This window comes from Pseudomonas rhizoryzae, from assembly GCF_005250615.1.
Taxonomy (GTDB): domain Bacteria; phylum Pseudomonadota; class Gammaproteobacteria; order Pseudomonadales; family Pseudomonadaceae; genus Chryseomonas; species Chryseomonas rhizoryzae.
Map to the genome: position 1 here is coordinate 276,375 of NZ_SULM01000004.1, position 56,646 is coordinate 333,020.

Annotated in this window: 49 protein-coding genes, 6 tRNA genes and 1 other RNA gene (2 of these 56 running past the window's edge); 33 read left to right on the forward strand and 23 right to left on the reverse strand. The window is 60.4% G+C overall.

Features of this window, described 5'->3' with window-relative positions; translation table 11 throughout:
- Positions 1-1,157 carry the 5' portion of a CoA-acylating methylmalonate-semialdehyde dehydrogenase gene (locus tag FAZ11_RS07910; RefSeq protein WP_058784922.1) on the reverse strand. 352 nt of this gene lie to the left of the window's left edge, so only the first 1,157 of its 1,509 coding nucleotides appear in the window; it begins with the start codon at positions 1,155-1,157; its stop codon lies beyond the left edge, outside the window.
- Complete coding sequence (locus FAZ11_RS07915; RefSeq protein ID WP_058771781.1) at positions 1,154-2,881, reverse strand: AMP-binding protein; 1,728 nt, start codon at positions 2,879-2,881, stop codon at positions 1,154-1,156. The genes FAZ11_RS07910 and FAZ11_RS07915 overlap by 4 nt, the downstream gene beginning before the upstream one ends.
- A 210-nt stretch (positions 2,882-3,091) precedes the next feature.
- On the opposite strand from FAZ11_RS07915, the gene FAZ11_RS07920 reads away from it, so the two are divergent.
- From FAZ11_RS07920 to FAZ11_RS07950, 7 genes are all read left to right on the forward strand, one after another.
- The gene (locus FAZ11_RS07920) at positions 3,092-4,048 is read left to right on the forward strand and encodes a LysR family transcriptional regulator (RefSeq protein ID WP_058771782.1); all 957 of its coding nucleotides are present in this window, start codon (positions 3,092-3,094) and stop codon (positions 4,046-4,048) included.
- Between the two features lie 98 nt (positions 4,049-4,146).
- Positions 4,147-4,593, forward strand: a complete 447-nt coding sequence (locus FAZ11_RS07925; RefSeq protein ID WP_193557171.1) for a hypothetical protein — start codon at positions 4,147-4,149, stop codon at positions 4,591-4,593.
- Between the two features lie 174 nt (positions 4,594-4,767).
- A complete protein-coding gene (tig, locus tag FAZ11_RS07930) occupies positions 4,768-6,078 on the forward strand; it encodes a trigger factor (RefSeq protein ID WP_058771783.1) in 1,311 nt (436 codons plus the stop codon).
- A gap of 89 nt (positions 6,079-6,167) precedes the next feature.
- Positions 6,168-6,809, forward strand: a complete 642-nt coding sequence (clpP, locus tag FAZ11_RS07935) for an ATP-dependent Clp endopeptidase proteolytic subunit ClpP (RefSeq protein ID WP_007162222.1) — start codon at positions 6,168-6,170, stop codon at positions 6,807-6,809.
- Between the two features lie 109 nt (positions 6,810-6,918).
- Positions 6,919-8,199 carry an ATP-dependent Clp protease ATP-binding subunit ClpX gene (gene clpX / locus FAZ11_RS07940; protein ID WP_058762833.1) on the forward strand — a complete coding sequence of 427 codons (1,281 nt, stop codon included), beginning with the start codon at positions 6,919-6,921 and terminating at the stop codon, positions 8,197-8,199.
- Between the two features lie 126 nt (positions 8,200-8,325).
- Complete coding sequence (lon, locus tag FAZ11_RS07945; RefSeq protein WP_058762834.1) at positions 8,326-10,722, forward strand: endopeptidase La; 2,397 nt, start codon at positions 8,326-8,328, stop codon at positions 10,720-10,722.
- 173 nt (positions 10,723-10,895) lie between these two features.
- Complete coding sequence (locus FAZ11_RS07950) at positions 10,896-12,755, forward strand: SurA N-terminal domain-containing protein (RefSeq protein WP_058767998.1); 1,860 nt, start codon at positions 10,896-10,898, stop codon at positions 12,753-12,755.
- A gap of 90 nt (positions 12,756-12,845) precedes the next feature.
- On the opposite strand, the gene FAZ11_RS07955 is transcribed toward FAZ11_RS07950, so the two are convergent.
- Together FAZ11_RS07955 and cysK are read right to left on the reverse strand one after the other, a co-directional pair.
- A complete protein-coding gene (locus FAZ11_RS07955) occupies positions 12,846-14,129 on the reverse strand; it encodes an NAD(P)/FAD-dependent oxidoreductase (RefSeq protein ID WP_058771784.1) in 1,284 nt (427 codons plus the stop codon).
- A 94-nt stretch (positions 14,130-14,223) separates the two neighbouring features.
- The gene (gene cysK / locus FAZ11_RS07960) at positions 14,224-15,198 is read right to left on the reverse strand and encodes a cysteine synthase A (RefSeq protein ID WP_058762836.1); all 975 of its coding nucleotides are present in this window, start codon (positions 15,196-15,198) and stop codon (positions 14,224-14,226) included.
- A 110-nt stretch (positions 15,199-15,308) separates the two neighbouring features.
- On the opposite strand from cysK, the gene FAZ11_RS07965 reads away from it, so the two are divergent.
- Together FAZ11_RS07965 and FAZ11_RS07970 are read left to right on the forward strand one after the other, a co-directional pair.
- Positions 15,309-16,142, forward strand: a complete 834-nt coding sequence (locus FAZ11_RS07965; protein ID WP_058771785.1) for an AAA family ATPase — start codon at positions 15,309-15,311, stop codon at positions 16,140-16,142.
- A gap of 8 nt (positions 16,143-16,150) precedes the next feature.
- Positions 16,151-17,326, forward strand: coding sequence for a vWA domain-containing protein (locus tag FAZ11_RS07970; RefSeq protein WP_058771786.1), 1,176 nt, complete (start codon positions 16,151-16,153; stop codon positions 17,324-17,326).
- A gap of 42 nt (positions 17,327-17,368) precedes the next feature.
- On the opposite strand, the gene htpX is transcribed toward FAZ11_RS07970, so the two are convergent.
- The gene (htpX, locus tag FAZ11_RS07975; protein ID WP_058762839.1) at positions 17,369-18,247 is read right to left on the reverse strand and encodes a protease HtpX; all 879 of its coding nucleotides are present in this window, start codon (positions 18,245-18,247) and stop codon (positions 17,369-17,371) included.
- A 194-nt stretch (positions 18,248-18,441) separates the two neighbouring features.
- A complete protein-coding gene (locus FAZ11_RS07980; protein ID WP_058771787.1) occupies positions 18,442-19,653 on the reverse strand; it encodes a pyridoxal phosphate-dependent aminotransferase in 1,212 nt (403 codons plus the stop codon).
- Positions 19,654-19,806: 153 nt separating this feature from the next.
- On the opposite strand from FAZ11_RS07980, the gene msrB reads away from it, so the two are divergent.
- The 4 genes from msrB to FAZ11_RS08000 all read left to right on the forward strand — a co-directional run bounded on the left by msrB (position 19,807) and on the right by FAZ11_RS08000 (position 22,162).
- Positions 19,807-20,208, forward strand: a complete 402-nt coding sequence (gene msrB, locus FAZ11_RS07985) for a peptide-methionine (R)-S-oxide reductase MsrB (protein ID WP_058762841.1) — start codon at positions 19,807-19,809, stop codon at positions 20,206-20,208.
- A gap of 29 nt (positions 20,209-20,237) precedes the next feature.
- On the forward strand, positions 20,238-20,690 hold the full coding sequence (locus tag FAZ11_RS07990) for a glutathione peroxidase (RefSeq protein ID WP_058771821.1): 453 nt from the start codon (positions 20,238-20,240) through the stop codon (positions 20,688-20,690).
- 90 nt (positions 20,691-20,780) lie between these two features.
- Complete coding sequence (locus FAZ11_RS07995) at positions 20,781-21,677, forward strand: ATP-binding protein (RefSeq protein ID WP_421958168.1); 897 nt, start codon at positions 20,781-20,783, stop codon at positions 21,675-21,677.
- Positions 21,674-22,162 carry a GAF domain-containing protein gene (locus FAZ11_RS08000; protein ID WP_058771788.1) on the forward strand — a complete coding sequence of 163 codons (489 nt, stop codon included), beginning with the start codon at positions 21,674-21,676 and terminating at the stop codon, positions 22,160-22,162. Before FAZ11_RS07995 ends, FAZ11_RS08000 begins: the two co-directional genes overlap by 4 nt.
- Before the next feature lie 24 nt (positions 22,163-22,186).
- Here the strand turns inward: FAZ11_RS08000 and FAZ11_RS08005 are convergent, their stop codons facing one another.
- Entirely contained in the window at positions 22,187-22,954 is a 768-nt protein-coding gene (locus FAZ11_RS08005; RefSeq protein WP_240043621.1) for a hypothetical protein, read from the reverse strand.
- Positions 22,955-23,125: 171 nt separating this feature from the next.
- Here FAZ11_RS08005 and FAZ11_RS08010 point away from each other — a divergent pair.
- From FAZ11_RS08010 to FAZ11_RS08035, 6 genes are all read left to right on the forward strand, one after another.
- Positions 23,126-23,201 (forward strand) — tRNA-Glu (locus tag FAZ11_RS08010).
- A 5-nt stretch (positions 23,202-23,206) separates the two neighbouring features.
- A tRNA-Gly gene (locus FAZ11_RS08015) sits at positions 23,207-23,282 on the forward strand.
- A gap of 63 nt (positions 23,283-23,345) precedes the next feature.
- Positions 23,346-23,421 (forward strand) — tRNA-Glu (locus tag FAZ11_RS08020).
- Between the two features lie 4 nt (positions 23,422-23,425).
- Positions 23,426-23,501, forward strand: a tRNA-Gly gene (locus tag FAZ11_RS08025).
- A gap of 63 nt (positions 23,502-23,564) precedes the next feature.
- Positions 23,565-23,640: transfer RNA gene (locus FAZ11_RS08030), tRNA-Glu, on the forward strand.
- A gap of 4 nt (positions 23,641-23,644) precedes the next feature.
- Positions 23,645-23,720 (forward strand) — tRNA-Gly (locus tag FAZ11_RS08035).
- A 91-nt stretch (positions 23,721-23,811) separates the two neighbouring features.
- Here the strand turns inward: FAZ11_RS08035 and FAZ11_RS08040 are convergent.
- The gene (locus FAZ11_RS08040) at positions 23,812-24,810 is read right to left on the reverse strand and encodes a sulfate ABC transporter substrate-binding protein (protein WP_058771790.1); all 999 of its coding nucleotides are present in this window, start codon (positions 24,808-24,810) and stop codon (positions 23,812-23,814) included.
- A gap of 170 nt (positions 24,811-24,980) precedes the next feature.
- Between FAZ11_RS08040 and smc the strand changes: the two genes are divergently transcribed.
- The 3 genes from smc (at position 24,981) to ligA (ending at position 32,076) form a co-directional block, all read left to right on the forward strand.
- Entirely contained in the window at positions 24,981-28,466 is a 3,486-nt protein-coding gene (smc, locus tag FAZ11_RS08045; RefSeq protein ID WP_058771791.1) for a chromosome segregation protein SMC, read from the forward strand.
- Between the two features lie 205 nt (positions 28,467-28,671).
- A complete protein-coding gene (gene zipA, locus FAZ11_RS08050; protein ID WP_058771792.1) occupies positions 28,672-29,577 on the forward strand; it encodes a cell division protein ZipA in 906 nt (301 codons plus the stop codon).
- Between the two features lie 114 nt (positions 29,578-29,691).
- The gene (gene ligA, locus FAZ11_RS08055) at positions 29,692-32,076 is read left to right on the forward strand and encodes an NAD-dependent DNA ligase LigA (RefSeq protein ID WP_058771793.1); all 2,385 of its coding nucleotides are present in this window, start codon (positions 29,692-29,694) and stop codon (positions 32,074-32,076) included.
- Between the two features lie 217 nt (positions 32,077-32,293).
- Here ligA and galE read toward each other — a convergent pair whose 3' ends face one another.
- Positions 32,294-33,382, reverse strand: a complete 1,089-nt coding sequence (galE, locus tag FAZ11_RS08060; RefSeq protein ID WP_058771794.1) for a UDP-glucose 4-epimerase GalE — start codon at positions 33,380-33,382, stop codon at positions 32,294-32,296.
- A gap of 359 nt (positions 33,383-33,741) precedes the next feature.
- On the opposite strand from galE, the gene FAZ11_RS08065 reads away from it, so the two are divergent.
- From FAZ11_RS08065 to FAZ11_RS08090, 6 genes are all read left to right on the forward strand, one after another.
- The gene (locus FAZ11_RS08065; RefSeq protein ID WP_058771795.1) at positions 33,742-34,920 is read left to right on the forward strand and encodes a glycosyltransferase family 1 protein; all 1,179 of its coding nucleotides are present in this window, start codon (positions 33,742-33,744) and stop codon (positions 34,918-34,920) included.
- Positions 34,911-36,089, forward strand: a complete 1,179-nt coding sequence (glf, locus tag FAZ11_RS08070; RefSeq protein ID WP_058771796.1) for a UDP-galactopyranose mutase — start codon at positions 34,911-34,913, stop codon at positions 36,087-36,089. Before FAZ11_RS08065 ends, glf begins: the two co-directional genes overlap by 10 nt.
- A gap of 8 nt (positions 36,090-36,097) precedes the next feature.
- A complete protein-coding gene (locus FAZ11_RS08075; RefSeq protein WP_058771797.1) occupies positions 36,098-37,219 on the forward strand; it encodes a glycoside hydrolase family 1 protein in 1,122 nt (373 codons plus the stop codon).
- Positions 37,216-38,982 (forward strand): ABC transporter ATP-binding protein, encoded by a 1,767-nt coding sequence (locus tag FAZ11_RS08080; protein ID WP_058771798.1) that lies wholly within the window; start codon positions 37,216-37,218, stop codon positions 38,980-38,982. The genes FAZ11_RS08075 and FAZ11_RS08080 overlap by 4 nt, the downstream gene beginning before the upstream one ends.
- Before the next feature lie 98 nt (positions 38,983-39,080).
- An RNA gene (gene ffs / locus FAZ11_RS08085) (signal recognition particle sRNA small type) lies at positions 39,081-39,177 on the forward strand.
- A 246-nt stretch (positions 39,178-39,423) separates the two neighbouring features.
- Entirely contained in the window at positions 39,424-39,738 is a 315-nt protein-coding gene (locus FAZ11_RS08090; RefSeq protein ID WP_058768312.1) for a hypothetical protein, read from the forward strand.
- 325 nt (positions 39,739-40,063) lie between these two features.
- Here FAZ11_RS08090 and FAZ11_RS08095 read toward each other — a convergent pair whose 3' ends face one another.
- From FAZ11_RS08095 to FAZ11_RS08150, 13 genes are all read right to left on the reverse strand, one after another.
- Positions 40,064-40,291, reverse strand: coding sequence for a hypothetical protein (locus FAZ11_RS08095; protein WP_058768314.1), 228 nt, complete (start codon positions 40,289-40,291; stop codon positions 40,064-40,066).
- 10 nt (positions 40,292-40,301) lie between these two features.
- A complete protein-coding gene (locus FAZ11_RS08100; protein ID WP_058768315.1) occupies positions 40,302-40,643 on the reverse strand; it encodes a hypothetical protein in 342 nt (113 codons plus the stop codon).
- 318 nt (positions 40,644-40,961) lie between these two features.
- Positions 40,962-41,375, reverse strand: a complete 414-nt coding sequence (locus FAZ11_RS08105) for a hypothetical protein (RefSeq protein WP_137279558.1) — start codon at positions 41,373-41,375, stop codon at positions 40,962-40,964.
- A 71-nt stretch (positions 41,376-41,446) separates the two neighbouring features.
- Positions 41,447-43,321, reverse strand: a complete 1,875-nt coding sequence (locus tag FAZ11_RS08110) for a tape measure protein (RefSeq protein ID WP_058768316.1) — start codon at positions 43,319-43,321, stop codon at positions 41,447-41,449.
- Positions 43,322-43,336: 15 nt separating this feature from the next.
- Positions 43,337-44,134 carry a phage baseplate protein gene (locus tag FAZ11_RS08115; RefSeq protein WP_058768317.1) on the reverse strand — a complete coding sequence of 266 codons (798 nt, stop codon included), beginning with the start codon at positions 44,132-44,134 and terminating at the stop codon, positions 43,337-43,339.
- A 44-nt stretch (positions 44,135-44,178) separates the two neighbouring features.
- The gene (locus tag FAZ11_RS08120) at positions 44,179-44,640 is read right to left on the reverse strand and encodes a hypothetical protein (protein ID WP_058768318.1); all 462 of its coding nucleotides are present in this window, start codon (positions 44,638-44,640) and stop codon (positions 44,179-44,181) included.
- Positions 44,640-45,158 carry a hypothetical protein gene (locus tag FAZ11_RS08125; RefSeq protein WP_058768319.1) on the reverse strand — a complete coding sequence of 173 codons (519 nt, stop codon included), beginning with the start codon at positions 45,156-45,158 and terminating at the stop codon, positions 44,640-44,642. Before FAZ11_RS08125 ends, FAZ11_RS08120 begins: the two co-directional genes overlap by 1 nt.
- 128 nt (positions 45,159-45,286) lie before the next feature.
- Complete coding sequence (locus tag FAZ11_RS08130; protein ID WP_137279557.1) at positions 45,287-46,228, reverse strand: helix-turn-helix domain-containing protein; 942 nt, start codon at positions 46,226-46,228, stop codon at positions 45,287-45,289.
- Positions 46,206-46,382, reverse strand: coding sequence for a hypothetical protein (locus FAZ11_RS24665; RefSeq protein ID WP_158295290.1), 177 nt, complete (start codon positions 46,380-46,382; stop codon positions 46,206-46,208). Before FAZ11_RS24665 ends, FAZ11_RS08130 begins: the two co-directional genes overlap by 23 nt.
- A 395-nt stretch (positions 46,383-46,777) precedes the next feature.
- Positions 46,778-46,969, reverse strand: coding sequence for a hypothetical protein (locus FAZ11_RS08135; protein WP_058768321.1), 192 nt, complete (start codon positions 46,967-46,969; stop codon positions 46,778-46,780).
- Between the two features lie 1,243 nt (positions 46,970-48,212).
- Positions 48,213-48,782, reverse strand: a complete 570-nt coding sequence (locus tag FAZ11_RS08140; protein WP_042137693.1) for a recombinase family protein — start codon at positions 48,780-48,782, stop codon at positions 48,213-48,215.
- Between the two features lie 129 nt (positions 48,783-48,911).
- Positions 48,912-49,100 carry a hypothetical protein gene (locus FAZ11_RS08145; protein ID WP_042137691.1) on the reverse strand — a complete coding sequence of 63 codons (189 nt, stop codon included), beginning with the start codon at positions 49,098-49,100 and terminating at the stop codon, positions 48,912-48,914.
- A 270-nt stretch (positions 49,101-49,370) separates the two neighbouring features.
- Positions 49,371-50,660, reverse strand: a complete 1,290-nt coding sequence (locus tag FAZ11_RS08150) for a site-specific integrase (RefSeq protein ID WP_058768322.1) — start codon at positions 50,658-50,660, stop codon at positions 49,371-49,373.
- Positions 50,661-51,054: 394 nt separating this feature from the next.
- Here FAZ11_RS08150 and FAZ11_RS08155 point away from each other — a divergent pair, with 394 nt between their 5' ends.
- The 5 genes from FAZ11_RS08155 (at position 51,055) to FAZ11_RS08175 (ending at position 55,866) form a co-directional block, all read left to right on the forward strand.
- Positions 51,055-51,336, forward strand: coding sequence for a hypothetical protein (locus FAZ11_RS08155; RefSeq protein ID WP_058762854.1), 282 nt, complete (start codon positions 51,055-51,057; stop codon positions 51,334-51,336).
- A 178-nt stretch (positions 51,337-51,514) separates the two neighbouring features.
- Entirely contained in the window at positions 51,515-53,479 is a 1,965-nt protein-coding gene (dnaX, locus tag FAZ11_RS08160; protein ID WP_058771799.1) for a DNA polymerase III subunit gamma/tau, read from the forward strand.
- 33 nt (positions 53,480-53,512) lie between these two features.
- A complete protein-coding gene (locus FAZ11_RS08165) occupies positions 53,513-53,839 on the forward strand; it encodes a YbaB/EbfC family nucleoid-associated protein (RefSeq protein ID WP_058762856.1) in 327 nt (108 codons plus the stop codon).
- 81 nt (positions 53,840-53,920) lie between these two features.
- Positions 53,921-54,520 (forward strand): recombination mediator RecR, encoded by a 600-nt coding sequence (gene recR, locus FAZ11_RS08170; RefSeq protein ID WP_058762857.1) that lies wholly within the window; start codon positions 53,921-53,923, stop codon positions 54,518-54,520.
- 470 nt (positions 54,521-54,990) lie between these two features.
- Positions 54,991-55,866 carry an AraC family transcriptional regulator gene (locus FAZ11_RS08175; RefSeq protein WP_058771800.1) on the forward strand — a complete coding sequence of 292 codons (876 nt, stop codon included), beginning with the start codon at positions 54,991-54,993 and terminating at the stop codon, positions 55,864-55,866.
- 128 nt (positions 55,867-55,994) lie between these two features.
- On the opposite strand, the gene fnr is transcribed toward FAZ11_RS08175, so the two are convergent.
- On the reverse strand, positions 55,995-56,646 hold the 3' portion of the coding sequence (fnr, locus tag FAZ11_RS08180) for a fumarate/nitrate reduction transcriptional regulator Fnr (protein WP_058762858.1). 80 nt of this gene lie beyond the right edge of the window; 652 of the gene's 732 nt are visible here — the last part of the coding sequence; the start codon falls outside the window, past its right edge; the stop codon is at positions 55,995-55,997.

The following is a 56,646-nucleotide window of genomic DNA, read 5'->3' on the forward strand; positions in this document are numbered from 1 at the left end:
TCTTCGCGATACAGCGTCATCTCTGGCGTCACCCCGGTGAACAGGGTGGGGCCGACGAAGTTGCCTTGCTCGTAGCGATCGACCTGGACGTTGCGCCCATCCAGTTCCAGCGTTGCGCCTTCGCTCACGCCGCGCTCGATCAGCCCACTGACCCGGTCCAGCGCCTGGCAGGAGATCAGCGGGCCGACATCGGTACCGGTTTCGTGGCCCGCGCCGACCTTGAGGCTGCGGGCCTTGGCCACCAGGTCCGGCACCCAGCTGTTGGCTTCACCCACCAGCACCACCACCGAGACCGCCATGCAGCGCTGGCCGGCCGCGCCGAAGGCGGCGCCCACCAGGTTCGCCAGGGTCTGTTCGCGCGGCGCATCGGGCATGACCACCGCATGGTTCTTGGCGCCCATCATGCACTGCACGCGCTTGCCGGCCTCGCTGGCGCGCCGATAGACGTGGGTGCCGACGCGGGTGGAACCGACGAAGGACAGCGCCTTGATGTCCGGGTGATCACAGAGGGCGTCCACCACCGCCGGTCCGCCATGGACCACGTTGAGCACCCCGGGCGGCACTCCGGCTTCCAGCGCCAGCTCGGCCAGACGCATGGTCACCAAGGGATCCTGCTCCGAGGGCTTGAGCACGAAGGTATTACCGCAGGCGATGGCCATGGGAAACATCCACAGCGGGATCATCGCCGGGAAGTTGAACGGGGTGATGCCCGCGCAGACGCCCAGGGGTTGCAGCAGGGTATAGGTGTCCACCCCGCTGGCGACATTGTTGGCCAGCTCGCCCAGTTGCAGATTGCCGATGCCCGCCGCGTGCTCCACCACCTCCAGGCCACGGAAGACATCGCCCTCGGCGTCCGCCAGGGTCTTGCCCTGCTCGGCCGTCAGCAGGGCGGCCAGCTCCGTCATATGCTCGCGAATCAGTTGCTGATAGCGCAGGAAGATCCGCGCCCTTGTGCCTATGGGCGTCTTGCGCCAGCTGGCGAAGGCCGTCTTGGCGCTGGCGACGGCGCGCTGCACTTCCTCGGCGGTGGCGAAGGGCACCCGCGCCAAGACTTCCTGGGTGGCCGGATTGATCACCTCGCGGCTCTCGCTGCTGGTGGAGGTGACGAACTGGCCGTCGATCAGCAGCGGTACGTTACGGATAGCGGTCTGGGTCATGACAGGGATTCCTGGGCAGTGGGAGCGGAAGCGGGATGGTCGGCGAAGTCTTCTTCGGCATAGTCGTGGACGTCGGGCGTCCCCTGGCCGCGGCGCTGCACCTCGCCCAGGCGCAACTCGATGCGGCGGATCTTGCCGGACAGCGTCTTGGGCAGTTCGCTGACGAACTGCAGGCGGCGTACCCGCTTGTAGGGCGACAGGCAGCCGCGGGCGAAGTCAAGCAACTCCTTGGCGAGGGGTGCCGAGGGCGGATGACCCGCGGCGAGGATGACGAAAGCCTTGGGTACATTGAGCCGCAAGGGATCGGGGCTGGGCACCACGGCCACTTCCATCACCGCGGGATGCTCGATCAGGGCGCTTTCCAGTTCGAAGGGGCTGATGCGGTAGTCCGATGACTTGAAGACGTCATCGGCGCGCCCGACGAAGGTGATGTAGCCGTCGGCGTCGCGTATCGCGGTATCACCGGTGCGGTAATGGCCGTCGCGCATCACTTCGGCGGTCTTTTCCGGGCTGTCTTCGTAGCCAAGCATCAGGCCAGCCGGTCTTGGCTGCAGCGCCAAGGCCACTTCGCCGTCATCGCCCGGCTGGCCATCGGCGTCCAGCAACTCGACGCGGCAGCCCGGTAGGGGCCGGCCCATGGAGCCCGGTTTGAGTGGCTGGCCCGGCGTATTGCCCACCAGCGCCGTGGTTTCCGACTGGCCGAAGCCATCGCGCAAGGCCAGGCCCCAGGCCGCCTGCAGGCTGTCGATGATTTCCGGATTGAGCGGCTCGCCGGCCCCGACCAGCTCGCGCAGGTGCAGCCGGTCGCGATAAGCCGCCAGATCCTCCTGGATCAGCATGCGCCACACCGTGGGCGGCGCGCAGAGGCTGGTCACCGGGTAGCGCGCCAGCACCTCCAGCAGTGCCTGGGCCTTGAAGCGCGGCACGTCATGGATGAACACGCAGGCCCCGGCGTTCCAGGGGGCGAAGACGCAACTCCAGGCGTGCTTGGCCCAGCCGGGAGAGGAAATGTTGAGGTGCACGTCGCCCGGTTGCAGACCGATCCAGTAAAGCGTGGAGAGGTGTCCGACCGGATAGCTGCTGTGGCTGTGCAGCACCAGCTTTGGCCGCGAGGTGGTCCCCGAGGTGAAATAGAGCAGCAGCGGATCCTCGGCCCGGGTCGGCCCATCGGGGAGGAAGTCGCTGGCGCAGTCGGCCGGTGCATAGGGCTGCCAGCCGGCCACCGGCGTGCCGACGCAGATACGGGTCAGACTTGGGGCCAGGCTGGCGCAGCGCTCCGTATGGGCGCTGCCCACTACCAGATGGGCAATGCGGCCACGCTGCACGCGATCCTGCAAATCGGCATCGCTCAGCAGGGTAGTGGCGGGCACTACCACGGCACCCAGCTTGAAGGCGCCCAGCAGCGTCTCCCAAAGCGCCACCTCGTTGCCCAGCATCACCAGGATGCGCTCGCCGCGGCGCACGCCCTGGGCGCGCAGGAAATTGGCGGTGCGATTGGACGCCAGGCTCAGCTCGGCGAAGCTGTAACGCTCCTCCCGGCCCTCGGCATCCAGCCGCCACAGTGCCGGGCCGGGCTGCTCCGCCGCCAGTCGATCGAAATGATCAAGCGCCCAGTTGAAGTACTCCAGCTGCGGCCAGCGAAAATCGCGGACGGCGGTGGCGTAGTCGGTGCGATGGCGCAGCAGGAAGTCGCGCGCTTCGCGAAAGGCTTCACCGGCCGTCATGGCGTCACCCCGGGACGGCACCGTACGGACAACGTGGGACGACAGCCGGCCTGGCAGCCGGGCAGGGCGTGATCGTGGGTCATGAGTGACTGCTCTCTTTATTGTTGTTGGCTAGCAGCTGGCCGCGCCGTCACCACTCGTGACGCGACCTGGTAAGCAGTATAGTTCTGGCAAAAGTCCCTTGGCTTCCGGCAAAAACGCCAGACCGATATGCAAAAATCCAATAACCCGGCCGCGCGTCTCGACTGGGACGATCTCAGGTTCTTCCTGGAGGTCGCCCGTACCCAGAAGGCCAGCAGCGCCGCGCGACGGCTGGGCGTCGACTACACCACCGTCTCCCGGCGGATCTCCTCCCTGGAAAAGGCCTTGGGGGCGCTGCTGTTCGAAAAGTCGCGCAGCACCGGCTTCAGCCTCACCATGGAAGGCCAACGACTGCTGGTGCATGCCGAAACCCTGGAAAGCACCCTGCAGACCGCCTGCGAGCAGATTTCGGATACCCGCCTGGCGCCTTCCGGTCAGGTACGTATCGGTGCCACCGAAGGCTTCGGCAGCTACTTCGTGGCGCCCCAGTTGAGCTTTTTCCAGGATCGCTATCCGGGTATCACCCTGGAAGTGCTGCCGGTCCCGCACTTCGTCAACCTGTCGCGCCGCGAAGCCGACATCGCCATCACCCTGGAGCGCCCCGAGCGCGGGCCCTACGTCTGTTGCAAGCTGTGCGACTACCGGCTGCGCCTGTACGCCACCCCCGAGTACCTGGCGACCCATCCGGCCATCGCCGAGCCGGCGGACCTGCGCAGCCACAGCTTCATCACCTATGTCGACGACCTGGCCTTCAGCCCTGAACTGCTCTACCTCGAACGCATCCTGCCCGAGGCCAGCAGCGCCCTGCGCAGCACCAGCGTGATCGCCCAGTACCAGGCGGCGCTCTGCAGCCACGCCCTGGCCATTCTGCCGTGCTTCCTCGCCGAGCCCGATAGCCGGCTGGTGTCGCTCTTGCCGGAGCAGATCCAGATCACCCGCCAGTTCTGGCTCTATTACCGCGAAGACCTGCGCCGTCTGAGACGCATCACCCTGGTCTCCGACTACCTGCGTGCCTGCGCCGATGCCAATCGCGACTTCCTCCTCGGCGAAACCCGAGTGCCGCGGCTGGGCTGGCTGGAGAGTTGAAGTCCGTCACCGACCGCTGTGGCACCCCCGGACAACGTCGGGGTCTCAGACCTGTCGGTCGTCCGTCGACGGCCTCCAGTGAACAGATGGGAACGGCAATGGAACGATATCAGGCATTGAGTCAGGCGCTGAGCAAGGCGGCCGAGCGGGAAGAAGCCTATTGGCAAGGACTGGAGCGTCGCCTGCATGAATTGCCGGATTGCTTCACCCGCTATCTGGGGTTGACCCCCACGGATCAGGTGGATGCCGGGCTGGGCCTGGAAAGGCGCGTCGATGGCAACATCGTGCGCGAGCTGGAAGTCTATGCCCGCTACGACCTCACGGTGATCGTCGATGACCTGGCGGGCACTCCCCAAACCTTCGCCGTGGGCCTGTCCTTCTTCTATACCAACGATCATTTCGTCCTGAAGGAGCGTGAGGGTGAATTCTCCGTCGCCCTCGAACCCCAGGACGATCCCGACCGCTTCTGGGCCGAGGGTTGCCGCGAGATCTACGACTCCCTCGCTCGGCGCATCCGCAGCAAGACGCTGCCCGCCATCGAATGAGGGAGGAGGGCGATCTGCCAGGGCGGCGGTCGCGACCTGGTTGCCGTTGCGATGAACAGCGTGCGCACCCTTGGATCATGCCAGGTGACTTCGCTTGAGACTCTCTCTAGAATGGTTGCCCTTGATTCTGGGGGGTCGGGTTGCCGGCCCGTTCTTGTGCCACGAGGAATATCCATGCAAGTTTCCGTTGAAAACACCTCTGCTCTCGAGCGTCGCATGACCATTGGCGTGCCGGCCGAGCGTATCGAAACCGAAGTGAACAAGCGTCTGCAGCAGACCGCGCAGCGTGCCAAGGTTCCCGGTTTCCGCCCGGGCAAGGTCCCCATGAGCGTCATCCGTCAGCGCTACGAAGCCTCGGCTCGTCAGGAAGCCTTGGGTGATCTCATTCAGGAAACCTTCTACGAAGCCGTCGTCGAGCAGAAGCTCAACCCGGCCGGCGCACCCGCCGTCGAACCCAAGGTGTTCGAGAAGGGCAAGGATCTGGAATACGTCGCCACCTTTGAAGTCTTCCCCGAGTTCGAAGTCAAGGGCCTGGACGGCATCGAGATCGAGCGCCAGGAGTCCAGCGTCCAGGACGCCGACATCGACAAGATGCTCGACGTACTGCGCAAGCAGGGCACCCGTTACGAAGCCGTCGACCGCGCTGCCGCCAATGACGACCAGGTCACCATCGACTTCGTCGGCACCCGTGATGGCGAGCCCTTCGCTGGCGGTTCCGCCGAAGGCACCAAGCTGGTCCTGGGCTCCGGCCGCATGATCCCCGGTTTCGAAGACGGCCTGGTTGGCGCCAAGGCCGGTGAAGAGCGCGTGCTCGACCTGACCTTCCCCGAGGACTATCAGAATCTGGACCTGGCCGGCAAAGCCGTGCAGTTCAAGGTCACCGTCAAGGAAGTGGCCGCTCCCGAGCTGCCCGAACTGAACGAAGCCTTCTTCAAGCAGTTCGGCGTGGAAGAGACCACCGTCGAAGGTTTCCGCACCGAAGTGCGCAAGAACATGGAGCGCGAACTGCGCCAGGCGCTCAAGACCAAGGTTAAGAACCAGGTCATGGACGGTCTGCTGGCAGCCAACCAGATCGACGTTCCGGCTGCCCTGATCAGCAACGAAGTGGACCGTCTGCGTGTCCAGGCCGTCCAGCAATTCGGTGGCAACATCAACCCCGAGCAACTGCCGGCCGAACTGTTCAGCGAGCAGGCCAAGCGCCGCGTACTGCTGGGTCTGATCATCGCCGAGATGGTCAAGCAGTTCGAGCTCAAGCCCGATGATGCCCGCGTTCGCGAGCTGATCGAGGAAATGGCTGCTGCCTACCAGGAGCCCGAGCAGGTCGTGAAGTGGTACTACCAGAACGAGCAGCAACTCAACGAAGTGCGTTCGGTTGTACTGGAAGAACAAGTGGTGGATACTGTCCTCAAGCAGGCAAAAGTCACCGACAAGCAGGTCTCCTACGAGGACGCGGTCAAACCGGCCGAGGCTCCGCAAGCAGCCTGATCTGCCTGAAATCGCTAGTCCATATAAGCCAGCCTCGTGCTGGCTTATGTGTTTTTGACAGGTCATCCAGAAGGGAGCTAGTGCAGGACATGTCCCGCAATTCTTACATGCAATCCATGCCCGATATTCAAGCCGCTGGCGGTCTGGTTCCCATGGTGGTGGAGCAATCCGCCCGGGGCGAGCGCGCCTATGACATCTACTCCCGGCTGCTCAAGGAGCGCGTCATCTTCCTGGTAGGCCAGGTCGAGGACTACATGGCCAACCTGGTCGTCGCCCAGTTGCTGTTCCTGGAAGCCGAGAATCCTGACAAGGACATCCACCTCTATATCAACAGCCCGGGTGGCTCCGTGACTGCTGGCATGTCGATCTACGACACCATGCAGTTCATCAAGCCCGACGTCTCCACCATCTGCATCGGCCAGGCCTGCAGCATGGGTGCGCTGCTGCTCGCCGGTGGCGCCGCCGAGAAGCGCTTCTGCCTGCCGCATTCGCGGATGATGATTCACCAGCCGCTGGGCGGCTTCCAGGGTCAGGCTTCGGACATCGAAATTCACGCCCGTGAAATTTTGACCATCCGCGAGCGTCTGAACAAAGTACTGGCGCACCACACCGGCCAGCCCATGGACGTGATCGCTCGCGATACCGACCGTGACAACTTCATGAGTGGCCCCGAAGCCGTTGCCTACGGCCTGATCGACAAGGTCCTCGAGAAGCGCAACATCCCCGCCTGACCCCGCCTTGACCACCTGCCCAGGCGCTGGCGTTTGGGCAGGTAGGCTTGAAAAACCGTGCAATTGGCTCCATCTTGTTGATGTAAGCACATTCCATTGGATCGATCGAATGACAGATACGCGCAATAGCGACGATAACGGCAAGCTGCTTTACTGCTCCTTCTGCGGCAAGAGTCAGCACGAAGTACGTAAATTGATCGCTGGACCCTCCGTCTTCATCTGCGACGAATGCGTCGACCTGTGCAATGACATCATCCGTGAGGAAGTTCAGGAAGCCCAGGCCGAAAGCAATGCGCACAAGCTGCCCGCGCCGAAGGAAATCAGCGCCATCCTCGACCAGTATGTCATTGGTCAGCAGCGTGCCAAGCGTGTCCTCGCGGTTGCCGTCTACAACCACTACAAGCGCTTGAACCAGCGCGAGAAGAAGGACGACGTCGAGCTGGGCAAGAGCAACATCCTGCTCATCGGCCCCACTGGCTCGGGCAAGACCCTGCTCGCGGAAACCTTGGCTCGTCTGCTCAACGTACCCTTCACCATCGCGGATGCCACCACCCTGACCGAAGCCGGTTACGTGGGTGAGGACGTCGAAAACATCATTCAGAAGCTGTTGCAGAAGTGCGACTACGATGTGGAAAAGGCCCAGATGGGCATCGTCTACATCGACGAGATCGACAAGATCTCGCGCAAGTCCGACAACCCCTCCATTACCCGTGACGTCTCGGGTGAGGGTGTGCAGCAGGCGTTGTTGAAACTGATCGAAGGCACCGTGGCTTCGGTACCGCCCCAGGGTGGTCGCAAGCATCCCCAGCAGGAATTCCTGCAGGTTGATACGCGCAACATCCTGTTCATCTGCGGCGGCGCCTTCGCTGGCCTGGAGAAGGTCATCCAGAATCGCTCCACCAAGGGCGGCGGCATCGGCTTCAACGCCGAAGTACGCAGTCAGGAGCTGGGCAAGAAGATCGGTGAATCGCTGCGCGATGCCGAACCCGAAGACTTGGTGAAATTCGGCCTGATCCCCGAGTTCGTTGGCCGTCTGCCGGTCATCGCGACCCTGGACGAGCTGGACGAGCCAGCGCTCATGCAGATCCTCACCGAGCCGAAGAACGCCCTGACCAAGCAGTACGCCAAGCTGTTCGAGATGGAAGACGTCGACCTCGAATTCCGTCCCGATGCGCTCAAGGCCGTTGCTCGCAAGGCCTTGGAACGCAAGACCGGCGCTCGTGGCCTGAGATCCATCCTCGAAGGCATCCTGCTCGAGACGATGTACGAGATTCCTTCGCAGAAGGACGTGAGCAAGGTGGTCATCGACGAGAGCGTCATCGATGGCAGTTCCCAGCCGTTACTCATCTACGAGAACAGCGAGCCCGCCAAGGCGGCACCAGACGCATGACAAAAGGGGCTTCGGCCCCTTTTTCATTTCCGCAACGGTTGTATTTTGCGGCGGCCAACCTCATGTTAGAGAAAACCGAGGCCTTAACCGCATCTGCGGCCGATTATTTGCCGAGACCCGTACCCCATGACTACGACGATAGAACTTCCCCTGCTGCCCCTACGTGACGTAGTGGTCTATCCCCACATGGTCATCCCGCTGTTCGTCGGAAGGGAAAAGTCCGTCGAGGCTCTGGAAGCCGCCATGGCCGGCGACAAGCAGATCCTGCTGGTCGCCCAGAAGAATCCCGGCGATGACGATCCCGCTGCGGATGACATGTATCACATGGGTACGGTCGCTACCGTTCTCCAATTGCTGAAGCTGCCCGATGGCACCGTCAAGGTGCTGGTCGAGGGCGAGCAGCGCGGTCGCATCGACTCCTTCGTGGAGAACCAGGCCTACGCCCGTGCCCTGGTCACCCTGATCGACGACAGCGAGGCACCGGATCGTGAATCCGAAGTCTTCTCGCGTAGCCTGATGAGCCAGTTCGAACAGTACGTACAGCTGGGCAAGAAGGTGCCGGCCGAGGTCCTATCCTCGCTGAACAGCATCGAAGATCCCAGCCGCCTGGTCGATACCATGGCCGCCCACATGGCACTGAAGATCGAGCAAAAGCAGGAAATCCTCGAGATCACCGAGCTCGGCGCGCGTGTCGAGCACGTCCTGGCGCTGCTGGATGCGGAAATCGACCTGCTACAGGTGGAGAAGCGTATCCGTGGCCGCGTCAAGAAGCAGATGGAGCGCAGCCAGCGCGAGTACTACCTCAACGAGCAGATGAAGGCCATCCAGAAAGAACTGGGTGACATCGACGAAGGGCACAACGAGGTCGACGACCTCAAGCGTCGCATCGAGGCCGCTGGGCTACCCAAGGATGCCCTGACCAAGGCCAATGCCGAGCTGAACAAGCTCAAGCAGATGTCGCCGATGTCGGCCGAGGCCACCGTGGTGCGCTCCTATATCGACTGGCTGGTGAATGTGCCGTGGCAAGCCGAGAGCAAGGTGCGTTTGGATCTGGGCCGTGCCGAGGAGGTCCTGGACAAGGACCACTACGGTCTCGAAGAGGTGAAAGAACGCATCCTCGAATACCTCGCCGTACAGAAGCGCGTGAAGAAGGTTCGCGGGCCCGTGCTGTGCCTGGTCGGCCCGCCCGGGGTGGGCAAGACCTCCCTGGCCGAGTCCATCGCTCGCTCCACCGGCCGCAAGTTCGTGCGCATGGCCCTGGGTGGCGTGCGTGACGAAGCCGAGATCCGCGGTCACCGGCGGACCTACATCGGCTCCATGCCGGGCCGGCTGATCCAGAAGATGACCAAGGTCGGGGTGCGCAATCCGCTGTTCCTGCTCGATGAAATCGACAAGATGGGCAACGACATGCGCGGCGATCCTGCTTCCGCGCTGCTTGAGGTGCTCGATCCGGAGCAGAACCATACCTTCAACGATCATTACCTCGAGGTGGATTACGACCTCTCCGATGTGATGTTCGTCTGCACCGCCAACTCCATGAACATTCCGGCGCCGCTGCTGGATCGTATGGAAGTCATCCGCCTGCCTGGCTATACGGAAGACGAGAAGGTCAACATCGCCACGCGTTACCTGATTCCCAAGCAGGTCAAGGCCAATGGTCTGAAGAAGGGCGAGGTCGAATTCGACGAAGCCGCGCTACGCGACGTCATCCGTTATTACACCCGGGAAGCGGGTGTCCGGAGCCTTGAGCGCCAGGTGGCCAAGGTCTGCCGCAAGGTTGTCAAGGAGCATGCGCTGAGCAAGGCGCGTACCGCCAGCGTCAGCGTGGACACCCTGGAGCACTGGCTGGGCGTACGTAAATTCCGCTACGGCCTGGCCGAGCAGCAAGACCAGATCGGTCAGGTCACCGGCCTGGCCTGGACCCAGGTGGGCGGCGAATTGCTGACCATCGAATCCGTGGTCGTGCCCGGCAAGGGCCAGATGATCAAGACCGGCTCCCTGGGCGATGTCATGGCCGAGTCCATCACCGCGGCCCTGACCGTGGTGCGTAGCCGCGGTCGCAGCCTGGGGATTCCGAAGGACTTCCACGAGAAGCACGACATCCACATCCACGTTCCCGAGGGCGCTACGCCCAAGGATGGCCCAAGTGCTGGTATCGGCATGTGTACGGCGCTGGTCTCCGCCGCCACGCGCATTCCGGTGCGTGCCGACGTGGCCATGACCGGTGAGATCACCCTGCGTGGTCAGGTGCTGGCCATTGGCGGCCTCAAGGAAAAACTGCTCGCGGCTCACCGGGGTGGCATCCGCACCGTGATCATCCCCGAGGAAAACGTCCGCGATCTGCGGGACATTCCGGACAACATCAAGGCCGACTTGCAGATCAAGCCGGTCAAATGGATTGACGAGGTCTTGGAGGTTGCGCTGCAATACACGCCGGAGCCGCTTCCGGACGATGGTCCGGAGCTCGTCAACAAGGACGAGAAGCGGGATCAGGAAGGCAAGGAGCGCATCAGTACCCACTGATGGCGTCCCTAGCCTGATGGGTGGGTCGCCAGGCAGGCATGCTGGCGCGCCACCTTCCTGCTGGATGCAAGGTCCTTGATCGACGAAAAGGCGCATCTCGAGATGCGCCTTTTCGCTATTTGGTATTCGACGATTTCGCCATGGCCGGTCTGGCCACAGCTCGTGGGGGGCACATGCTACAAAACATCAGGGACCGTTCTCAGGGATGGATTGCCAAGGTCATCATCGGATTCATCATCCTGCTGATGGCACTCACCGGTTTCGAGGCGATCATCCGCGCAACGGGCCACCAGGGCGCCGTGGCGCTGGTCAACGGGGACGAGATCAAGCAGACGGACCTCAACCAGGCGATGGAAATGCAGCGCCGCCAGCTGCAGCAACAGCTGGGACAGAATTTCGATCCGTCCACCCTGGATGACCGCCTGCTGCGCGAATCGGCGCTCAAGGCCCTCATCGACAAGCAGCTGCTCTTGCAAGCCGCCAAGGCCGATCATTTCGCCTTCTCCGATCAGGCGCTGGACCAGTTGATCCTCAACACGCCCGAATTCCAGACCGAAGGGCGGTTCGATCCGCAGCGCTTCGATCAGGCCGTTCGCCAGATGAACTATACCCGGCTGCAATTCCGTGACCTGCTGCGTGATGAGATGCTCATCGGCCAGCTGCGCGCCGGGATCGTCGGCAGCAACTTCGTCACCGACGCGGACATCGAGGCCTTCGCCAACCTGGAGCGTCAGACCCGTGACTTCGCCATGCGTACCGTCAAGGCCTCGCCCGCCGGTATCGTGCCGACCCAGGCAGAAATCCAGGCCTATTACGACAGCCACAAGAACGAGTTCATGACGCCTGAGCAGGTGGTCATCGAGTACGTCGAGCTGAAGAAGAGCGCCTTCCTGGCCAAGGCCAAGGTCGACGAGAGCCGCCTGCAGGCCGCCTACAAGTCCGAGATCGCCAATCTGTCGGAACAGCGCGACGCGGCGCATATCCTCATCGAGGTCAACGACAAGCAGACCGATGAGCAGGCCAAGGCCAAGATCCAACAGATCCAGGAGCGCCTGAACAAGGGCGAGGACTTCGCCAAGCTCGCCAAGGAGTTCTCCCAGGATCCGGGTTCCGCTGCCAACGGTGGTGACCTCGGCTATGCCGGTCGCGGTGTCTATGATCCCGCCTTCGAAGAGGCGCTGTACGCCTTGAAGCCGCAGCAGGTTTCGGCACCGGTGCGTACCAGCTTCGGCTGGCACCTGATCAAGCTGAAGGGCATCCAGGCGCCGGAAATACCCACCCTGGCCAGCGTGCGGCCGCGTCTGGAGCAACAACTCAAGGCCGAAGACGCCGATCGGTTGTTCGTCGAGGCAGGGCGCAAGCTGGAAAGCGATGCCTACGAGGCTTCCGACCTGGGTCAGCCGGCCCAGGAATTGGGGCTGCAGGTGCAGACCAGCAAGCCCTTCGGTCGCGAGGGCGGCGAAGGTATCACCGCCAACCGCCAGGTGATCGAGGCCGCTTTCAGTGAAGACGTCATGCAAAACGGTGCCAATAGCGCCGCGCTGCAACTCGATCCGGACACCATAGTGGTGCTACGTGACAAGGAGCACCGTGCGCCGCAGTTGCAGCCCCTGGATCAGGTCAAGGCCGAGATCGTGACCCGCCTGGCGCAGGAAAAGGCCGCGGCTCTGGCCAAGAGCACCGGTGAAGAGCAGCTCAAGGCACTGCGCGACGGCGGCAAGGTCACCGCTGGCGACTGGCGCACCGTCGAGGCCGCGACCCGCAATCAAGAGGGCGTCGATCCTCAGGTGCTGCAGGCCGTCTTCCGTATGGCCAAGCCGGAAAGCGACAAGCAACCGTCCTACGCTGGCGTTAGCCTGCAGAACGGCGATTTCGTCCTGCTGCGTCTGCAAGGCGTTGGGGTACCCAAGGAAGCCTTGAGCGCCGAGAACAAGGCGCTGTACCGCCGTTACCTGGCGTCGCGAGCCGGTCAGGTCGATTTCGCGGCCTATCGCCGGGCCCTGGAGGCCAAAGCCGAGATCAAGAATCTCTGATATGAAAAAAGCCCGGGAAACCGGGCTTTTTCTTGTGCTGAGTTTTAGGTTTTTGCCACGTCGTTGAGCTCAGGCCTGTTCGGGTAAAGCCTAGATCGCCAAACGATCCCTGAGACTGTAGTACCAGGCGCCCAGGGCGGAGAAGGGTACCCGCAACAGGTGCCCGCCGGGGAAGGGATAGTGCGGCAACTGAGCGAAGGCATCGAAGCGCTCGGCTTGGCCGGCGATGGCTTCGGCCAGGGCTTTGCCAGCTACATGGGTGAAGGTCACGCCGTGACCGCTGCAGCCTTGGGAGTAGTAGACGTTGTCGCCCAGGCGACCCATCTGCGGTAGGCGCGAGAGGGTGAGCAGGAAATTGCCCGTCCAGGCGTATTCGGCGCGGATACCCTTGAGCTGCGGGAAGGTCTTTTCCAGCTTGGGCATCACCAGCCGTTCGATGTTGGCTGGATCGCGCGCACCATAGACCACGCCGCCGCCATAGATGAGTCGACGGTCGGCGGAGAGGCGGAAGTAGTCGAGCAGGTAATTGCAGTCTTCGACGCAGTAATCCTGGGGCAGCAGGCTCTGCGCCTGCTCTTCGGTCAAGGGCTCGGTCGCCAGCACCTGGGTGCCGCAGGGCATGGACTTGGCCGCCAATTCGGGGATGAGATTACCCAGGTAGGCATTGCCCGCCACCACCACGAAACGCGCCGTGACGCGACCTTGGGGCGTGTGCACGATGGGTTGGGCGCCATGCTCGATGCGGATGGCGGGTGAGCGCTCATGGATGATGCCGCCCAGCGATTCGAAGGCCTTGGCTTCGCCGAGCGCCAGATTGAGCGGATGCAGATGACCGCCGCCCAGGTCCAGCATGCCGCCGACGTAGCGCTCCGACGCGACGCAATTCTGGATGGCGCTACGGTCCAGCAGTTGCAATCTATCGTAGCCATAGCGCTGCCAGAGTCGCTGCTGGGCTTCCAGATGCCCCATTTGTCGCTCGTTCAGGGCAGCGAAGATGCCGCCGTCCTTGAGGTCGCAGTCGATCCCGTAGCGTTGGACCCGCTCACGGATGATGGCGCCCCCTTCGAAGGCCATGCGGCCGAGCAATTGGGCGGCGGAGGCATCCACGCTCTTTTCCACGACATCCAGGTCGCGGCTGTAACTGTTGACGATCTGGCCGCCGTTACGACCCGAGGCGCCGAAGCCGATGCGCTGGGCTTCGAGCAGGATGACGTCATAGCCTTTTTCCCGCAGGTGCAGGGCGGTGGACAGGCCGGTGTAGCCACCGCCGATGACGCAGATGTCGGTACTGTGGCTGCCTTGGAGGGAAGGGCGCTCCGGCCCCAGATGGGCACTGGCAGCGTAGTAGGACGCCGGGTAGACGGTGTTCGACATCTTGTTCCCTCCGTTGAAAATTCTGGACAACCGAGGGTGATGGTAGCCGGTGCGCCGATTGGCGGCTATAGCCCCAACCGGCGCCTTGCACGCCCTATTGGACGAGTTCCTGCTCGTCGAAGAGGCCGTCGAACAGCATCGTCGACAGGTAACGCTCGCCGGAATCCGGCAGGATCACCACGATGGTCTTGCCCTGCATCTCCGGTGCCTCGGCCAGGCGTACCGCGGCGGCCATGGCGGCACCACAGGAAATACCGCAAAGGATGCCCTCTTCGCGCATCAGGCGCTGGGCCATCAGCTTGGCCTGGTCATCGCTGACCTGTTCCACGCGGTCGACCATGCCGAGGTCCAGGTTACCTGGGACGAAACCCGCGCCTATGCCCTGGATCTTGTGCGGACTGGGTTTCACCTCTTCGCCGGCGAGGGTCTGGGTGATCACCGGCGAGGTTTCCGGTTCGACCGCCACCGACAGGATAGGCTTGCCCTTGGTGTTCTTGATGAAGCGCGAGATGCCGGTAAGGGTGCCGCCGGTACCGACACCCGCCACCAAGACATCGATGGCGCCGTCGGTGTCGTTCCAGATTTCCGGGCCGGTGGTTTTCTCGTGGATGGCCGGGTTGGCCGGATTGTCGAACTGCTGCGGCATGAAATAGCGGCCCGGCTCGCTCTCGGCGATCTCGCGGGCCTTGTCGATGGCGCCCTTCATGCCCTTGGCTGGTTCGGTGAGGACCAGCTCGGCACCCAGCGCCTTCAACACCTTGCGGCGTTCCAGGCTCATGGAGGCGGGCATGGTCAGCACCAGGCGGTAGCCGCGGGCGGCGGCGACATAGGCCAGGCCGATACCGGTGTTGCCCGAGGTGGGCTCGACCAGGCTCATGCCGGGTTTGAGCAGGCCCTTGGCCTCCGCATCCCAGATCAGATTGGCACCGATGCGGCATTTGACCGAATAGCCCGGGTTACGCCCCTCGATCTTGGCGAGCAGGGTGACCCCCTTGGGGCCGAGGCGATTGATATAGACCAGCGGTGTATTGCCGATGGACTGGGCATTGTCAGCGAAGATGCGGCTCATGGCGGATCCTGTGCGGCGCGGAAAACTCGCAGCCTAGGCCTTGCGTCTGGTGGCGTCCAGCCCAGGCGTGGCGTGCTATCGTCAGGCGAAAGCGATGACGAGGATCGACGATGGCATTTCAGGGTACCGACCGTTACGTGGCTACCGCCGAGCTCAGTCTGGCAGTGAACGCCGCTATCCAGTTGGGGCGGCCGCTACTGGTGAAGGGAGAGCCGGGCACCGGTAAGACCCTCTTGGCCGAGCAGGTGGCCCAGAGCCTGGGGGCACGGCTCATCACCTGGCACGTCAAGTCCACCACCAAGGCCCAGCAGGGGCTCTACGAGTACGATGCGGTCAGCCGCCTGCGGGACTCCCAATTGGGCGATCCCCGGGTGCAGGAGGTGGCGCACTACATCAAGCCGGGCAAGCTATGGGATGCCTTCTCCGCCGAGGACCCGGTAGTTCTACTAATCGACGAGATCGACAAGGCCGACATCGAGTTTCCCAACGACCTGCTGCTCGAGCTGGATCGCATGGAATTCCATGTCTACGAGACGGGCGAGACCATTCGCGCCCAGCGGCGGCCGGTCATCATCATCACCTCGAACAACGAGAAGGAACTCCCGGATGCCTTCTTGCGCCGCTGCTTCTTCCACTTCATCCGCTTCCCGGAACGGGAGACGCTGGAGCGCATCGTGCAGGTGCATTACCCCGAACTTCAGGGGCGCCTGGTCAAGGAAGCGCTCGACCTCTTCTACGACCTGCGCAGTGTGCCGGGGCTGAAGAAGAAGCCCTCCACCTCGGAGCTGGTGGACTGGCTGGCCCTGCTGCTGGGTGACGAAGCCGCGCAGCGAGCGCTGCACGGGGAAGGCAGTCTCCCTCCGCTGGCCGGTGCCCTGCTGAAGAACGAGCAGGATCTGCAACTGCTCGAACGCCAGGCCTTCATGCGCCGCCGTCGGAGCTGAGGACGGGTATGTTCCTCGACTTCTTCACCCGCTTGAGGGGTGCCGGCATCCCGGTGTCCATCGGCGAGCTGCTGGATCTGCACGCCGCGCTGGATGCCGGTCTCGCCGTTGCCGAGCCCGAGTCCTTCTATCTGCTGGCCCGTGCCCTGTTGGTCAAGGACGAACGCTTCTTCGATCGCTTCGATCTGGTCTACGCCGGAGAGATGGCCAGGGTCGAGCGGCCGGCGGCGGCGACCGCGGTACCGGATGAGTGGCTCAGGCTGGAGCTGCAGCGGCTGCTGTCCGAGGAGGAGCGCCAGCGGCTGCAGGCCCTGGGCGGCCTGAATGAATTGCTCGACGCCCTCCAACAGCGACTCGCCGAGCAGCGCGAGCGGCATGCCGCGGGCAACAAGTGGGTCGGCACCGGTGGTACCAGCCCCTTCGGTAGCGGCGGCTACAATCCTTTCGGCGTCCGCATCGGCGAGGCGGGCACGCGGCAGGGGCGAGCGGCCAAGGTGTGGGAGCAGCGGGACTATCGCAACCTGGACGACCGCGCGCCCCTCGACCGGCGCAATCTGCAACTGGCTTTGCGCCGTTTGCGGCGCTTCGCCCGCCAGGGGGCGGCAGCGGAGTTCGATCTGGAGGGTACGGTGGGGGCCACGGCGCGCGAGGGCGGATTGCTGGACGTCCGCTATCGTCCGGAGCGGCACAACGCGACCAAGGTGCTGCTGCTGCTCGACATTGGCGGCTCCATGGATCTGCACGTACGGCTCTGCAGTGAGCTGTTCAGTGCCTGCCGGCTCGAGTTCCGGCATCTGGAGTACTACTACTTCCACAACTGCGTTTATGAGCGGGTATGGCGGGACAATGCCCGGCGCCATGACGACAGCCTGGCGACCGAGGAACTGCTGCGACGTTACAACGCCGACTATCGATTGGTGATCGTCGGCGATGCCAGCATGGGCCCCTATGAGATCACCCATCCGGGTGGCAGCGTCGAGCATTGGAACGAAGAGCCGGGCGCGGTCTGGATCCAGCGCCTGTGCCAGCATTTTCCACGAGCGGTCTGGCTCAATCCCTATCCGCAGGAAGGCTGGGCCAGCAGTACCTCGATCCAGCTGCTGCGTGAACTCATGGTGCAACGGATGTTTCCGCTGACTGGCGAGGGACTGGGAGAGGCCATACGGTCCTTGACGCGCTCATAAAAAACCCCGGCCGAAGCCGGGGTTGTTTTGCGCAGCTAGCGCTTAGCGCTGGCCGTAATGGCGCAAGGCCTCGATACGCTCTTCCAGCGGCGGGTGGCTCATCAGCAGGCCGGCCAGGCCGTTCTTCAGCGAGCCATTGATACCGAAGGCGTTCAGGGTATCGGGCATCTGCACCGGGATGCCTTGCTCGGCACGCAGGCGCTGCAGGGCGCCGATCATGGCGTTGGGCCCGGCCAGGCGCGCACCGGCTTCGTCGGCGCGGAATTCACGCTTCCGGGAGAACCACATGACGATGATGCTGGCCAGGATACCCAGCACCAGCTCGGCGACGATGGTGGTCACGAAGTAGGCGATGCCATGGCCTTCTTCGTTCTTGAAGATGGCCTTGTCGACGAAGTTGCCGAAGATCCGCGCGAAGAACATCACGAAGGTGTTCACCACGCCCTGGATCAGCGCCAGGGTCACCATGTCGCCGTTGGCGACGTGACCGATCTCGTGGGCCAGCACTGCCCGTACTTCGTCAGGCGAGAAGCGCTCCAGCAGACCCTGGCTCACCGCGACGAGGGCGTCGTTGCGATTCCAGCCGGTGGCGAAGGCGTTGGCCTCGTAGGCCGGGAAGATACCAACTTCCGGCGTCTTGATGCCGGCTTCGCGCGACAGCTCCTCGACGGTCTGCAGCAGCCACTGCTCATGGCGGGTGCGCGGCTGGCTGATGACTTCGGTCCGGGTGCTCATCTTCGCCATCCACTTGGAGATGAACAGCGAGACCAGCGAACCGGCGAAGCCGAACACGGCACAGAACACCAGCAGACTGCCATAGTTCTGACCGGTGTAGCGATCCACGCCGAGCACCTTCAAGGTGATGCTGGCAACGATCAGCACCGCCAGGTTGGTAGCCAGAAACAACAGAATGCGCATCATGGTGGGGTACAGCTCCTCACAGGTTTATCTGCCGGCTATATAAGGTTCGGCCCCGATCCATTCAACGTTTCCTCTATTGCAAACTGTGTCGTCTGCTGAGTAGGCGGCCGTTGTCTGGTCAAGGAGCGAGCGCCAGTGCCGATTGACGCCCTGGCGGGCGGCAATCGGTGAAAGACGCGGAAATGCTTTGCTTGCTACTGGGAATAGCCACCGAGGAAGTTGCCGATGCGACCGATGGCCTGTTCCAGGTCATCGACGCGGGGCAGGGTGACTACGCGGAAGTGGTCGGTCCAGGGCCAGTTGAAGGCGGTGCCCTGGACGATGAGTAGCTTTTCCGACAGTAGCAGGTCGAGGGCGAATTTCTCGTCGTTATGGATGGGGCAGACCTTGGGGTCGATCCGGGGGAAGGCATAGAGCGCGCCCATCGGCTTGACGCAGCTGACGCCCGGGATGTCGTTGAGCAGCTTCCAGGCGCGGTTGCGTTGTTCCAGCAGACGGCCATTGGGCAGGACCAGGTCGTTGATGCTCTGGTAGCCGCCCAGGGCGGTCTGGATCGCATGCTGGCTGGGCACGTTGGCGCACAGGCGCATGTTGGCGAGGATATCCAGGCCTTCGATGTAGCTATGCGCGCGGTGCTTGGGTCCCGAGACGATCAACCAGCCGGAGCGGAAGCCGGCGACGCGATAGGACTTGGACAGGCCGTTGAACGTCAGGCAGAGCACGTCCGGCGCCAGGGAGGCGGTGGAGATGTGCACGGCTTCATCGTAGAGGATCTTGTCGTAGATCTCGTCCGAGAACAGCACCAAGTTATGGCGCCGCGCCAGTTCGACGATCCCTTCCAGGACCTCCTTGGAATAGACCGCCCCGGTGGGGTTGTTGGGGTTGATCAGGACCAGCGCCTTGGTGTTGCTGGTGATCTTGGCTTCCATGTCGGCCAGGTCCGGGAACCAACCGGCCTGTTCGTCACACAGGTAGTGCACCGGCTTGCCGCCGGCCAGGCTGACCGCGGCGGTCCATAACGGATAGTCGGGCGCCGGGATCAGCACCTCGTCGTTGTTGTTGAGCAGTGCCTGCATCGCCATGACGATCAGCTCGGAAACCCCATTGCCGAGATAGATGTCTTCGATGCCGACACCTTCGATGCGCTTCTGCTGGCAGTACTGCATGACCGCCTTGCGCGCGCTGAACAGGCCTTTGGAGTCGCTGTAACCCTGTGCCGTCGGCAGGTTACGGATGACGTCCTGCAGGATCTCCTCGGGGGCTTCGAAGCCGAAAGGTGCCGGGTTGCCGATGTTGAGCTTCAGGATGCGGTGGCCTTCCTCTTCGAGGCGCTTGGCATGCTTGAGGACCGGGCCGCGAATGTCATAGCAGACATTGGCGAGCTTGTTCGACTTGGAGACCTGCATGGTGGACTGAATCCTGAAAGGGCGAGAAAGACTCGGTGATGACGGACGCCGACCGGCGCTTGGCAGCTTCTGGGGGTGGATGCCAGACTGAGCGGGAATCATACGGCTGCATCGGCTGTTACAAAAGATGCGCCGGCATCCAGAGAGGTCATCATGGAAAAAGTACAGCGTAGCCCGGACGATTGGCGCGAGCGCCTGACCGACGATCAGTTTCGCGTCTGTCGACTGGCCGCGACCGAAAGACCCTATACCGGTGCCTACTGCAACACCAAGACGCCCGGCGTCTACCACTGCGCCTGCTGCGAGCTGGCGTTGTTCGACTCCAGCACCAAGTTCGACTCCGGCTGTGGCTGGCCCAGCTATTACGCGCCCATCACTGCAGAGGCGGTGACCGAGAAGGAAGACTTCAGCCACGGCATGCACCGGATCGAGGTGTTGTGCGCGCGTTGCGATGCGCATCTGGGGCACGTCTTCCCCGATGGGCCACCGCCGACCGGACTGCGTTACTGCATCAATTCCGTAGCGCTCCACCTGCAGCCCAGGGAGTCGGCGTGACTTCAGAGATCCTGCATGTACCTTTCAAGATGGCGGATGGTCAGTCGGCCTGCCTGGCGGACTGGCCCGCCCGGGCCTACCTGGTGGTCAATACCGCGAGTCGGTGCGGTTTCACCCAGCAGTACGCCGGACTCGAGGAGTTGCAGCAGCGTTACCGCGCCGATGGACTGCGGGTGATTGTCTTTCCCTGCAACCAGTTCGGTAACCAGGAGCCGGAAGGCGACGCGCAGATCCAGACCTTCTGCCTCACCCGCTTCAATGTCAGCTTTCCGGTGATGGCCAAGATCGACGTCAACGGTGACGAGGCCCATCCTTTGTTCACTGCCTTGAAACGGGCGGCGCCTGGCTTGCTGGGTACGGCCATCCGCTGGAATTTCACCAAGTTCCTGGTTAGTCCAGAGCAGAATCGGGTATGGCGTTTCGCACCCGTCACCAAGCCGTTGCAACTGGAAAAACACCTGCAGCGTGCCCTGGGGCGCTAGGCTTCGAAATCGTGTTTCCAAGGGTTTTAAAGTCATACAATATCGGGCGGGCGGGGTGATACCTGCCTGCTATTTCTGATTGTCGTAAGGATGATTCCCGTGAGTTCTTCCCTAGAAGAGTTTCTCCTGCACGCAAGGCAGGTGCTCGAGCGGCTCGAGCCGCTGTTGCCGCACCGACGTGAACCGCTGGATTGGCAACACTGCTATGCGGCGCGCTGGCGTCGCGAGGGGCATGGCGGCTATCTCCAGCCACTCGACGTCAATCTCGAGCTGCGTCTGTCCGACCTCCTCGGTATCGATCGGCAGCGTGAGCAACTGGCCCGCAATACTCGCCAATTCGTGGCTGGACTGCCGGCGAATCACACATTGCTGTGGGGCGCCCGCGGGACGGGCAAATCATCGCTGATTCGCGCGCTGCTGGCCGAGTACGCCGCTCAAGGCCTACGGCTGATCGAGATCGAGCGCGACGATCTCGCCGATCTGCCGCGCGTGGTGGAGCAGATCGCCGGCCAAGAGCAGCGCTTCGTGCTGTTCTGCGATGACCTGTCCTTCGATGCCGGTAGCGACGACTACCGAGTGCTCAAGAGCGTGCTCGACGGCTCGCTCGAACAGGCGCCGGACAACCTGGTGCTCTATGCGACGTCCAACCGGCGGCATCTGGTGGCCGAGCGGCAGAGCGACAACGACAACTGGGAGCATGTCGATGGTGAACTGCACCCGAGCGAAGCCGCCGAGGACAAGATCGCCTTGTCGGATCGCTTCGGCCTGTGGTTGTCCTTCTATCCCTTCACCCAGGATCACTACCTTTCCGTGGTTCGGCACTGGTGCACGACCCTGGCCGGCAAGTCCGGACTGACCCTGGAGTGGTCCGAGGAGGCCGATCGCGAAGCCATTCGCTGGGCCTCGGGTCGCGGCAATCGCAATGGCCGTTGCGCCTATCAATTTGCCCGGCAGTGGGTCGGGCTCAAGCTGTTGGAGCAAGCATGACGGTAGAACTCTCGGGTGTAGGCGCTGGGCTCGAAGGCTATGCCATGTTGGCCGCGCAGGTCGAAGCCTTGCTGGCTGGCGAGCGCAACCTGGTGGCCAATGCTGCCCAGCTGTCGGCCTTCATCTACCAGGAGGTGCCAGACCTCAACTGGGCTGGCTTCTATTTCGTCGACGGACAGGACCAGCTCTTGCTCGGCCCCTTCCAAGGCAAGGTGGCCTGCATGCGTATCCCGTTCAGCAAGGGGGTTTGCGGGGCGGCGGCCAGCGAACGGCGGACGCAGCGCGTCGAAGACGTACATGCCTTCCCCGGGCACATCGCCTGTGATGCCGCGTCGCGCAGCGAGCTGGTGGTGCCCCTGCTCAAGGACGGTCGCCTGATCGGCGTACTGGATCTCGACAGCCCGAATCCAGCGCGCTTCAGCGCGGCGGATCAGGCCGGCATCGAGAGGCTGGTAGCGGCCTTTCTGGCGGCTACCGACTGCTGACGGCAGAGGAGGGCAGGGAAGCCCTCATTCGTAGTCGTTCTTCTTCCGCCAGCTGTCGTCCTTGAGTGTCTCGACGCTGTCCGATAGCTCATTGGCACTGCTGCTGGCCTGCTCGGCCAATTCATTCTGCTTACGTTTCACCTCGGCGATCTGCTCTTCCAGCTGGGTTAGCAGTTCGGTATAGCGCTCGGGTTGCTGTTGCTTGCGGATCTGCATGATGGCCCGCTCGTACGCTTGGCGAGCCTGGATGAAGTGTTCGTTCTTGGTCTGCTGTTCGGCCTGAAAGCGGAAGAACTCCACGTAGCTGGTGGTCAGCATGAAGCGCATTTCCGCCACCCAACGCTGCGCCTCCTGGCCATCGATGATGCCGATCTGGCTGGCGTGGGCCACCAGGGCATGCAGCATCTCCAGATAGCCGCGGACTTCCTTTACCCGAGCTTCGGTATGGACGGGGCGTGGGGCATTGCTCGATTCGATGGCGTCACCTTTGGCCAGCGTCTCTTCCAGTTCCGTCTTGCGAGCGGTCAGGGTAGCTGAAGGCGACTGCAGGGCAGCAAGCCTAATAGTCAGGCCCAGCTCGATGCGATTGAACAGTTGTTTGAGTGCCGGCGTCATGAATTGACCCGGCAGGCTGGCAGCCAGTTGACTGCAACGCTTGATGCGGTCGGTGAGGTCGGCGACCAGCCGCTGCTTTTCCAGGCGACCCGCTTCGAGCTTCTGATTGACGAAGGCGATCATAATGACCAAGAGGATGCCAAGCCCCACTACCGCTGCAATCATCGTTGAGGACATGACCTTCTCCATGGTGCCGGCTCGCCGTTTGTCGTGCGAGCGAAGTCGTTGATTTGAAAAGTATTTAATCAGCTATTGACGCCTAGGGTAAGGCTCCCTAGAATGCGCGCACTCCCAACGGCGGCAAGCGTCAGCCGAGTGGTAGGCCAGAGTCCTCAGGGATTCTACCTGGTCCCCTTCGTCTAGTGGCCTAGGACACCGCCCTTTCACGGCGGTAACAGGGGTTCGAGTCCCCTAGGGGACGCCAAAATTGCGGGAATAGCTCAGTTGGTAGAGCACGACCTTGCCAAGGTCGGGGTCGCGAGTTCGAGTCTCGTTTCCCGCTCCAAATTAAATTCATCTGTCTAATGATGGATGAATGCAAGGTGAAAGGCCTTGCGGAAGAGGTAACGTCCCCTTCGTCTAGTGGCCTAGGACACCGCCCTTTCACGGCGGTAACAGGGGTTCGAGTCCCCTAGGGGACGCCACATTGCGGGAATAGCTCAGTTGGTAGAGCACGACCTTGCCAAGGTCGGGGTCGCGAGTTCGAGTCTCGTTTCCCGCTCCAAACATAATCCACCTGTTTCATGACAGCTGGATGCAAGGTGAAAGGCCTTGCGGAAGAGGTAACGTCCCCTTCGTCTAGTGGCCTAGGACACCGCCCTTTCACGGCGGTAACAGGGGTTCGAGTCCCCTAGGGGACGCCATATTGCGGGAATAGCTCAGTTGGTAGAGCACGACCTTGCCAAGGTCGGGGTCGCGAGTTCGAGTCTCGTTTCCCGCTCCAAATAAACGAAAACACCGCCTTCGGGCGGTGTTTTTGTGTGCGCGTCTTTCAGATCGGCCAGACGCCCGGCAGCTGGCCGGGCGCGACCCTGTTACTGAGGCGTATAGATCTGGTCGAAGATCCCGCCATCGGCGAAGTGGGTCTTCTGGATACCGCTCCAGGGACCGAATTCCTTCTGGGCATCGATCAGTTCGAGCTTGGGAAAGCGATCGGCGTACTGCGCCAGGATCTGGGCATTGCGCGGGCGCAGGAAGTTTTCCGCGGCGATCTTCTGGCCTTCGTCGGACCAGAGATACTTGAGGTATTCCTCGGCCTCGGCGCGGGTGCCTTTCTTGTCGACGACACTGTCCACCACGCTCACTGGTGGCTCGGCCTGGACCGAGAGGCTCGGATAGATCACTTCGAAGCCGCCACGGCCGAATTCGCGCGCGATCATCTCGGCTTCGTTCTCGAAGGTCACCAGGACATCGCCCTGCTGATTCTTCATGAAGGTGGTGGTTGCGGCGCGACCGCCGGTGTCCAGGATGGGTACGTGCTTGAACAGCTCGCTGACGAAGGTGCGCGCTTTCTCTTCGTTGCCACCCGGCTGGTGCAAGGCATAGGCCCAGGCGGACAGGTAGGTGTAGCGCCCGTTTCCGGAGGTCTTCGGGTTGGGCACTATCACCTGGACGCCATCCTTGAGCAGGTCGGACCAGTCGTGAATGCCCTTGGGATTGCCCTTGCGCACGATGAGCACGGTGGCGGAGGTGAAGGGCGCGCTGCGATCGGGCAGGCGGCTTTCCCAATCCTTGGGCACCAGGCCGCGATCGGCCAGGGCTTGGATGTCGGTGGCCTGGTTCATGGTGATGACATCGGCCGGCAAGCCGTCGATGACCGCGCGGGCCTGCTTGCTGGAGCCGCCGTGGGACATCTGGATCACCGGGGTTTCCCCGTGCTCGGCTTTCCAGTGGGCCTGGAAGGCGGGGTTGTAATCCTTGTAGAAGTCGCGCATCACGTCGTAGGAGACGTTGAGCAGCGGCGGCTGGGCGGCCAGGACCTGGGCGCTGACCGCCAGGGCGGCTGCGAGCAGGGTGAGGCGAGGTATTTTCATGGGGGCATCCTGCGGGTGTAAGGTGCGGGACTATAGCTTGTCGCCTTGGCTCCTGTGCAGAACGGCTGGAAATAAGGTAATGCACGGCGACGGCAGCAGGGCCCGCCGATGGTAGACTCCCAGCTTTTGGCCCGCGGTTGGGCACGGCGCGGTGGACAAGGGCTCCTGAGATGCGGTTGAGGTCGATCAAGCTGGCGGGATTCAAATCCTTCGTCGATCCGACGACGGTGAATTTCCCGAGCAACATGGCAGCGGTGGTCGGCCCCAATGGTTGCGGCAAGTCGAACATCATCGACGCCGTGCGCTGGGTGATGGGCGAGAGCTCGGCCAAGAACCTGCGCGGCGAGTCGATGACGGACGTCATCTTCAACGGTTCCAACAGCCGCAAGCCGGTGTCCCAGGCCTCCATCGAGCTGATCTTCGACAATTCCGACCACACCCTGGTGGGCGAGTACGCGAGCTACGCGGAAATCTCCATTCGCCGCCGGGTGACCCGCGAAGGGCAGAACACCTATTTCCTCAACGGCACCAAGTGCCGCCGCCGCGACATCACCGACATCTTCCTGGGTACCGGCCTGGGACCGCGCAGCTATTCGATCATCGAGCAAGGGATGATTTCCAAGCTGATCGAGGCACGCCCGGAGGATCTGCGGCACTACATAGAAGAGGCGGCGGGCATCTCCAAGTACAAGGAGCGCCGCCGCGAAACCGAGAATCGTATCCGCCGCACCCAGGAGAATCTCGCTCGCCTGACCGACCTGCGCGAGGAGTTGGAGCGCCAGCTGGAACGGCTGCATCGCCAGGCGCAATCCGCCGAACGCTTCCAGGCCTTCAAGCAGGAGGAGCGGCAACTCAAGGCGCAATTGCAGGCGGTGCGCTGGCGCGAGCTGGATGAGCGCGTCGCGCAACGCGAGAAGGTGATCCGTGACCAGGAGACGGCGCTGGAGGCCCTGACCGCTGAGCAGCGTCAGGCGGATGCCGGTATCGAGCGGCTCCGCGACGGTCATCACGAGCTGAGCGAGGCCTTCAACCAGGTGCAGGGGCGTTTCTACTCCCTGGGTGGCGACATCGCCCGCCTGGAGCAGACCATCCAGCATGGCCAGCAGCGCCAGCGCCAGTTACAGGACGATCTGCGCGAAGCCGAGCAGGCCCGCAGCGAAGCCGAATCCCATCTGCAGCACGACCGGGTGTTGCTCGCCACCTTCGAGGAAGAGCTGGCGATGCTCGAACCCGAGGAGGAAGCGGCGCGCGAATTCGGCGAAGAGGGCGCCGCCGCCTTGGAAGAGGCGGAGTTGGCCTTGGCGGACTGGCAGCAGCGCTGGGAGACGCTCAGCGCGGCCAGCGTCGAGCCGCAGCGGGAGGCGGACGTGCAGCAGGCGCGTATCCGTTCCCTGGAGCAGAGCCTGGAGCGCGGCATGGAGCGGCAACGGCGGTTGCGCGACGAACGCACCCTGCTGGGCGAGGACGGGCCGTCCGACAGCCTGATCGCGCTGGAAGAACAGATCGCCGAGGATGAATTGCTGCTGGAAGGCTTGGCCGAGCAGGAATTGCAGGTGGCCGACGATCTGCAACGACTGCGCGAGGAGTTGCTGACGTTGGCCAACGAGCAGAGCCAGCGCCAGGGCGAGCTGCAGCGGCTGGAAGGTCGCATCGCCTCCCTCGAAGCACTACAGCAGGCCGCCCTGGCCCCCGATACCGGGGCGGCCCAGTGGCTCGAAGCGGAGGGGCTGGCCCAGGCGCCCCAGTTGGCGGAAGAGCTTCAGGTCACTGCAGGCTGGGAGCTGGCGGTGGAAACCGTGCTCGGCAGCGATCTGCAGGCGGTCTGCCTCGACGAGCTGGCGCCGCTGCGGCTCGAGACCTTCGCCAGTGGCGCGTTGAATCTGGCGCTGCCTGGGCAGGCGCCCGTCGCCGCGGGCAGCCTGCTGGAAAAGGTCCGGGCGCCCCGGGATCTGTCGCCCTGGCTGGGGCAGGTGCTGGTCGCCGCCAGCTATGACGAGGCGCTGGCGCGGCGTGCCGCTCTGGAGCCAGGGCAGAGTTTGATCACCCCGGAAGGCTATTGGGTCTCCCGCCACTTCCTGCGCGTGCGTCGCGCCCAGGCGGCGGAGGGCAGTGTCCTCGCCCGCGGACGGGAATTGGAAGAGTTGCAGACCCGGCGTCTGGAGTTGAGCGAAATGCTCGAGTCGCAGGACGACCTGTTGGAGGAGCGTCGCGTGGCCCAGCAACGGCTGGAGGCCGAGCGCGAGGAGTCGCGGCGGCGCCAGCAGCAGGAACAGCAACGCCTGGCCGAGCGCCGGGCGCAGCTTTCCGCGCAGCAGGCACGGGCCGAGCAACTGGGTATTCGGCGGCGGCAGTTGGCGGCCGATCTCAGCGATGTCGAGCAGCAACTGGCGCGAGAGCAGGAAGAACTGGGCGAGTGCCGCTTGCGCCTGCAAGACGCCCTGGACGACATGGCCGTGGATGCCGAACAGCGCGCGCAACTGCAGGATCAACGCGAGTTGCATCGCCAGGCGGTCGAGTCGGCGCGGCAACGGCAACGCCAGGCCCAGGATCAGCTCCATCAGCTCACGGTACGGCTGACGGCGCTACGTGCGCAGCGTCAGTCGACGCTGCAGGCCCTGGAACGTCTCGAACAGCAGACCGCGCGTCTGGGCGAGCGCTGCGAACAACTCAGCCTCAATCTGGAGGAGGGCGGCGAGCCCCTCGACGAATTGCGCCTGCGCCTGGAGGAGTTGCTCGAACGACGCCTTCAGGTGGACGAAGAAATGCGCTCGGCAAGGATGGCGTTGGAAGACGCCGATCGGGAGTTGCGCGATTTCGAGCGGCGGCGCCTGCAGGCGGAGCAACAGGCCACCTTGTTGCGTGGCCAACTGGAGCAGCATCGGTTGGAGTGGCAGGGGTTGGCGACTCGGCGCAGTGGCTTCGCCGAGCAGTTGGCGGCCGACGGCTACGACCTACCGACGGTGATCGCCACCTTGCCTGAAGCGGCGAGCGAGGCGGCCTGGGAGCAGGAGTTGGAAGCCGTGGCGGCGCGCATCGCCCGGCTGGGGCCGATTAACCTGGCGGCCATCGATGAGTATCAGCAGCAGGCCGAGCGCAAGACCTATCTGGATGCCCAGAACGCCGACTTGGTCGAGGCGCTGGAGACGCTGGAAAACGTCATCCGCAAGATCGATCGGGAAACGCGCAATAGGTTCAAGGATACCTTCGACCAGATCAACCACGGCTTGCAGGCGTTGTTCCCGAAAGTTTTCGGTGGCGGCAGTGCCTACTTGGAACTTACTGGGGAAGATTTACTCGATACCGGGGTTGCGATCATGGCGCGTCCGCCGGGCAAGAAGAACAGCACCATCCATTTGCTCTCCGGTGGAGAAAAGGCGCTGACCGCTCTGGCATTGGTGTTTGCCATCTTCCAGTTGAATCCGGCGCCGTTCTGCATGCTCGACGAAGTGGATGCGCCGCTGGATGACGCCAACGTTGGACGCTATGCCCGCTTGGTTAAGAGTATGTCGGAGAAGGTGCAGTTCATTTACATCACGCACAACAAGATCGCCATGGAAATGGCCGATCAGCTATTGGGCGTGACGATGCATGAACCGGGTTGTTCACGGCTGGTGGCCGTGGATGTGGAGGAAGCGGTGGCCATGGTGGACGCGTAGTAACCCACAGCCTCGCGGTGTGGCGGTGTAAAGTTGACGGCAGTCGTGCTAGCTTATGGCCGCTTCGGCGGTAGGTATAAAAAGCTAAGAAGAACACTGACTTGGCGTAGGTTTCGGACGTTTTGGAAAGGCCTCGCAGGCGATGACTTTCCAAAGTTTCCCGACGGGTGTCGGTCCATTATTTTTACAGGGGTATGTCTTTTTCATGGATATGGGTCTGCGCGAGTGGCTGATCATCATCGGCGTCATCGTCATCGCCGGTATTCTGTTCGATGGTTGGCGTCGCATGAGTGGCAAGGGCAAGCTCAAGTTCAAACTTGATCAGTCGCTGAACAATCATCCGGAACACGAGGACGATGATCCGGAAATCATTGGTCCGACCCGCGTGGTAGAGCAGAAGGAGCCGTCGCTGGACGATCCGGGCGAGCCAACGCCACCGCGCTCCACCCAGCGCAAACGACGCGAAGAGCGCCGTGAAGAACCCAGCGCCGACAGCTTCGATCTATCCGCCGCGGATGAGGGGCTGGCTGGCTTGTCCGCCGATTCCGACGACGGCGTGGTGCGTGGCCGGGACAAGCCGCGCAAGGAAAAGCCGCTCAGCGCCAAGGCTCCGGAACGCGAAACCGCTAGCGAGCCCGTCAGCAGTGGCAGCGGCAACAGTGGTGCGGCCATGGCGCCGGTGGACGAGGTGCTGGTCATCAATGTCATCTCCCGTGACGAGAAAGGCTTCTCCGGTCCGGCGCTGCTACAGAACATCCTCGAAAGTGGACTGAGGTTCGGTGACATGGACATCTTCCATCGTCATGAGAGCATGTCGGGTAACGGTGAGGTGCTGTTCTCCATGGCCAATGCCGTACGCCCTGGCACCTTCGATTTGGATGCCATCGACGATTTCCACACCCCGGCGGTGAGCTTCTTCCTCGGCCTGCCCGGCCCGCGGCATCCCAAGCAGGCCTTCGACCTGATGGTGGCCGCGGCGCGCAAGCTGTCGTCCGAACTCAATGGCGAGTTGAAGGACGAGCAGCGCAGCGTGATGACCGCCCAGACCATCGAACACTACCGCCAGCGCATCGTCGACTTCGAGCGCAAGAGCCTCATGCTCAAGCGCTGAGTGCGCCGGAGCGAACCAAGAGCAGCCTCGGCTGCTCTTTTTGTTTGTAAGTTTTGCCGCGGCGCCAAGGGTGCCGCCAGGGCCACCCCGAGGTGGCGACAGTGAGAGACCGCCATGACCGACGCCCAAGATGCCGTCACCCGCATCGCTGCCCTGCGCAGCGAGATCGACGCCCACAACTACCGGTATTACGTGCTGGATGAGCCGAGCGTGCCCGATGCCGAGTACGACCGCCTGTTCGGCGAACTCAAGACGCTGGAGGCCGAGCATCCCGAGCTGGTGACGCCCGATTCGCCGACCCAGAGGGTCAGCGGCTCGGCCCTGGCTGCCTTTGGCACCATCCGTCACGAGGTGCCCATGCTCAGCCTGGGCAACGCCTTCGCCGATGAGAATCTGCAGGATTTCGACCGCAGCGTGGGCAAGCGTCTGCGTGAGGAGTTCGGCGAGACCGACTTCGCCGGACCGGATTCGGGCGTGGAATACACCTGCGAGCCCAAGCTCGACGGTCTGGCCGTCAGCCTGCTCTACGAGGAGGGCCTGCTGGTGCGGGGGGCCACCCGCGGCGATGGCACCACCGGCGAAGACATCACCACCAACGTGCGCACCATCCGCAATGTGCCGCTGCGCCTGCAGGGCGAGGGCTGGCCGGCGGTGCTGGAGGTGCGCGGTGAGGTGTTCATGTCTCGCGCCGGTTTCGAGGCGTTGAACGCCCGGGCCATGGAAAGCGGCGGCAAGACCTTCGCCAATCCACGCAATGCCGCGGCGGGCAGTCTGCGCCAGTTGGATTCGCGCATCACCGCCCAGCGGCCGCTGGAGTTCTGCTGCTACGGTTTCGGGCGCGTCGAGGGCGGTGAGCTGCCGGACACCCAGTACGACATCCTCCAGCAGCTGAAAGAGTGGGGCATTCCTATCAGTCGCGAGCTGCGCAAGGTACAGGGCGCGCAAGGCTGCCGCGCCTACTACCAAGACATCGGGCAACGTCGTGATGCCCTGGCCTACGAGATCGATGGCGTGGTCTACAAGGTCAATCGCCTGGATTGGCAGGGCGAACTGGGCTTTCGGGCGCGCGAGCCGCGCTGGGCACTGGCGCACAAGTTTCCCGCCCGGGAAGAGCTGACCGAGTTGCTCAACGTCGAATTCCAGGTGGGCCGTACCGGCGCCATCACCCCGGTGGCGCGTCTCAAGCCGGTGCAGGTGGCGGGGGTCACGGTGACCAACGCCACCCTGCACAACATGGACGAGATCGCCCGCCTGGGCGTGATGATCGGGGACAGCGTCATCGTCCGCCGCGCCGGGGACGTCATCCCGCAGATCATGCAGGTGGTGCCGGAGCGGCGACCGGCGGATGCCCGGCCGGTAGAGATCCCCACCCATTGCCCGGTGTGCGGCTCGGCAGTGGAGCGCACCCAACTGGTGAAGCGCGGCAAGGGCAAGGAGTCGGTGAGCGAGGGCGCGGTCTATCGCTGCGTCGGTCGCCTGGCCTGCCAGGCACAGCTCAAGCAGGCGATCATCCATTTCGCCTCGCGCCGGGCCATGGACATCGATGGCCTGGGTGATCGCATCGTCGAGCAACTGGTCGACCGCGGACTGGTGAAGTCGCCCGCCGACCTCTACACCCTGACCTACGAGCAGGTCGTCGAACTCGAAGGTTTCGCCGAGGTGTCGAGCCGCAATCTGCTCGCCGCCATCGACGCCAGCCGCACCCCGAGCCTGGCGCGTTTCATCTTCGCCCTGGGCATCCCCGAGGTGGGCGAGGAGACCGCCAAGCGCCTGGCGCGCGCCCTGGGCAGTCTGCAGCGCATCCGCGAGGCCCTGCCCGAGGTGCTGGTCTATCTGCCGGACATCGGGCCGGAGGTGGCCTTCGAGATCCATAATTTCTTCCAGTCCGCGCACAACCGCGACGTGCTGGAAGCGCTGCTGGCCAATGGTATCCAGTTGGCCGATGAAGGCGAGGTGCACGCGGAGTTCTCCGGCTACGCCGCCTTCGCCGATTTCCTCGACCAGCTGCACATTCCCTACCTGGGCAAGACCGGCGCCAAGACGCTGGCCGCGGCCTTTCCCAGCCTGGCCGCGCTGATCGAGGGCTCCCAGGACTGGCTGACTTTCAAGACCCTCTCCGGACTCAACGAAAGAGCCAAGCAGGGCCTGCGCGAATACTTCGCCGAGTCGGACAATGTCGCCAAGGCGCTGGCCATCGAGGCGCAGCTCAAGGCCTTCGGCATGCACTGGGAGAGCACCCGGCAGGCCGTACAGGGGCTGCCGTTCGCCGGCCAGACCTGGGTGCTCACCGGCACCCTGGAGGCCATGAGTCGCGACGAGGCCAAGGAGCGGCTGGAGGCGCTGGGCGCCAAGGTCTCGGGGTCGGTTTCGGCCAAGACCGCGGTGGTGGTGGCCGGGCCGGGCGCTGGTTCCAAGCTGACCAAGGCGACGGAGCTCGGCGTCAAGGTGCTGGACGAAGCCGCCTTCCTTGAGATCCTGGAGGCTCAGGGCGAACGCTGAGAGCAAAGGTCAGCCCTGGAGCGGCTGACCTTTTCACCAGTTACTTAAGCGCAGCCATAATCAACGACAGCGAAGCGATAATAATGAAGTTGAAGTTTTATTTTATCGCTTCGTTTATGGCTTTTGTCGGCGCGGTACTCTTCGAGAGAATAGTGGATGACAACGCTTCGCTAATTACAGACGAAGCGTTGTCGTTCGGTAGATAGATATAGTCTTTTCAAGCGAAACGAGTGTTGGGCGCTTGGGACGGTTCTTTTTCCTGAACGGGTTCTTCCACGGCAATAGTCGCCTTGGCTGTTTTCCGATAACCCTGGGGATTGAGCGACTGCCAACGCCAGGCATCTTCCAGCATGGTGGAAAGTTCGCGTTCGGCGCGCCAACCCAGTTCACGCCAGGCCTTGTCCGGATCGGCCCAGCAGAGCGTCACGTCGCCCGCGCGGCGGGGGGCGACGCGGCAGGGGATGGTGCGGCCCAGTTGGCGTTCTAGAGTGGCCACCACTTCCCGGACCGAATGCCCCCGGCCGGTGCCCAGATTCCAGAGCGAGACCCCGGGACGTTCCGCCAGGGCGTTCAAGGCCGCCAGGTGCCCCCGTGCCAGATCCTGTACGTGGAGGTAGTCGCGGATCCCGGTGCCATCGGCGGTGGGGTAGTCATCGCCATAGATCTCCAGCCAGGGCCGCCGGCCGCTGGCCACCTGCAGCAGGTAGGGCACCAGGTTGTTCGGCGTACCCTGGGGGTCTTCGCCGATCAAGCCGGAGGGGTGGGCACCGATGGGGTTGAAGTAGCGCAACACGGCGATGGACCAGCGCGGATCGGCCGTCGCCAGCCCGCGCAGGACCTGCTCGGCCATGAGTTTCGACTGGCCATAGGGGTTGGTGGGCTCGGCGGTTGGGCAGCTTTCGCTGATTGGCGGCGCGCAGTGCCCATAGACCGTGGCGGACGAACTGAAGACCAGCTGATGCACGCCGGCAGCGGCCATGGCCTGGCAGAGCACCAGGGTGCCGCCGACGTTGTTGTCGAAATAGCGCAAGGGGTGCTGGACGCTTTCGCCGACCGCCTTGAGGCCGGCAAAGTGCAGCACCCCGGTGATCGGCAATTCCCGCAGCAGCCGATCCAGCAGCGGCCGATCACGGACATCACCCTGCACGAAGCGCGGCGCGCGCCCGGCCAGGGTGGCGATCCGTTGTACCGCTTCCTGCCGGCTGTTGACCAGGTTGTCCAGGATCACCACCTCATGGCCCGCCCGCAGCAACTCCAGTGTCGTATGAGAACCTATGTATCCTGCGCCACCCGTGATCATCAACATGCAACCGCCCTCGCGTCACCCGTAGCCGCCGAATAAAAATAACTATGTCGTGCAGGTTTTTGTGCAACTAAGGCTTCGCTTGATAAAGACTTTAAACGAAGCGTTAGTTTTGCCGATTCGTCGAGCAGATAAGCTTCTGAAGTTGGGCGGGGACAAAGGTTCTAGCGAAGCGTAAGTTGCTCAGAAAGTTATGAACCCTTGTCGATTCGATAAGTCGATAACGTTGCTCGATATCGCCTAGTGCTCTTGGCGATAAGGTCGGGACGGTCTTTGGATGTTTTACGAATTGCCCTTGCGCAGGCTGGGCCGCGGGTATTCTGCAGCGGTCGGTCTCGCGTTCGACATGACAGGAGCACAAGATGAGTTGGGCCGGCCCTGATACCGAAACGTTAGGCAAGACCGCGCACCCGGTACGGATGGCGGAACGTCCCCTGGAGCCAGGCAGACCGCTGTTGCTCTGCCTGGCGCATCTGCGCTGGAGCTTCGTCTACCAGCGCCCGCAACACGAGATGGTGCGCTTCGCCGATCACTACAACGTGCTCTATTGCGAAGAGCCCCTGGACGCGGCGGACGCTAAGGCGCATCTGGACGTGCGCGTGGAAGAGAACGGCGTGCGGGTGCTGGTGCCGCGGTTGCCCGCAGGGCTGTCGAGCGAAGGGCGCGCGAGTGCCCAGCGAGAGCTCTTGCAGACCTATCTGCGCGAATTGCAGATGCCGGTGGCGGTGGCCTGGTACTTCACGCCCATGGCGCTCGATTACGCCGCTGAGATACCCGCGCAGACCCTCGTATACGATTGCATGGACGAACTGTCCGCCTTTCGTGGCGCGCCTCCGGCGCTGCTGGAGCGGGAGGCGCAATTGCTTGAGCGCGCCGATCTGGTCTTCACCGGCGGCTACAGCCTCTACGAAGCCAAGCGCGACCGGCATCCACGGGTATTTCCCTTTCCCAGCAGCGTGGACGTGGCGCATTTCGGCCAGGCCCGCGAAGCCTTGCCGGAACCTATCGATCAAGCGGACCTGGCGCGGCCGCGACTGGGCTTCTATGGCGTGATCGACGAGCGCCTGGATCTTGCGCTGCTGGCAGCGGTGGCCCGGCTGCGACCGCACTGGCAGTGGGTGATGCTGGGGCCGGTGGTCAAGATAGCGCCCGACAGCCTGCCGCAATTGCCCAATCTGCATTACCTGGGCGGCAAGACCTACGATGAATTGCCCGCCTACCTGGCCGGCTGGGACGTGGCCCTGATGCCCTTCGCCCTGAACGAAGCCACGCGCTTCATCAGCCCCACCAAGACGCCCGAATACCTGGCGGGGGGCTGTCCGGTGGTCTCGACGCCCATCACCGATGTGGTGCGTAGCTACGGCGACAGCGGCGTGGTCTGGATCGCCGAGGGCGCCGAGGCCTTTGTCGCCGCCTGTGAGGCGGCCCTGGCGAGTCGTGCCGAACGCGACGCCTTCCTGGCGCGTGCCGATGCTCTGCTGACCGGGATGTCCTGGGACAGCACCTGTGACCTGATGCGGGAGAAGATCCAATGGCGGTAACGGCGCTGGAGCGTTTCGATTATCTGATCGTGGGGGCTGGCTTCGCCGGCAGCGTGCTGGCGGAGCGTCTCGCCGCCGGGCTGGGCAAGCGCGTGCTGGTGGTGGATCGGCGGCCGCATATCGGCGGCAATGCCTACGACCACTACGACGATGCCGGCGTCCTGGTGCATCGCTATGGTCCGCATATCTTCCACACCAATTCCCAGCGCATCGTCGACTACCTGTCGCGCTTCACCGAATGGCGCCCCTACGAGCATCGGGTGCTGGCCGATGTCGACGGCCAGCAGGTGCCCATCCCGATCAACCTGACCACCCTCAATCGGCTCTACGGTCTGGAACTGGACGAGCAGGGCGCTGAAGCCTTTCTCGCTGCCCGTGCCGAGCCGGTCGAGGACATCCGCACCTCCGAAGACGTGGTGATCAACCAGGTGGGGCGCGAACTCTACGAGACCTTTTTCCGCGGCTATACCCGCAAGCAGTGGGGTCTGGACCCCTCGCAGCTGGATCGCTCGGTGACCGCGCGGGTGCCGACCCGCACCACCACCGACGACCGCTACTTCGGCGACACCTTCCAGCAGATGCCGCTGCATGGTTACACCCGGATGTTCGAGCGAATGCTCGATCACCCCAACATCAAGGTGATGGTGAACACTGATTACCGCGAGATTCGCGAGCTGATCCCGCACGAGCATCTGGTCTACAGCGGGCCGATCGACGAATTCTTCGACTATCGCTTCGGGCGCCTGCCGTATCGCTCCCTGACCTTCAAGCATGAGACGCGCGACCAGCCACGCTTCCAGCCGGTCGCCGTGGTCAACTACCCCAGCGAGGCGGTGCCCTACACCCGTATCACCGAGTACAAGCACCTCACGGGGCAGACCCATGCGCGCACCAGCCTGACCTACGAATACCCCAGCGCGGAAGGCGAGCCCTACTACCCGATTCCACGCCCGGAGAATGCCGAGCTCTATCGGCGTTACCAGCACCTGGCGGAAGCGACGCCCCACGTCATCTTCATCGGCCGGCTGGGGACCTATCGTTACTACAACATGGACCAGGTGGTGGGCCAGGCGCTGGCCGCCTACAAGCGCATCGAGGAAGCGGAGCGGGGTCCGGCTGCGGGTGAGAGCGCCGAACATCACGAAAGTCTGGCGCGGCAGGCGCCGTGAGGGATGCGATGACCCCTGACGCCCCGTTCCAGAGTTTCTTCATGGCCGGTTTCGAATGTTCCTGCCACCGCCGGGCCGATGGTCGGCGGCTGGACCTGCTCGCCAGCACCGCCCACGACCGCTGGGCGGCGCAGGACTATGACGCCGTGGCGGCCCAGGGCCTGCGTACCGTGCGGGACGGCATTCGCTGGCACCGGGTGGAAAGCCAGCCGGGGCACTACGACTGGGCGAGCGTCCTGCCGCAACTCCGGGCGGCGCAGGCGGCCGGCGTCCAGGTGATCTGGGACCTCTGCCACTACGGCTGGCCTGACTACCTGGATATCTGGCGCCCGGCCTTCGTCGAGGCCTTCGCCCGCTTCGCCGCGGCCTTCGTCCGGCTGCTGCGGGAGGAGGGCGAGATCCAGCCGTGCCTGGCGCCCATCAATGAGATCTCCTACTGGGCCTGGGCCGGGGGCGACCAGGGACTGTTCAATCCCACCGCCCGCGGCCGCGGCCAGGAACTCAAGCACCAATTGGTCCGGGCCAGTATCGCCGCCATCGAGGCGATTCGTGCCGAGCTGCCCGGTACGCGCTTCGTCGCGGTCGATCCGCTCATCAACGTGGTGGCCCGCCGACCCGAGCAACGCGAGGTGGCCGAGGCGCATCGCCAGGCCCAATTCGAGGCCTGGGACCTGCTCAGTGGCCGCCAGTGGCCGGGCCTGGGCGGTCGCCCCGACTACCTGGACATCCTTGGCCTGAATTACTACTCGGACAACCAGTGGTATCTTGGCGGTGGCACCCTGGCGCCGGAAGATCCGGCCTATCGACCGCTGCAAGGCATGCTCACCGAGCTCCATCAACGCTACGGCCGTCCGCTGTTGATCGCCGAGACCGGCGCGGAAGGCCCGCTGCGGGCGAGCTGGCTGGACTACGTCGCCGATCAGGTCGGGCGCGCCATCCGCCAGGGCGTGCCGGTGCAGGGCATCTGTCTCTATCCGGTGCTCGACTATCCCGGTTGGAATGATGACCGCCTCTGTCCCACCGGGCTGTTCGGCATGGCGGATGGGGCAGGGCGGCGCACCCTCTATGCGCCGCTCGCCGAGGTCTTGCAGCGGCATCGTCAAAGCCTGGAAGGTAGGAGTCCTGCATGAAAGCGTCCGCTCGACTCGAGCGCCGGCGGGCCGAGTGGCCCTTGCCGGAGCGGGTCGGCGCCTTCCTTTGGCGTTATGTCCGCCTGCGGCCCTGGCATTTCGGCGGCCTGCTGTTGCTGGTGATAGGGGCGGCGACCTGCGCGGTGGCGGTGCAGTACGGCATGAAGCTGCTGGTCGATGCCATGGCCGATCCCGGACACCGCGCCCAGGTGTGGAGTCCGTTCTGGCTGTTCATCTCGCTGATCGTGCTGGAAAACCTGTTCTGGCGCCTTGGCGGCTGGCTCGGTTGCCGCACGGTGGTGGCCAGTTGCGCGGACATGCGCGTCGACCTGTTCCGCTACCTCACCGGGCACCCGATGCACTATTTCGCCCAGCACTTCGCCGGGGCCCTGGGCAATCGGGTTTCCGCCACCGGGACGGCCGCGGGTGCCATCTATGGCGGCCTGGCCTGGAAGATCATGCCGCCCTGCGTCGACTTCATCGGCGCGGTGGTGGTGCTCTGCACCGTGGATCTGCGCATGGCAGCGGCGCTGGTCGCCTTCGTGGTGATCGTGGCCCTGGTGATCACCACCTTCGGCATCCGCGGGCGGGCGCGGCACCAGCGCTTCGCTGCCCAGTCGGCGCGGGTCAGTGGCGAGCTGGTGGACCTGGTGCAGAACGTCTGGACCATCAAGGCCTTTTCCGCACGGGAGCGCGAGGTGCAGCGCTTCGCCCAGGCGGTCGGCGTGGAGGCCCGCGCCCAAAGACGCAGCTGGATGCACCTGGAGAAGGCGCGGGTGCTGCACGACACCTGCCTGTCGCTGATGGCCGGTGGCATGCTGGCCTGGGCCATCGCCCTCTGGACCCGCGGCGGCATCACCGCGGGCGACGTGGTCATGGTCAGCGCCCTGACCTTTCGCATCCTGCACGGCTCCCGGGATCTGGCCCTGGCGCTGGTAGACACCACCCAGCAACTGAGCGCCATCGGCGAAACCCTGCGCATCCTCATCCAGCCGCACGCCCAGAGCGACGTCGAGCGGCCACTGGTGCAGGCGCGCGGTGCCCTGCGCTTCGAGGGCGTGCACTATCGTTATCCCGATGGTCGCCATGTGTTCCAGGGCCTCAGTCTGCAGGTGCCGGCCGGGCAGAAGGTCGGGTTGGTCGGCCCCTCGGGGGCGGGAAAATCCACCCTGATCGGCCTGCTGCAGCGCCTCGACGATGTCCAGCAGGGCCAGATCCGCATCGACGGCGAAGACATCCGCTCGGTCAGCCAGGACAGCCTGCGCCAGCGCATCGCCGTGGTGCCCCAGGAAACGGCGCTGTTCAACCGCAGCATCCGCGAGAACATCCGCTATGGCCGCCCCGAGGCCAGCGATGCCGAGGTGGAGGAGGCCGCCCAGCATGCCTATTGCGATGACTTCATCCGCCAACTACCCCAGGGTTACGACACCCCCGTCGGCGAGCGCGGGGTGCTGCTGTCCGGTGGCCAGCGCCAGCGCCTCGGCATCGCCCGGGCCTTTCTCAAGGATGCGCCCATTCTCATCCTCGACGAGGCGACCTCGGCGCTGGACAGCCACTCCGAGACGGTCATCCAGCGGGCGCTGCTGGAGCTGATGGAAGGGCGTACCGTCCTGGCGGTGGCCCATCGACTCTCCACCCTGAGTGGCTTCGACCGCATCCTGGTACTGGAACAGGGCGTCATCGTCGAGGATGGGCCGCCGCAACAATTGCGCGAGGAGGACGGCCGCTTCGCCGCGCTCTGGGAGTTGCAGGCGGCGCAGTAGCAGCCTGTGCCGCTGCTAAGTCCTTGTATGGCTTGCAACTTCACCCCAACCGCGTAGAATGGCGCACCTCACCTCAGGGTGAGGCGTTATGGTGGCTCCGTCGGTCCCCCCGCAACGATCAGCCGTGAACCCGGTCAGGCCCGGAAGGGAGCAGCCGCAGCGGTGATGTCGTGTGCCGGGGTGTGGCTGGCGGGGCCACCTCCATTTCTGCTAAGTAATTGTTTTACTTAGACATTCTCCGCTCTAGATTCCTTTGTGTGACAGCCGTTTAGCACGCTCCTGTGTGACAGGGTGAGTGCGTGATGCTGATCCTATCTGCTTTGCCTCCTCCCAGCAAAACCTACCTAGCTTAGCCATTCGTCGCCGCCGTACGGATACGGCATTGCCATGCGAATCAGCTAACATCTTTGGCATCAAGCCATCTCATAAGGTAGGGACACCATGAGCGACAAGCTTTTCCTTCTGCAAAGCCAAAAGAAATCTACTAGTCACGTCCTTCACCTGATTTTGTCTGTAATTACAGGCGGGTTATGGCTGATAGTCTGGTTTTGTGTGGCAATGAGTAATAAGTCCCACAATAATCGTATCCAAGGCGATATGAATCGCTTCTTTAGCTACAAAGCTCAGGGTATGAGTGATGTTGAAGCATATCAGCATGAGGCTAAAGATATAGCTGAGCAGAAAAAACTCAAGGTGCGGGCTTTCCTCGTTATAGCTGGTTTAATTTTTGTCTTATATATGATTAACCACTCGTGAGATTGACGTTATCACATTTGTGCTGTTCTTTTGTCTTCTACCTAAGTCCGGTGCACGCTAAGACCATGGAAGACTGCATTATGGCCGCCGCGACGGTGCAGTCGGCTGCTCACCAGAGAGATAGAGGGGCGGGTGTTGGGCAAGTTGGGTTAAACATATGGAAGTCTGGAAAGTCCGATGGTGAGTCGGAAGAGCAGATTGCCAATGAGATAAAGCTTGCTAAGATTGCCTTTAATCACCCTGGGTGGTCGCCGGATAAGCTCTATAGTAGAACGCTGGACGTCTGCGTTGGTAAAATGTAAGGAGGCGAAAAGCCTCCTTTGGTTTATGCGGTAAATATTGTAGTTCTATTTTCGCTTATGAGCTCATTTAGAAGAAACAGGTATTTGGCTCTGTCATCTTCTTGGATGGCTTTGTCGAGAGCATAAATTACAGCCATTGCCTTTAGTATGTCATCAGGAAGAGGTTTATTTTCTTCCTGATAGGCTTTGATCGTGTCGGCAAGCCTATGCTTTAGCTCGTTAGCATGTTCCTTTTCTTCATCTGTAATCATGATCGTTAGCTCAATGGTTGATGTTTTGATTTTGGCCTTGGGTTCGGAATCCCTGCTGCCCGTTCATTATGATTGTAGGTCGTTTCTCCAAGCTTTCCACACGTTGTTCAAGAATCCGTAAGCTTCGGCCTGTATTGATCTGGTAAGTATCAAGGCTTTCATTCAAGGTATTGATCTTGTTCTCAAGGCGACCTTGCATCAAAGTAAGATTTCGCTGAGTCTCAATGGTGAGTTGGCTAATGCTCTCTTTGAACTCACGTTGCCAAGTGGAGCTCTGGCTCATCGACCAACAGATAGCAATGATTAGAGCGATGTTGGTAGTAGTGGTGATATGCTGGAAAGTGATCTTCATACAAGCTCCTCAACAAGGCGGGAAAGAACAAGGCTTGATCCAACCTTTCTAGCTTTCTCATCTTTCAGAATTTTAGTAATAAACCTGCCAATGCTCTGATCGGGATATTTGTCATTGAAGAGTTGAACAAGCTTAATAGGCAGTTCAATCGAGGTGCGATGACCTTTGAATTGATAGTTTGCGAATACGCGCATTTGATACCTCGGATAACGTTAATTTAATGATTTGAATACAGCATTCATGCGGCCTGTAGAGCACGAAAAGTAGCGGCCCGATACCTATGCCAGGGGCCGCAGGTTTTACCCCTCACGAGAGGCTCTAGAGCGCTATACGGTATTTGGCAATGTAAGCCTTAGCTGCTACCAGACCCGTGTTGAACTGCTCGCTTAGATCGTTCTCACAAGCCTTAGGGTGAAGGTCCAGCCAGGAAGCAATTGCTGCTTCACGAGCATTGGCAGCGGGGGGCGATGGTTCCCAATCTTCCTTTGGAAAGGTGGGGAATGTCTTCCTACCACTAGGATTAAACTCTTCTGAAAGATATTTAGATTTGGATGCAAGATCGCAGATGTCAGGATAAGACTCTGGATTCTTCTTAATCCATTTGAAATACAGATCAAGAGTTTTATCGCTTGCAAGAATAAACTTATATTGTTCATTTTTTGCAGGAGGAAAGCTTGAAGAGATGAAGCCTGTGATAAGATTACTATTTTTATTTAAAATGAAATACTGCATAAATTTCTCACAAAAAAGCCCCAATCAAGGGGCTGTATTGTTGTTGTGGGGAAGGGAGTATTGGTGAACGGTTAACGTCCGATAGAGGGGTAGTTAACAATGGTTTCACTGATGGTGTTGTATTGCACTCGCTCGGCAATGCTCTTCATCTGGCTTTCAAGTTCACGGCCAATGTCTTGAGCACTTAAGTCAGTGCCGTTGATAACGATAGCACCAGGTTCAATCCTGATGCTGTAGTCATTGTTATTGGTGTTATTGTTGGTGTAGCTCTGATTCATCAGTTGTTGAACTGCATTGTCATTATTCTGTTGGTAATGCTGAAGCGGACTACTGCCGAACTGAGGAGGCATTGCAGGAGGCAACATTGCAGGCATCTGAAAGTCGTTTACTGGTTGCAGATACTTGTACGGCAGTTCCTTATATCGCTGAAAATCGGGAGTAAAACGATTGCCAGGGGTTCCCCACTCCGGTCCCATAATCTGATCATACAAACTGCCTGCACCATCCTTTACCCGCTTCAGAACAGGATGATTCTCCCAAAGCCAGCTAATACCTTTTACACCTGGGTGAAAGTCTAAGTAATCTTTAGCAACGTCGGGAGCGTTCTTCTTGACGTCTTCAATTGCTTGTTCAGATGTCTTAGCGCCTGTCCGAATAGCATCAGCCCACTTTGCAAAATCAGCTAAGCCGTTGGTGAACGATGTCATTTTTTCGATAATCGGAATTTCAACCAACTGAGTGAACAGCTTCTGAAGAGGGATCGTGCTCTCAATCAGTTTCTGTTCGGCGTCGTTGCGAGCTTTGAGGGTGTTGGTCAATTCTTCCGAATTTCGGTCCATCTCGCTCCAGAATTTAGCGTTCGTGGTGCGCTGGGCATCTGCCCGGAGACTGTTAGATGCTTCCTCCATCGCCTGGGCGTTGCGCTTGGCTGAGAGGGCATAGGCGCCAAGGAGGTCTTGACTCGTCACCTGACCCTTTTTCTGAGCATCGGCGTAATCCTTCGCCATGTTCTGCCCTTTGTAGTTGGTGCGCTGAGCCCAAGCCTCACGGATAAGGTTCTTGATTTCAGGATCACCGTTCTCCACTAGGCTGTTGAGGTCTTCCGCCTGCACCGTGCCACGTCCAAGGATTTGGGTGATTTGGCGTAGGGAGCCTTTCTGCTGGTCAGAGGTGAGGTGACGAAGGGTGAACCGCTGAAGGAAGCTGTCATAGTTCTTAAGAGCATCCCGTGTGGTGATCCCTTGACCACGCTGGAGGGTGAGGGCGGTGTTGTAGTCCGCGATCCCACCTTGAGCATCCAGGCCGTATTTGTTGGTGGTTTGCTTGTACCAGTCCAGGGCATTCGTCTTGCGAGTGGCGTTACCACCTACCGCCTGATCGAGGAGCATCCGGGCGGTGTCTGTCCGAATCACCCGGTCCTGAATACCGTTAACGTAGTCATTGGCCTGCCCCACAGCGTTGTAGCCAACGTATCCAGCGATACCCGCCACCCCAGCACGGGAAGCCGCTACAAGCCCGCCTACGCCTCCTGTAAAGCCATTAGCGGCTAGGCCAGCCTCATGCTGCCGGACAAGCGCTCTAGTGGACTGAGACAGGGGACTGCGTTCAGCGATGGCCCTTACCTTGATGGACCCTGCACTGTGTTGAGCCCTTCGGATGGCAGACTCAAGGGAGGAGGAGAGACGGGAAGCGTCGATGTTAAACTTATCAATCTTGAACTGGGTGAGCTTCGCCACCTGATTCATGCTCTTTTGAATATCCCTCTGTAGGGTGAGGGAGTTAAAGCTGATCTTTGGCTTGATGACCAGATTGGCCTGATACTTCTTGAAGCCTTCCATAGTCGATTGGATGTTCTTTAGCATCCTGTCCGCCTGGGCAAAGCTGCGTTGATCAACCTTGATCCCAAGGGATGCAAAGAAGCTCGCCACCGGATTCATAGTACTCATAATTGTTATTGTTCCTTATCGAGAATAAAACTGAGTGGTGGATTGAGCTTTCGGCTTGAAAATGCCGTTAAGATCATCGTTCTCATCAAGCTCTTTAGTTACGGGCTTAGTGCTAACATTACCTTTGTTCTGCTTTGCGGCAGACTTGTTTTTCAATGCACCAACCACCTCTTTAGGAAGGGCGCTTGTACGCAATCGAACGAATTTAACCCGTTCGAAAGTGAGATCTGCGATCAGACAATCTCCCGTGTCCGAATCCTCCCGAACGCTATAGTTCGTCAGGACCAAATCCTGAGTAACAGCCTGAATCATCCCGACTTCGTTAAACTCGTATAGAGCGTTGGTGCGAAGGGCGTTCTTGTACTTGCCGCTGGCTTGATCGAACTTCTCCCCACTCATAAGGGTCTCTAAAATCTGATCGACAAAGCCCTTATAATCCTGTCGCATAGAGTCCATTGAGACTTCAGCGTTTGAGTCAGGTAGGAACTGGCTAAGAGAGGATGGGATAAGAGATAGAAGCCCTGTAGTATTCTCTCGTACTACAACGGCGTTCGGGGCTTCGTGGACGTTATCTGCAAGCTGGTCATCTTCGTTTCGGTACAGCGTCGTGTTAGCGAAGTCTGCAACAGAGATAACGCCGGTGATACTGATTACCGGATTCTCAGCGGTAAAGTTACTGCTTACCATCCCGCCGGTTGCAATAGGATGCTTGCTTATGTTGCCTGTCAGAGATTTGCTATACGCGGTGATCGCATCAAATAGAAGAAACTGTGATTCGTTGTCGATATTGGTACTTACTTTCAATCCGAACATTTATTACTCCTTGGATAGATGGGCTTCCTTGCCCTGTATTGTTATTACTTGAGTCGATATTTTTTATTGATCATTTCTTGCAGAACATCTGCTGCACTTTTAGTAGGGGCAGGAGCTACCGGGGCGGCAACAGGAACAGCAGGAGCACCTTTGAGAGAAGCAGTGAACTCTTTAATGGCGGCATTGGCTTTCAACTTCTTCATGAGCGTTTTGTGCTTAATAGCAGCAGTCTCAGCTTTCAATTGCTCAATCTGCTTGTTTACCTCATCAAGCCGTGCCTGCACCTCGGCAATCTGAGCCTTCTTGAGTTCAATCATCTTCTTAGTCAGCTCAAGCTGTTCTTTCTGATAAGCCATCTGGCGATTGAAATTACGTGCTTCAGTGCGGGCCCGGTACTTCTGATTTAACTCCCAGTGAGGGGAGGCCATCAGATCCCGCATTCGCTTTTCTGGGCTCATAGCGAAAGCCCTCTCGATACCCCTCATGTGTCGTTCTGCACTACTCATTAGTTAGCCTCCTGTAGTTGCTTTTCCAGAATGGCAATTGCCTCCTTCTCAATCTTCTCCAGACGGGTACGCTCCTTCTTGGCAATCTCTTCCGCATCCTTACGACGGGCCTCGTTAACGGCATCCTGAATCAGGCGATATTTTTCAGCCTTGAAATTATCTTCAACCTTGGCAAGATAAAGTTCTTGCACCTGATTCTTGATCCATTCTCGGTCTTCATTTTGGACGGCAGATGGTTTTACAAACTTAACTGCGAAGCGACCCAGAGAGCTTGAATGAGCCCGTTCCTGTTCGAGAACGCTATAGCCCTCTGAGGCCAAGTCATTAGCAGCTTTAGCAAACATTGCCAGAGTAGGGGCAGAGACCAGGACCTTCTTGAAACCAAAGACATCGTTGTTATAGATATCTGTCGCCTCAGCTACGAAAGCTTGGAACTCTTCAGAATCAAACTTGAGAGATTCGGTGTTGACTCGGAAACTGAATTCACGCTTGAAACCATCGGTTTTAGTAAAGGACATAATTTTAACTCCATATTAATTTTAGGTTATTAAAGGCATAAGGCAGCCTTCAGGCCATTTAGTCTTTAGGACTGAATTTTGTTTAAGTTTAATTGGTTAAAACGTAAAAGTGGGATGGGGGTTAAACGTTAAAACGGAATGCTTCCTCCGCTCTCATCCAACTTGTTCAGCATCCATTCCATTCCAGCAGCTTCGGCTAAGGTCTTAGGTGCTGATGATTTATACGTTGTAGCTTTGTATTCAACGAACGCACCGGCCTCAATAACGAATCGCTTTGCCTTATGTTTGAATACAGTTTGGCTGTCCACATTGGTGATGGCTACTTGGTTCTTATCGCACCAAAATTCCATCTCCTCGCTCACTGAACCGTTGGGCTTAAACCGTTTAGTAGGCGCAGTGGCAAATGGGCACGCATTCACTGGCTTCTGTTGCACTACCTCAGCAGGCCATGTTTCCCACTCCTGATAGCTGCTGGATTCATTCTCAACAGAAAACTCAATGCCCTCATAATCTTCCAGCGGTAGTGATTCATTAACCCAGTCCATCCCAGCGTTCTCAAATTCAACGTATACGTCAGGCTGAGCATTGGTATTGCTTTGTTCTGATCGTTTAACCTGCGAGCTTACAGAGGCCTTCTTGACGATGTTAGCTGGCTGCACCAACTCTAGGTCTTTTGTTATCACATATGAGTTGCTGAAGCGCGCCCCGCCCATATTCTTAGCCTTGATGACCAGCACACCAGATACACTGAGTTTCTTGATAAAGCGTTTGACAGTGGAGACACTGAAACCAGTGTAGGCGGCGATCTCGTCCTGGTTATCGAACCAGACATTGTTGTTGGTCTTAAAGAACTGATACCGATCTAGCATCCAAGACCACAGCATTTTTTCTTCACTAGTGAAAGGATATATAACCTCCTTCACTTCTCCGGTAGCAATCATCTTGCCTTCAGGGTTCTTTACCTTCACTTGTTCCCATCCTTTCCAACCAGTAGCAGGTAGGAACTCACGGTAAACAGCAAAGTAGGGGGATAGCTCTTTTTCTGACTTAGCGAATAGTTGAGTAGTCATTTTTTAGGCCCTCTTGAGCACGTAGTTGATTTAGGTATTGATTGATGATAATGTTAGCTGTATGGGTAGCACTGTCTTTGTTTAAAAGCTTCATAATCTCGAACAGGTTTTGAGTCGCTTGCTCACCAAGCCTGATACGCACTGTATTTTCCATTTCTATTTCCTCTTTGGTTAATCCCGTAGGTCTGTCAGACACTCGGGGAATCTATTTCTCTATCGATCTTCGATCTCTGCACCAAACACAAATGTATAAGGACTAAAGCCCCAATACCACAGCAAGCACACAAGCATGCATTAGCACGGATAGATAATAAGATTAAAAAGAATATCGTTTTCTGCTTTTGCTCTATTAGGCCTTCGTGCGCAGGTCGAAGACCAAGCTAAGAAGGACTACGCTTCTAAGTGTTTAAGTCATAAATTAATTTCTCCTTTCTGTTATTCTTTATTTTTATATTCTTTATCTCTATATTCATTATTACTACGGGGTCTGTGGGACACTCGGCCAGGTGTCTGGGAGAACCACGGGGAGTGTCTGTGGGACACTCGGGCCTACTCAGCTCGGCTTAGAAGCTCATACAGCTCCGCGTTCAGCCTCTCATCAATAATCAGGTTCAGTGCCTGACTGAATGAAATCTTCTTTTCTGTGGCCAGACTCAGGACGTAGTCCACATGCCCCTTAGTAAGTGAAGCATTCATCTGTAGCTGGGATTGTTTATTCTGTTTACGTGCCAGAGTCTTCATTGTTTTTATCCTTCTGTTTTTGGATGCAGATATCTTTATATTCTTTGGTGCTTAGGTGTAGCTTTTGTCTAGCTTTGTGCCACAGCTTGTAGCAGTTGGGGTCACCGCAGCACCACGCCTTGGCAGACAAGCTGTAATACTCTGTGTTGCACTGTAAGCAACGTCTTAGTACCTTCTGAGCCATTGGTAAAACCTCTTATTTTTCTAAATACTTTATTTTGAACGAACGAATCCTGCCGACTGAGTTGTCCGACAGGGGTATTAAATAAAAGGACATCCCAGGACGATACACTGAAGGATGTCAAAGCTCTATAAGAAGAGCTGGAGGAGTATTAGTTGCCAATCTCTACATCTGTGGAGTGTATGATTGGCTGCTGCACGAATTCTCTATCACTCGACGGTGGTGCTTGGTGCTGAAAGAACCCGCAGCAAAAGGTGTAAGCTGCGAGCAAGAGGACAACAAACAGAGCAACGTGATGATACGCAGCGGAGAGTATGATTGCTCTCACGAATCACTTACAAGGGGAATGATCAGCCCAGTAAACTTTTCTAACAGGCACGAAAATACATCCAATGAAGGATGTGCTATTCGTGTTGGTATTCTTTCATTATAAGCGGGAGAGGGTGATTCTGAAAAGATACAGTTCTATTAAATAATAACAATACAGTTTGGATTGTCTATTTAAAGATACTGATTAGTTCCCTGCTACCCCTCTTATTATACAACGGAAACAGCTATTTAGCAATTAATAAGTTGCACACCTAAAATTTATTTTCTTTTAAACTTTTCCTGTCCCTATATGATTATTATAACGTGGATTTGCTGTTTTGTATATGGTAGGTTGCACAGTAAGAAGTTCGTGATTATATAAGAATCCAGCAGTATCAAGGGTTTCAACCATTTATCCTTACATGGTTATCCGACGAGTGGTAGTTCTGCTGTAGTTTTTTCATCAACTCTACCGAAATATTAGCTTCTTATTATCTGACAGGTGGTGTGCATATCTAAGGGAAATATCGTCGCTAGGGTGATAGCGTTAAGTCAAAAGCTTGGCCTAAGCAGCAGATTCCCTTAAGAGTTGGAAATATCGACGCTATGCCGTCTGCAAGCCCCTGAGTGCAACGCTAAGGGGTAGGAGGTAGCTAAATAGCAGGCAAAAGAAACCCCGCACTGGGCGGGGCTCAAGAGGCTATGAGAGTTGGAGCACTCATACCTACTATGATTGCGATAACGGTGGAAGGTTCAGACTTTGTTCCAGTGGCGCTTGATGGTAGCGATGCCAACGCCTAGTTCTTTGGCTGCTTGGCTCTGAGTCAATCCGCGTACCTTGGCCTTCTGTACCTTCTCAGTAGTGTCCACAGCTTCAGGCCTTCCCAGCTTCTTGCCCTCTGCCTTTGCTCGTTCCAGGCCAGCATGGGTACGCTCGATGAGCAAGTCACGTTCGAACTCGGCTACAGCACATAGCACCTGCATGGTCATCTTGCCTGCTGCACTTGTGAGGTCTACTCCGCCCAGAGCTAGGCAGTGAACCCGGATCCCTTCCTCTGACAGCTTCTCTATGGTGCTGCGTACGTCCATAGCGTTACGGCCCAGTCGGTCGAGCTTGGTAACGATCAGCGTGTCTCCGTGCTCCATGCGCTCTAGAAGCTTCTGGAAGCCTTTACGCTCACTAGCCTGGATAGAGCCGGACACCGTCTCAGTGACAACCCTACGAGCATCTACAGCAAAACCTGCTTGCTTTACTTCGAGTAGCTGATTGTCAGTGGTTTGGTCGGCAGTGGAGACGCGGGCATATAGGAACGTACGGCTCATCTCGATCCCTCGGTATCAATTAAGGTGGGATCATTTTATCAGCGTATCAAATAGTCGTTTGGCCTATTTGTTGATACCAGTTGGCCTATCGGATGAGCGGTATCGTTTAACGGTCGATTGATGATGCTGCTAGTAGAGGCCGTGCGCCTTAGCCAACGCCTTCTCCAGGCTCGCAACGCATGCCTGTTCCTTGGCGTAAATCTCAAAGCGGTGGTGTAGATCCGATTTCGCCCTCTCAAGCCGTGCCTTCCTTGCCGACAGCTCTTTCTCTAACAGACTGGTGCTCACGGTGACGTCGCATGGTTTATAGCCTTTCATACGTCTCTCCTGATGGCTCAGTTAGGGTCACGTAATCAGACAGTCGTTTGAAATCTAGTTCGTAGGGAAATTGTAATCACAATGTAAAGCTTGATAGATGCAGGCTATCAATAACTATTGGCGCGCAAATCTTTTGCAGAGAAAGCAACGCCTGTGCTTAGCAAACGGAGGGGGAGGGGAACGATAATCGGGCCACAGACGTGCTACAAGGTGCATGGTTGCTGGGGAGTGTCGGAGTGGCCCTTGTGTCTTTTTGTTATAATGTAACGTTTATAATGGGTTTATGGTCAGTTTTATCTGGCTCACTGCTGTAAGCATCTGCTCAATGAAACGTCGCTTTCCATACACCGCAAATGTCACTGCTGTGTCCCCATGACCTACCATGTCCTTCAGTAGGCTATCGGCAATCCCGGCCTCTCTCATGTCATCGATGAACGAGTGCCTGAAGCTATGGAAGGTCTTACGAGGATCGGTGATCCCTTGCTTATGCCTGTAAACGCCAAACCACTTTGATACGGCGTATCCGTATTTGCCTCGGACAGCCTTCAACTCAGGCCACAACCTTTCCTGCCCTGCCTGCTTCAAATCCCCCAGGTGGTCACGTAGCCCCATGTCCAGCAGGTCAGGATGCAGCGGGATGATTCGTCGGCTGGAAGGGTTCTTGAGCTTCTGGTCTGGCCTAGCGTCATCGATCTTGATACAGGTAATGCCTTGTTCTTGCACAATGTCTTCAAGGTAGAGCTGAGATAACTCCTCCAACCGTGCTCCCGTAGCTCGTGCCAGCAAAGGTAGCCAGTACCTCCAGGGGTTCTTCTTAGCCTCCTTTGTTAGAGAGCCATGGTTGAGGAGGGTGGTAATGTCTTGTTGATCAAAGGGTAGGCGTGCGTCCTTAGCTGACGCTTCCATCACCTTCATTCCGCTTAGAGGGTTTGTCTCAAGGTATCCGTTCGAAACGCACCAGTTCATCCATGAGGTGAGCTTTCGTAGCCGGTTGTTGATGGTAACTGGCGTTATGGTCTCGTACTGATGGCCTGACTCCACAATCTCCAGCAGCGTCTTGCCTTTGAACTCAGGACGCAAACCATAGTAGCTAGGGCATCGGGATAACCTCTCCTTTAGGGTCCTAGCCTGTTGCTGGTCAAAAACTTCCGCTTGCATATCACCCATCAAGGCAAAGAAGTCATGGATGGTGCGTTCAACGTCAGCTATCTGTCCTTGCCTCCAGGCTCCTTGCTTTCCTTCAGCTACGTACTCCTTAGCAAGCCTGCTCAGCAGCGGCCCGTTTGCTCTAACTGGTAGTGGAGTAACCGTCTGAGCACGAGGAGACGAGGAGGGCAGACGTTCGAGTCTCTCCGTCAGCACCAATGTCCTGCATAGTGCGTGTAGCTCGCTGTAGGTGGCTTGTGGGTGCTTAAACCGATGCTCATCGACCCTTTGAGCTATCGCCGTGGCCTTGAAGATCGCTGCTCGTCGCTCCTGTATCCCTAGGCTGATTCGTAAGTGCTGATTGCCGATACGGACGTTGAGGTAGTAGGTCGAGCCTCTGCGAATAACGTACATGTGTGACAGGCCTGTGTGACACCGATGTGTGACAAAGCCGCCACCTCAAGAATCATGTGTTGAGCATCGAAAGGAGGTACAACCCCAAACTCCCCATAACCTGCTGACTAGAGCGGTTCAGCGATCAACCAGTGTGCTTGCACAATACCCGGTCAGGCCCGGAAGGGAGCAGCCGCAGCGGTGATGTCGTGTGCCGGGGTGTGGCTGGCGGGGCCACCTCCATTTCTGCTCCAGCTTTTCCTGCCTCTACCTCCTCGCGTTTTCCCTTCCAGCCTTTTCCTCACGTTAACCACTTCGCGAAACAATCGTGAGGCGGTCGCTGTTTTGGTTCCTGTCTCCGTGCCATCATCTGCGTTGCATTCTTGGTCTATGGACAGACGTCCAAGGAACTCTCGTGAAGAACGGACTCGAAAGCGCAGGGCGCGCGCTCAGCCTCGGTTTGCATCCCTATCGCATCATTTGCCGACGCGATACCGGTGCCCTACTGGTTGCCCAGATTTATCACCCCACTGAACCCCTGTTGTTGCTCAAATTCGACCTGAGCAACGACGATGCGCTCAACCCCTTCAAGATGAACGCCACCGTGGCGAGCCTGCGTGTCCAGCTGGACGCCCTGGCGGCCTATGTCGCCAGCGTGGTGCTGGCCGATGGCGAGGACCGTTGCCTGCGCGCCTGAGACGCACCCTGCCACTGCGGTTTCCCTGGCGGATCGCTTGAAAGGTCGGGTGGCTGCCTCCATCTAGCGAGGTAGCGCCAGCCCCTTGGACGGCCTGGCGGTCGAGCATGCGGGGTGCATTAAACGCACCTCTTCGTTAGCATGTGCTCCCTTCCCGTCTTCTCCCGATCAGGTCTCGATGAGTTACCAGGTTCTTGCGCGCAAATGGCGCCCGCGGTCGTTCCGCGAAATGGTCGGCCAGACCCATGTGCTCAAGGCGCTGATCAATGCGCTGGACAACGAGCGGTTGCACCATGCCTATCTCTTCACCGGCACCCGCGGGGTGGGCAAGACCACCATCGCGCGGATCCTGGCCAAGTGCCTGAACTGCGAGACCGGCATCAGTTCCACTCCCTGCGGTACCTGTTCGGTGTGCCGCGAGATCGACGAAGGCCGTTTCGTCGATCTCATCGAGGTGGACGCCGCCAGTCGCACCAAGGTCGAAGACACCCGCGAGCTGCTGGAGAACGTGCAGTACGCGCCGTCTCGCGGACGCTACAAGGTGTACCTCATCGACGAGGTGCACATGCTTTCGACGCACAGTTTCAATGCGCTGCTCAAGACGCTGGAAGAGCCGCCGCCCCACGTCAAGTTCCTGCTCGCCACCACCGATCCGCAAAAGCTGCCGGTCACCATCCTCTCGCGCTGCCTGCAATTCGCCCTGAAGAACATGCCGCCGGAGCGCGTCGTCGCGCATCTGCAGCACGTCCTGGCGGCGGAGAGCATTCCCTTCGAGGACGATGCCCTCTGGCTGCTGGGTCGCGCGGCTGACGGCTCCATGCGCGATGCCATGAGCCTGACCGACCAGGCGATCGCCTTCGGCGAGGGTAAGGTGCTGGCCGCCGACGTGCGCGCCATGCTCGGTACCCTCGACCATGGCCAGGTCTACGACGTCCTGCATGCCCTGCTGGAAGGCGATGGTCGCGCGGTGCTGGAGGCGGTGCGCCATCTGGCCGAGCAGGGGCCCGACTGGAGTGGCGTGTTGGCCGAGTTGCTCAACGTGCTGCATCGGGTGGCCATCGCCCAGGTGCTGCCCGATGCGGTGGACAACGGCCAGGGTGATCGCGAGCGGGTGCTGACGCTGGCGCAAGCGCTGCCCGCGGAAGACGTCCAGTACTACTACCAGCTGGGTCTGGTCGGGCGGCGTGATCTGCCGCTGGCACCGGACCCACGGCATGGCTTCGAGATGGTGTTGCTGCGCATGCTGGCCTTCCGGCCGGCAGGTGTGGCCCTTCCCGAACGGCCGGCGTTAAAGACGACGGGAGCCAGCCCGGCCACGGCTGACTCCGACTCGCGTCCGGTGGCCGCGGCGGCTCCCGTGCCGGTGACGCCTGCGCCAGTAGCGGCAGCTCCACAGCCGCCAGCGCCGGCTACGCCACCCGTCAGTAATACCACCCCTATAGATGAGCCGGTCGATCTCCCCTGGGAGGAACCTGCGCCTGAGGCGAACAAGGCGGCGCCGGCCCCGCCAGCGCCGCTTGCAGCGCCGACCGCGCCGGCCGTGCCTCACGTCGAGGCGACGCCCGTGGCCACGGTGATCGCCGATGTGCCGGCGGACACCTCCGGTGACGATCTGGACGGTGACGAAGAGCCGCCGCCGGCCGAGGATTACTACGAGGTGGGGCTGGACGATTATCTCGACACCCTCGGTGAGCCGGCGGTCGACAATATCGCCGAGACCGCCTCGACGGTGGCGGTACAGCCGGCTACGGGATTGGCCGCCGATTGGCAGACGCTGTTTCCCGAGCTCAAGCTGGGCGGCCTGACCGCCAGCATCGCGGCCAACTGCACCCTGGTGGCGGTGGAGGGTGATCGCTGGCATCTGCACCTGGACCCGGCGCAAAGTGCTCTGTTCAACGCCAACCAGCAGCGCCGGCTCAACGATGCGCTGAGCCAGCAGCAGGGCCGTCCCATCACGCTCGAGGTGACCATCCAGACGCCCGAGCAGGAGACGCCCGCCCAGGCGGCCGCGCGGCGCCGTGCGGAGCGCCAGCGTGAAGCGGAGCAGTCCATCCAGGACGATCCGCTGATCCGCCAGATGATTCAACAGTTCGCCGCCACGGTGCGCGCGGGTACCATCGAGCCGGTCGACACCCAAGCCTGACCGGCTTCCATTTCATAGTTCGAGGTAGCAGACATGATGAAAGGTGGCATGGCCGGCCTGATGAAGCAGGCCCAGCAGATGCAGGAAAAGATGCAGAAGATGCAGGAAGAGCTGGCGAACGCCGAAGTGACCGGTCAATCCGGCGCCGGCCTGGTCAGCGTCGTCATGACCGGCCGACACGACGTCAAGCGCGTCAGCCTGGACGACAGCCTGATGCAGGAAGACAAGGAAATCCTCGAAGACCTGATCGCTGCCGCGGTGAACGATGCCGTGCGCAAGATCGAGCAGAACAGCCAGGACAAGATGTCCGGCATGACCGCCGGCATGCAACTGCCGCCCGGCTTCAAGATGCCTTTCTAGTTTTCATCTGAAAAGAGCCTGGGCTCTTGCCACGGGTGCCCCCAGGCACCCGTTTTCTTTCGCTCTCCAGTACGGTAGTCCATGAGCTTCAGTCCCCTGATTCGCCAACTGATCGATGCGCTCCGCGTGCTGCCCGGCGTCGGGCAGAAATCCGCCCAGCGCATGGCCCTGCAACTGCTCGAACGTGAACGCCAAGGCGGCCTGCGTCTGGCGAGCGCCCTCAGCGCGGCCATGGAAGGGGTGGGTTACTGCCGCCAGTGCCGCACCCTGAGCGAAGACGAGATCTGCGGTTTCTGCGCCGATACCCGCCGTGACGACAGCATCCTCTGCGTGGTGGAGGGGCCGATGGACGTCTTTGCCGTGGAGCAGACCGGCTACCGCGGGCGCTACTTCGTGCTCAAGGGGCACCTGTCGCCCATCGACGGCCTGGGGCCGGACGCCATCGGCGTGCCCGAGCTCGAACGGCGCGTCAGCGAAGGCGGTTTCCAGGAAATGATCATCGCCACCAACCCCACGGTGGAAGGCGAGGCGACCGCCTACTACATCGCCCAGCTGCTGGCACCCAAGGGCCTGACCATCTCGCGCATCGCCCATGGCGTGCCCCTGGGAGGCGAGCTGGATCTGGTCGATGGCGGCACTCTGACCCATGCCTTTGCCGGGCGCAAGCCGATCAGTCTCTAGTGTGGTGTTTCAGAAGTTCGCACAAGAATTGGCGAGTGATTTTTGTTCCTGGGCCAGGCGCCGGGACGAGTCATAGCAGGGCTATGGCGAGGAGTGGCAACACCGCCCAGGGGCAAAAAGCGCCGCCAAAATTGTGTAGATAACTTCTGAAACACCACACTAGTTTCTGTACGAAAAATACCTGCGCTCGGTGATGATGCTTCGTTGAAAAAGACCTGGATGGCCAGCCCCACCTAGGCGGCCCCGTCGGAATGCTCATTTACCGCTCGTAAACTCGAGCGCGAGTCCGATCCGCTTCCTCAGCTTTTTTCGCGGGGCCGCCTAGGCCTCGCCTGACCTTCGCTCGGCGATTTTTCGTACAGAACCTAGTCGTACATTCATCCGCGACAGGCCATTGCGCAAGGACGGCTAGGTATCGTCACTCCGAGATAGGCGATCCTTGGGCGGTCGAACAACACCAGGCCAGCCCCATGGATCTGCCCGTCATCGCTTCGCCCGTCACCTATCCCCATCGCCTCGAGGCGGTTCTCGCCTATATCGAGGCGAATCTGGACGGTGACCTGTCGGTGAGCACCCTGAGTCGGGTCGCTGCCTTCTCGGCCTTTCACTTCCATCGGCAATTCACCGCCTTCCTGGGTATGCCGGTCGCCCGTTACGTGCACCTGCTGCGCCTGCGGCGTGCGGGGTTGGGCCTGCTCGCGGCCAGGCGGCGCTCCGTGCTGGAAGTGGCGCTGGAGGCCGGCTTCGAGAGTCCGGAGGCCTTCAGCCGAGCGTTCCGGCGGGTGTTCGGCCAGGCGCCGCGGCAGTTCCGTCAGCAACCCGATTGGCGGCCCTGGCATCAGGTATTCGACATTCCTCGTCTATCCAGGAGTCTCGTCATGCAAATACGTCTAGTGGAGTTCACCGCGGTCAGGATCGCCGCCTTCGAGCACCGGGGGCCGCGTCACCAGGTCGAGGAGAGCGTGCGCCTCTTCATCGACTGGCGTAAAAGCAGCGGCCAGTCACCGGTGGCGACCAGTCGGACCTTCGGCATACCTTTCAGCAATCCCGATACCACCCCCACAGAGGACTTTCGCTTCGCCATCGGCGGCGAGATCAGCGAAGACGTCTGGCCCAATGCCCAGGGCGTACGGGAGTTGCTCATCGCGGGTGGCCGTTATGCCGTGGTCCGCCACCAGGGCTCGACCGATCGAATAGACGAAAGCATCTATCCGCTCTACCGCGACTGGCTGCCCGGCAGCGGCGAGGAATTACGGGACGAGCCGCTGTTCTTCCACTACCTGAGCGTCTATCCGGAAACGCCCCAGGAGCTCTGGCAGACCGATATCTACCTGCCCCTGGTCTGACAGGGAGGGCGTCACGGACCTTGGCTTGCTAGCGCTGGGGGCCTTCGGTCCGCGATATGAGCGGATGGCGGCTGGCAACGGCAGCGTCCAGAAGACGAGGCGGCGCCAGGCGTCGCGCCGCCTCGTCGTCAGCCTTCCAGTTGACCGCCGGCCAGGGCGCAGAGGCGGGCCGAGTCGAGGATGCGCACTTCTTTGCCTTCGGCGGCCAACACGCCGCTCTGCTGGAAGCGGGTGAACACCCGCGATACCGTTTCCACGGCCAGGCCGAGGAAGTTGCCGATCTCGTTGCGTGACATGCTCAGGCGGAATTGCTGGGCGGAAAAGCCACGGGCATGGAAGCGCGCCGAGAGATTGACCAGGAAGGTGGCGATGCGCTCGTCGGCGCTCTTCTTGGACAGCAGCACCATCATCTGCTGGTCGTCGCGGATTTCCCGACTCATCACCCGCAGCAGTTGCCGGCGCAGTTGCGGCAACTGCTCGGAGAGTTCGTCCAGACGCTCGAAGGGGATCTCGCAGACGGTGGTGGTTTCCAGCGCCCGGGCCGACACCGGATAGCGCTCGCTGTCCATGCCCGATAGGCCGACCAGCTCGCTGGGCAAGTGGAAACCGGTGATCTGCTCCTCGCCGGCATCGCTCAGGCTGCTGGTGCGCAGGGCGCCGGAGCGCACCGCATAGACCGAGCCGAAGGCGTCGCCCTGGCGGAATAGATGGTCCCCCTTGGCCAGTGGCCGACCGCGCTTGACGATCTGGTCGAGGGCGTCCAGGTCTTTCAGATCGAGC

Bases quoted from the DNA above. Each gene is read 5' to 3' on its own strand.
- FAZ11_RS07915 (WP_058771781.1), bottom strand. From the start codon at position 2,881: ATGACGGCCGGTGAAGCCTTTCGCGAAGCGCGCGACTTCCTGCTGCGC.
- FAZ11_RS07920 (WP_058771782.1), top strand. From the start codon at position 3,092: ATGCAAAAATCCAATAACCCGGCCGCGCGTCTCGACTGGGACGATCTC.
- FAZ11_RS07925 (WP_193557171.1), top strand. From the start codon at position 4,147: ATGGAACGATATCAGGCATTGAGTCAGGCGCTGAGCAAGGCGGCCGAG.
- tig (WP_058771783.1), top strand. From the start codon at position 4,768: ATGCAAGTTTCCGTTGAAAACACCTCTGCTCTCGAGCGTCGCATGACC.
- clpP (WP_007162222.1), top strand. From the start codon at position 6,168: ATGTCCCGCAATTCTTACATGCAATCCATGCCCGATATTCAAGCCGCT.
- clpX (WP_058762833.1), top strand. From the start codon at position 6,919: ATGACAGATACGCGCAATAGCGACGATAACGGCAAGCTGCTTTACTGC.
- lon (WP_058762834.1), top strand. From the start codon at position 8,326: ATGACTACGACGATAGAACTTCCCCTGCTGCCCCTACGTGACGTAGTG.
- FAZ11_RS07950 (WP_058767998.1), top strand. From the start codon at position 10,896: ATGCTACAAAACATCAGGGACCGTTCTCAGGGATGGATTGCCAAGGTC.
- FAZ11_RS07955 (WP_058771784.1), bottom strand. From the start codon at position 14,129: ATGTCGAACACCGTCTACCCGGCGTCCTACTACGCTGCCAGTGCCCAT.
- cysK (WP_058762836.1), bottom strand. From the start codon at position 15,198: ATGAGCCGCATCTTCGCTGACAATGCCCAGTCCATCGGCAATACACCG.
- FAZ11_RS07965 (WP_058771785.1), top strand. From the start codon at position 15,309: ATGGCATTTCAGGGTACCGACCGTTACGTGGCTACCGCCGAGCTCAGT.
- FAZ11_RS07970 (WP_058771786.1), top strand. From the start codon at position 16,151: ATGTTCCTCGACTTCTTCACCCGCTTGAGGGGTGCCGGCATCCCGGTG.
- htpX (WP_058762839.1), bottom strand. From the start codon at position 18,247: ATGATGCGCATTCTGTTGTTTCTGGCTACCAACCTGGCGGTGCTGATC.
- FAZ11_RS07980 (WP_058771787.1), bottom strand. From the start codon at position 19,653: ATGCAGGTCTCCAAGTCGAACAAGCTCGCCAATGTCTGCTATGACATT.
- msrB (WP_058762841.1), top strand. From the start codon at position 19,807: ATGGAAAAAGTACAGCGTAGCCCGGACGATTGGCGCGAGCGCCTGACC.
- FAZ11_RS07990 (WP_058771821.1), top strand. From the start codon at position 20,238: ATGGCGGATGGTCAGTCGGCCTGCCTGGCGGACTGGCCCGCCCGGGCC.
- FAZ11_RS07995 (WP_421958168.1), top strand. From the start codon at position 20,781: ATGATTCCCGTGAGTTCTTCCCTAGAAGAGTTTCTCCTGCACGCAAGG.
- FAZ11_RS08000 (WP_058771788.1), top strand. From the start codon at position 21,674: ATGACGGTAGAACTCTCGGGTGTAGGCGCTGGGCTCGAAGGCTATGCC.
- FAZ11_RS08005 (WP_240043621.1), bottom strand. From the start codon at position 22,954: ATGTCCTCAACGATGATTGCAGCGGTAGTGGGGCTTGGCATCCTCTTG.
- FAZ11_RS08040 (WP_058771790.1), bottom strand. From the start codon at position 24,810: ATGAAAATACCTCGCCTCACCCTGCTCGCAGCCGCCCTGGCGGTCAGC.
- smc (WP_058771791.1), top strand. From the start codon at position 24,981: ATGCGGTTGAGGTCGATCAAGCTGGCGGGATTCAAATCCTTCGTCGAT.
- zipA (WP_058771792.1), top strand. From the start codon at position 28,672: ATGGATATGGGTCTGCGCGAGTGGCTGATCATCATCGGCGTCATCGTC.
- ligA (WP_058771793.1), top strand. From the start codon at position 29,692: ATGACCGACGCCCAAGATGCCGTCACCCGCATCGCTGCCCTGCGCAGC.
- galE (WP_058771794.1), bottom strand. From the start codon at position 33,382: ATGTTGATGATCACGGGTGGCGCAGGATACATAGGTTCTCATACGACA.
- FAZ11_RS08065 (WP_058771795.1), top strand. From the start codon at position 33,742: ATGAGTTGGGCCGGCCCTGATACCGAAACGTTAGGCAAGACCGCGCAC.
- glf (WP_058771796.1), top strand. From the start codon at position 34,911: ATGGCGGTAACGGCGCTGGAGCGTTTCGATTATCTGATCGTGGGGGCT.
- FAZ11_RS08075 (WP_058771797.1), top strand. From the start codon at position 36,098: ATGACCCCTGACGCCCCGTTCCAGAGTTTCTTCATGGCCGGTTTCGAA.
- FAZ11_RS08080 (WP_058771798.1), top strand. From the start codon at position 37,216: ATGAAAGCGTCCGCTCGACTCGAGCGCCGGCGGGCCGAGTGGCCCTTG.
- FAZ11_RS08090 (WP_058768312.1), top strand. From the start codon at position 39,424: ATGAGCGACAAGCTTTTCCTTCTGCAAAGCCAAAAGAAATCTACTAGT.
- FAZ11_RS08095 (WP_058768314.1), bottom strand. From the start codon at position 40,291: ATGATTACAGATGAAGAAAAGGAACATGCTAACGAGCTAAAGCATAGG.
- FAZ11_RS08100 (WP_058768315.1), bottom strand. From the start codon at position 40,643: ATGAAGATCACTTTCCAGCATATCACCACTACTACCAACATCGCTCTA.
- FAZ11_RS08105 (WP_137279558.1), bottom strand. From the start codon at position 41,375: ATGCAGTATTTCATTTTAAATAAAAATAGTAATCTTATCACAGGCTTC.
- FAZ11_RS08110 (WP_058768316.1), bottom strand. From the start codon at position 43,321: ATGAGTACTATGAATCCGGTGGCGAGCTTCTTTGCATCCCTTGGGATC.
- FAZ11_RS08115 (WP_058768317.1), bottom strand. From the start codon at position 44,134: ATGTTCGGATTGAAAGTAAGTACCAATATCGACAACGAATCACAGTTT.
- FAZ11_RS08120 (WP_058768318.1), bottom strand. From the start codon at position 44,640: ATGAGTAGTGCAGAACGACACATGAGGGGTATCGAGAGGGCTTTCGCT.
- FAZ11_RS08125 (WP_058768319.1), bottom strand. From the start codon at position 45,158: ATGTCCTTTACTAAAACCGATGGTTTCAAGCGTGAATTCAGTTTCCGA.
- FAZ11_RS08130 (WP_137279557.1), bottom strand. From the start codon at position 46,228: ATGACTACTCAACTATTCGCTAAGTCAGAAAAAGAGCTATCCCCCTAC.
- FAZ11_RS24665 (WP_158295290.1), bottom strand. From the start codon at position 46,382: ATGGAAAATACAGTGCGTATCAGGCTTGGTGAGCAAGCGACTCAAAAC.
- FAZ11_RS08135 (WP_058768321.1), bottom strand. From the start codon at position 46,969: ATGAAGACTCTGGCACGTAAACAGAATAAACAATCCCAGCTACAGATG.
- FAZ11_RS08140 (WP_042137693.1), bottom strand. From the start codon at position 48,782: ATGAGCCGTACGTTCCTATATGCCCGCGTCTCCACTGCCGACCAAACC.
- FAZ11_RS08145 (WP_042137691.1), bottom strand. From the start codon at position 49,100: ATGAAAGGCTATAAACCATGCGACGTCACCGTGAGCACCAGTCTGTTA.
- FAZ11_RS08150 (WP_058768322.1), bottom strand. From the start codon at position 50,660: ATGTACGTTATTCGCAGAGGCTCGACCTACTACCTCAACGTCCGTATC.
- dnaX (WP_058771799.1), top strand. From the start codon at position 51,515: ATGAGTTACCAGGTTCTTGCGCGCAAATGGCGCCCGCGGTCGTTCCGC.
- FAZ11_RS08165 (WP_058762856.1), top strand. From the start codon at position 53,513: ATGATGAAAGGTGGCATGGCCGGCCTGATGAAGCAGGCCCAGCAGATG.
- recR (WP_058762857.1), top strand. From the start codon at position 53,921: ATGAGCTTCAGTCCCCTGATTCGCCAACTGATCGATGCGCTCCGCGTG.
- FAZ11_RS08175 (WP_058771800.1), top strand. From the start codon at position 54,991: ATGGATCTGCCCGTCATCGCTTCGCCCGTCACCTATCCCCATCGCCTC.